General features: G+C 70.5%; 41 protein-coding genes, 3 tRNA genes and 2 pseudogenes (1 of these 46 running past the window's edge). 32 read left to right on the top strand and 14 right to left on the bottom strand.

The genetic code is table 11. The features are described 5' to 3' along the window. Nucleotides 1-279: 279 nt before the first annotated feature. The 5 genes from ABZS54_RS15595 to ABZS54_RS15615 form a co-directional block, all read right to left on the bottom strand. Complete coding sequence (locus ABZS54_RS15595) at nucleotides 280-2,388, bottom strand: bifunctional diguanylate cyclase/phosphodiesterase (protein ID WP_355535072.1); 2,109 nt, start codon at nucleotides 2,386-2,388, stop codon at nucleotides 280-282. Nucleotides 2,389-2,520: 132 nt separating this feature from the next. After that, entirely contained in the window at nucleotides 2,521-4,734 is a 2,214-nt protein-coding gene (gene ligA, locus ABZS54_RS15600; protein ID WP_355535074.1) for an NAD-dependent DNA ligase LigA, read from the bottom strand. Nucleotides 4,735-4,813: 79 nt separating this feature from the next. Continuing rightward, complete coding sequence (locus ABZS54_RS15605; RefSeq protein ID WP_355535151.1) at nucleotides 4,814-5,818, bottom strand: methionine synthase; 1,005 nt, start codon at nucleotides 5,816-5,818, stop codon at nucleotides 4,814-4,816. Between the two features lie 70 nt (nucleotides 5,819-5,888). Further along, nucleotides 5,889-7,481 (bottom strand): MDR family MFS transporter, encoded by a 1,593-nt coding sequence (locus ABZS54_RS15610; RefSeq protein WP_355535076.1) that lies wholly within the window; start codon nucleotides 7,479-7,481, stop codon nucleotides 5,889-5,891. Nucleotides 7,482-7,534: 53 nt separating this feature from the next. Continuing rightward, on the bottom strand, nucleotides 7,535-8,128 hold the full coding sequence (locus ABZS54_RS15615; RefSeq protein ID WP_355535078.1) for an NAD(P)H-dependent oxidoreductase: 594 nt from the start codon (nucleotides 8,126-8,128) through the stop codon (nucleotides 7,535-7,537). 138 nt (nucleotides 8,129-8,266) lie between these two features. Between ABZS54_RS15615 and ABZS54_RS15620 the strand changes: the two genes are divergently transcribed. Further along, nucleotides 8,267-9,049, top strand: a complete 783-nt coding sequence (locus ABZS54_RS15620) for a TetR/AcrR family transcriptional regulator (protein ID WP_355535080.1) — start codon at nucleotides 8,267-8,269, stop codon at nucleotides 9,047-9,049. A 13-nt stretch (nucleotides 9,050-9,062) separates the two neighbouring features. After that, a pseudogene (locus ABZS54_RS15625) lies at nucleotides 9,063-9,260 on the top strand (penicillin-binding transpeptidase domain-containing protein); the annotation flags it as partial. A gap of 168 nt (nucleotides 9,261-9,428) precedes the next feature. Here the strand turns inward: ABZS54_RS15625 and ABZS54_RS15630 are convergent. Next, nucleotides 9,429-10,364, bottom strand: a complete 936-nt coding sequence (locus tag ABZS54_RS15630) for an alpha/beta fold hydrolase (protein WP_355535082.1) — start codon at nucleotides 10,362-10,364, stop codon at nucleotides 9,429-9,431. 434 nt (nucleotides 10,365-10,798) lie between these two features. On the opposite strand from ABZS54_RS15630, the gene gatC reads away from it, so the two are divergent. The 6 genes from gatC (at nucleotide 10,799) to ABZS54_RS15660 (ending at nucleotide 17,911) form a co-directional block, all read left to right on the top strand. Beyond that, nucleotides 10,799-11,095, top strand: coding sequence for an Asp-tRNA(Asn)/Glu-tRNA(Gln) amidotransferase subunit GatC (gene gatC / locus ABZS54_RS15635; RefSeq protein WP_355535084.1), 297 nt, complete (start codon nucleotides 10,799-10,801; stop codon nucleotides 11,093-11,095). Nucleotides 11,096-11,100: 5 nt separating this feature from the next. Continuing rightward, the gene (gene gatA, locus ABZS54_RS15640) at nucleotides 11,101-12,594 is read left to right on the top strand and encodes an Asp-tRNA(Asn)/Glu-tRNA(Gln) amidotransferase subunit GatA (protein WP_355535086.1); all 1,494 of its coding nucleotides are present in this window, start codon (nucleotides 11,101-11,103) and stop codon (nucleotides 12,592-12,594) included. A gap of 16 nt (nucleotides 12,595-12,610) precedes the next feature. Then, nucleotides 12,611-12,847, top strand: a complete 237-nt coding sequence (locus tag ABZS54_RS15645; protein WP_355535088.1) for a hypothetical protein — start codon at nucleotides 12,611-12,613, stop codon at nucleotides 12,845-12,847. Nucleotides 12,848-12,861: 14 nt separating this feature from the next. Then, complete coding sequence (gene gatB, locus ABZS54_RS15650) at nucleotides 12,862-14,346, top strand: Asp-tRNA(Asn)/Glu-tRNA(Gln) amidotransferase subunit GatB (protein WP_355535154.1); 1,485 nt, start codon at nucleotides 12,862-12,864, stop codon at nucleotides 14,344-14,346. A gap of 293 nt (nucleotides 14,347-14,639) precedes the next feature. Then, nucleotides 14,640-14,864: a hypothetical protein gene (locus tag ABZS54_RS15655; protein WP_355535090.1), complete on the top strand. Its 225-nt coding sequence runs from the start codon at nucleotides 14,640-14,642 to the stop codon at nucleotides 14,862-14,864. Between the two features lie 101 nt (nucleotides 14,865-14,965). Further along, on the top strand, nucleotides 14,966-17,911 hold the full coding sequence (locus ABZS54_RS15660) for an AAA family ATPase (protein ID WP_355535092.1): 2,946 nt from the start codon (nucleotides 14,966-14,968) through the stop codon (nucleotides 17,909-17,911). A 111-nt stretch (nucleotides 17,912-18,022) separates the two neighbouring features. Here ABZS54_RS15660 and ABZS54_RS15665 read toward each other — a convergent pair whose 3' ends face one another. Continuing rightward, nucleotides 18,023-19,810 (bottom strand): hypothetical protein, encoded by a 1,788-nt coding sequence (locus ABZS54_RS15665; RefSeq protein ID WP_355535094.1) that lies wholly within the window; start codon nucleotides 19,808-19,810, stop codon nucleotides 18,023-18,025. 81 nt (nucleotides 19,811-19,891) lie between these two features. Then, nucleotides 19,892-21,016 carry a PQQ-dependent sugar dehydrogenase gene (locus tag ABZS54_RS15670; protein WP_355535157.1) on the bottom strand — a complete coding sequence of 375 codons (1,125 nt, stop codon included), beginning with the start codon at nucleotides 21,014-21,016 and terminating at the stop codon, nucleotides 19,892-19,894. Nucleotides 21,017-21,141: 125 nt separating this feature from the next. On the opposite strand from ABZS54_RS15670, the gene ABZS54_RS15675 reads away from it, so the two are divergent. The 17 genes from ABZS54_RS15675 (at nucleotide 21,142) to cimA (ending at nucleotide 46,384) form a co-directional block, all read left to right on the top strand. Next, nucleotides 21,142-22,089, top strand: a complete 948-nt coding sequence (locus tag ABZS54_RS15675) for a 2-hydroxyacid dehydrogenase (protein WP_355535096.1) — start codon at nucleotides 21,142-21,144, stop codon at nucleotides 22,087-22,089. A gap of 89 nt (nucleotides 22,090-22,178) precedes the next feature. After that, nucleotides 22,179-23,750, top strand: a complete 1,572-nt coding sequence (locus ABZS54_RS15680) for a DUF2079 domain-containing protein (RefSeq protein ID WP_355535098.1) — start codon at nucleotides 22,179-22,181, stop codon at nucleotides 23,748-23,750. Between the two features lie 631 nt (nucleotides 23,751-24,381). Beyond that, nucleotides 24,382-27,135 (top strand): EAL domain-containing protein, encoded by a 2,754-nt coding sequence (locus ABZS54_RS15685; protein ID WP_355535100.1) that lies wholly within the window; start codon nucleotides 24,382-24,384, stop codon nucleotides 27,133-27,135. 202 nt (nucleotides 27,136-27,337) lie between these two features. Further along, the gene (locus ABZS54_RS15690; RefSeq protein WP_355535102.1) at nucleotides 27,338-29,182 is read left to right on the top strand and encodes an acetolactate synthase large subunit; all 1,845 of its coding nucleotides are present in this window, start codon (nucleotides 27,338-27,340) and stop codon (nucleotides 29,180-29,182) included. 42 nt (nucleotides 29,183-29,224) lie between these two features. Further along, nucleotides 29,225-29,752, top strand: coding sequence for an acetolactate synthase small subunit (ilvN, locus tag ABZS54_RS15695; RefSeq protein ID WP_020556335.1), 528 nt, complete (start codon nucleotides 29,225-29,227; stop codon nucleotides 29,750-29,752). 140 nt (nucleotides 29,753-29,892) lie between these two features. After that, entirely contained in the window at nucleotides 29,893-30,891 is a 999-nt protein-coding gene (gene ilvC, locus ABZS54_RS15700) for a ketol-acid reductoisomerase (protein ID WP_355535160.1), read from the top strand. 150 nt (nucleotides 30,892-31,041) lie between these two features. After that, a complete protein-coding gene (locus ABZS54_RS15705) occupies nucleotides 31,042-31,419 on the top strand; it encodes a hypothetical protein (RefSeq protein ID WP_355535104.1) in 378 nt (125 codons plus the stop codon). 2 nt (nucleotides 31,420-31,421) lie between these two features. Further along, complete coding sequence (locus ABZS54_RS15710) at nucleotides 31,422-33,578, top strand: DUF6571 family protein (protein ID WP_355535106.1); 2,157 nt, start codon at nucleotides 31,422-31,424, stop codon at nucleotides 33,576-33,578. 824 nt (nucleotides 33,579-34,402) lie between these two features. Then, complete coding sequence (locus tag ABZS54_RS15715; RefSeq protein ID WP_020553310.1) at nucleotides 34,403-34,918, top strand: SigE family RNA polymerase sigma factor; 516 nt, start codon at nucleotides 34,403-34,405, stop codon at nucleotides 34,916-34,918. 175 nt (nucleotides 34,919-35,093) lie between these two features. Continuing rightward, nucleotides 35,094-36,728, top strand: coding sequence for a PP2C family serine/threonine-protein phosphatase (locus tag ABZS54_RS15720; protein WP_355535107.1), 1,635 nt, complete (start codon nucleotides 35,094-35,096; stop codon nucleotides 36,726-36,728). 55 nt (nucleotides 36,729-36,783) lie between these two features. Further along, nucleotides 36,784-37,614 carry a hypothetical protein gene (locus ABZS54_RS15725; protein ID WP_020553308.1) on the top strand — a complete coding sequence of 277 codons (831 nt, stop codon included), beginning with the start codon at nucleotides 36,784-36,786 and terminating at the stop codon, nucleotides 37,612-37,614. 31 nt (nucleotides 37,615-37,645) lie between these two features. Beyond that, nucleotides 37,646-38,467 (top strand): hypothetical protein, encoded by an 822-nt coding sequence (locus ABZS54_RS15730; RefSeq protein ID WP_355535109.1) that lies wholly within the window; start codon nucleotides 37,646-37,648, stop codon nucleotides 38,465-38,467. A gap of 84 nt (nucleotides 38,468-38,551) precedes the next feature. After that, nucleotides 38,552-38,944 (top strand): hypothetical protein, encoded by a 393-nt coding sequence (locus ABZS54_RS15735; protein ID WP_355535111.1) that lies wholly within the window; start codon nucleotides 38,552-38,554, stop codon nucleotides 38,942-38,944. A gap of 196 nt (nucleotides 38,945-39,140) precedes the next feature. Further along, nucleotides 39,141-40,730, top strand: coding sequence for a phosphoglycerate dehydrogenase (gene serA / locus ABZS54_RS15740; RefSeq protein WP_355535113.1), 1,590 nt, complete (start codon nucleotides 39,141-39,143; stop codon nucleotides 40,728-40,730). A gap of 1,112 nt (nucleotides 40,731-41,842) precedes the next feature. Beyond that, nucleotides 41,843-42,886 (top strand): 3-isopropylmalate dehydrogenase, encoded by a 1,044-nt coding sequence (locus tag ABZS54_RS15745; RefSeq protein ID WP_355535115.1) that lies wholly within the window; start codon nucleotides 41,843-41,845, stop codon nucleotides 42,884-42,886. A gap of 246 nt (nucleotides 42,887-43,132) precedes the next feature. Beyond that, entirely contained in the window at nucleotides 43,133-44,260 is a 1,128-nt protein-coding gene (locus ABZS54_RS15750; protein WP_355535117.1) for a branched-chain amino acid aminotransferase, read from the top strand. A gap of 495 nt (nucleotides 44,261-44,755) precedes the next feature. Beyond that, nucleotides 44,756-46,384 carry a citramalate synthase gene (gene cimA, locus ABZS54_RS15755; protein ID WP_355535119.1) on the top strand — a complete coding sequence of 543 codons (1,629 nt, stop codon included), beginning with the start codon at nucleotides 44,756-44,758 and terminating at the stop codon, nucleotides 46,382-46,384. Between the two features lie 18 nt (nucleotides 46,385-46,402). Here the strand turns inward: cimA and ABZS54_RS15760 are convergent, their stop codons facing one another. From ABZS54_RS15760 to ABZS54_RS15780, 5 genes and pseudogenes are all read right to left on the bottom strand, one after another. Beyond that, complete coding sequence (locus ABZS54_RS15760; RefSeq protein WP_355535121.1) at nucleotides 46,403-46,867, bottom strand: hypothetical protein; 465 nt, start codon at nucleotides 46,865-46,867, stop codon at nucleotides 46,403-46,405. A gap of 309 nt (nucleotides 46,868-47,176) precedes the next feature. Further along, complete coding sequence (locus tag ABZS54_RS15765; RefSeq protein ID WP_078975288.1) at nucleotides 47,177-47,767, bottom strand: ATP/GTP-binding protein; 591 nt, start codon at nucleotides 47,765-47,767, stop codon at nucleotides 47,177-47,179. Further along, nucleotides 47,748-48,071 (bottom strand): annotated as a pseudogene (locus ABZS54_RS15770) (DUF742 domain-containing protein); the annotation flags it as partial. The pseudogene ABZS54_RS15770 and the gene ABZS54_RS15765, both read right to left, overlap by 20 nt. 47 nt (nucleotides 48,072-48,118) lie before the next feature. Continuing rightward, complete coding sequence (locus tag ABZS54_RS15775) at nucleotides 48,119-48,547, bottom strand: roadblock/LC7 domain-containing protein (RefSeq protein WP_020553297.1); 429 nt, start codon at nucleotides 48,545-48,547, stop codon at nucleotides 48,119-48,121. After that, complete coding sequence (locus tag ABZS54_RS15780) at nucleotides 48,544-52,665, bottom strand: nitrate- and nitrite sensing domain-containing protein (RefSeq protein WP_355535124.1); 4,122 nt, start codon at nucleotides 52,663-52,665, stop codon at nucleotides 48,544-48,546. The genes ABZS54_RS15775 and ABZS54_RS15780 overlap by 4 nt, the downstream gene beginning before the upstream one ends. 466 nt (nucleotides 52,666-53,131) lie before the next feature. On the opposite strand from ABZS54_RS15780, the gene ABZS54_RS15785 reads away from it, so the two are divergent. The 5 genes from ABZS54_RS15785 to ABZS54_RS15805 all read left to right on the top strand — a co-directional run bounded on the left by ABZS54_RS15785 (nucleotide 53,132) and on the right by ABZS54_RS15805 (nucleotide 54,758). Beyond that, complete coding sequence (locus tag ABZS54_RS15785) at nucleotides 53,132-53,365, top strand: hypothetical protein (RefSeq protein ID WP_355535127.1); 234 nt, start codon at nucleotides 53,132-53,134, stop codon at nucleotides 53,363-53,365. 86 nt (nucleotides 53,366-53,451) lie between these two features. Further along, the gene (locus ABZS54_RS15790) at nucleotides 53,452-54,252 is read left to right on the top strand and encodes a fumarylacetoacetate hydrolase family protein (protein WP_355535130.1); all 801 of its coding nucleotides are present in this window, start codon (nucleotides 53,452-53,454) and stop codon (nucleotides 54,250-54,252) included. Between the two features lie 184 nt (nucleotides 54,253-54,436). Beyond that, a tRNA-Gln gene (locus tag ABZS54_RS15795) sits at nucleotides 54,437-54,508 on the top strand. Between the two features lie 51 nt (nucleotides 54,509-54,559). Then, a tRNA-Glu gene (locus tag ABZS54_RS15800) sits at nucleotides 54,560-54,635 on the top strand. Between the two features lie 50 nt (nucleotides 54,636-54,685). Next, nucleotides 54,686-54,758, top strand: a tRNA-Glu gene (locus ABZS54_RS15805). Nucleotides 54,759-54,911: 153 nt separating this feature from the next. On the opposite strand, the gene ABZS54_RS15810 is transcribed toward ABZS54_RS15805, so the two are convergent. After that, complete coding sequence (locus ABZS54_RS15810) at nucleotides 54,912-55,637, bottom strand: IclR family transcriptional regulator (protein WP_355535133.1); 726 nt, start codon at nucleotides 55,635-55,637, stop codon at nucleotides 54,912-54,914. Nucleotides 55,638-55,854: 217 nt separating this feature from the next. On the opposite strand from ABZS54_RS15810, the gene leuC reads away from it, so the two are divergent. Then, nucleotides 55,855-57,267 carry a 3-isopropylmalate dehydratase large subunit gene (gene leuC, locus ABZS54_RS15815; RefSeq protein WP_355535136.1) on the top strand — a complete coding sequence of 471 codons (1,413 nt, stop codon included), beginning with the start codon at nucleotides 55,855-55,857 and terminating at the stop codon, nucleotides 57,265-57,267. Between the two features lie 3 nt (nucleotides 57,268-57,270). After that, on the top strand, nucleotides 57,271-57,671 hold the 5' portion of the coding sequence (leuD, locus tag ABZS54_RS15820) for a 3-isopropylmalate dehydratase small subunit (RefSeq protein WP_355535139.1). 196 nt of this gene lie beyond the right edge of the window; only the first 401 of its 597 coding nucleotides appear in the window; the start codon lies at nucleotides 57,271-57,273; the stop codon falls past the right edge of the window.

The raw sequence follows: 57,671 nt of genomic DNA on the forward strand, positions 1-57,671 counted from the left end.
GCTCGGCCGGGCTGCCGTCGCCGGACGCGAACGCCACGCCGCCCAGGGCGACCACGGCCGCCGCGCCGACCGCGGCGACGAGCATGCGGGTGCGGCTTCGCCGCGTGGTCGAGGTCATCGTCATCAAGGGGCTCCGATCGTTTTGCCGAGCAGGTGACTTGGGCCGGATCGTCGACCCGGCCACCCCTCCTGACGGGACGATCCCGGAATTCGTTGCTCGGCCGCGGAAAGATCTTCGACCCCCGAAAGATCTTCGCCCCACCGCCCGCACCGCAGGACTCAGCTCACATCGGCCCGGCGGTGGTGGTGGATCTCGGTCGGCGCCGCGGGGGTCGCGTGCGCGCCCGCGCCGTGGCGAAGGAGCCAGGCGGTGGCCTCGTCGCCGGGGAGCGCCTTGGACATCAGCCAACCCTGGGCCGCGTCGCAGCCCAGTTCGCGCAGGCGCTGGTAAGTGGCCTCGTCCTCGACGCCCTCGGCGACCACGCGCAGGCCCAGCGAGTGGGCCAGTTGCACGATCGAGCAGACGATCGCGGCGTCCTCCTCGTTCATGGTCAGGCGGGCCACGAACGACCGGTCGATCTTGATCTCGCTGACCGGGATGTGCCGCAGGTGCACGAGCGAGGAGTAGCCGGTACCGAAGTCGTCCAGGGACAGCCGCACGCCCAACCGGCGCAGAGCGTCCAGCGATTCGGCGGCCCGCTGTGGTTCCTCCAGCAGTACGCGCTCGGTGATCTCCAGTTGCAACGCGCCCGCCGCCACGTCGTGTTCGCGCAGTCCCGCCGCCACCGAGTCGGCGAACGAGGGCACATGGATGTCGCGGGCGGAGATGTTCACCGCGACCGGGACGTCGATGCCCTCGGCGTGCCAGCGCGCCACCTGGTCCAGCGCGACGTCCACCACGTAGCGGGTGAGTCGGGGCATCAGCCCGGTCTGTTCGGCCAAGAGGACGAACTCCTCGGGCGAGACCTGCCCCCGGGTCGGATGCCGCCAACGCACCAGCGCCTCACAGCCGTCCACCCGGCCGTCGGTGAGCCGAATCTTCGGCTGATAGTGCAGCTCGACCTCGTGGTTGTCCAACGCCCGGCGCAGATCGCCGAGCAGCAGCAGCTTGTCCCGGGTGTTGACATCACGCGAGTTGTCGTAGAGCTCCACGCCGCTGCGCGAGCGTTTGGCCAAGTACATCGCCACATCGGCGTATTGGAGCAGGCCCAGGACGTCCCTGGCGTGGTCCGGGAAGATCGCCACGCCGACGCTGGCCTCCACGTCCAGGGTCAACTCGTCCAGGTCGAACGGCTCGCCGAGGCGGTCAACGATGCGATGGGCGAGGCCCAGGACCACCTCCTGTGCGGTCCGGCGATCCGTGCCCATGTCCAACCCCGGTAACAGCAGCGCGAATTCGTCGCCACCGAGGCGGGCCACCGTGTCCCCCGGGCGGACCAGCGTCTCCAGCCGCGCGCCGACCTGCTGTAACAGCCGATCACCCGCCACGTGTCCGAGGGTGTCGTTGACCTCGTGGAAGCGGTGCAGGTCGAGCAACAACAGCGCGACCCGGCCGCCGCGGCCGCCGACCCGACCCAGCGCCTCCTCGCCGCGCTCCAGCAACAGCCGCCGATTCGGCAGGCCGGTGAGCGCGTCGTGTCGCGACTCCTGCTCACGGTCGAAGCGGACCATCGTGCTGCGGTACAGGGTGTGCAGCGGGAGTACGAACAGCGGGAGCAGCCAGGGCTGTTCCGCGGCCACCACGGCGATCAGCGGGGACAGGCCGATCAGCGCGCCGTGCGAGACCAGCCGGGCCCGCAACTCGGCCCGCACCAGCGTGAACACACTCGTCCCGCGCCAACTCGCCCGAACCAGCCAACCGGACGTCTGCGATACGGCCGCCATCGCGAGCCCGGCCAGCGCGACCACCGGGAAGTCCGCCACATGCAACCCGCGTGCCTCGTCCGGACCCGGCTCGATGCCGAACAGCCCGAGCACCACGTCGGCGGCGATGAAGGCGAGTACGTAGTGGCCCATCGTGTAGCCGATCCGCCACCACGAATCGCCTCTGAGCAGGCCGGACACCAGGACCGGAACGGTCTGCCACAGCGCGGCGACCTGCCACCCGTGCACGAGCAGCAGGCCGAACGTGATGGCGATCGACGGCATCGCGCCGGGGATGTACAACCCCCGGCGCGTGAGCGCCGTGTACACGCCGTCGACCGACACCAGTGCGAGCATGATCCACACGCCGGGGGTCAGCGGGACCGGACAACGACCGTCGGCCACGGCGATCCCGGGCGGCACGACGAGCGCGAAGAGGCCGGTCAACGCCACTATCCCGGTGTGGATGAAGAACGCGCGTGGTCGCGCCAGTCGCGACAGGTCCGTCCTGCCGATCCGACCCATGCGCCTGCTCCCTGCGGCCTCGTCGGGCGGCATCCCGGGCGCCGGGACGGGTACGCCTGTGGGGCACCGAGCCCGCCGGGTGGGCAAGCTCCCGCCCAGGGTAGGTCGTTCCGGCGGTGCGAGGGAGGGGAATCAGCCGGCGCGCTCGGCCACCCATGCGCGGGCCGCCTCGGGCCCCTCGGCGAGGAGCACCGCGAAGCCCTCGTCGTCGAGAATCGGCAGGCCAAGTTGCACGGCCTTGTCGTATTTGGAGCCGGGATTGTCGCCCACGACGACGAAGTCGGTCTTCTTCGAGACCGACCCGGTCACCTTGGCGCCGCGCTCTTCCAGGGCCTCCTTGGAGCTGTCCCGGGTGTACCCGGTGAGAGTTCCGGTGACGACCGTCACAATTCCGTCAAGCGGGCCGGGCGGCTTCTCCTCGTCGGCGCCCTCCTCGGCGAGTCGCACACCGGCCGCGCGCCACTTCTCGATGATCTCGCGGTGCCAGTCCTCGGCGAACCACTCGGTGACCGCCTTGGCGATGATCGGGCCGACGCCGTCGACCGCGGCGATCTGCTCCTCGGAGGCTGCGGCGAGGCGGTCGAGGTCGTGGAAGCCGCTCGTGATGGCCCGTGCGGTGGTGTCGCTGACGTGTCGGATGGAGAGCGCGGTCAGGATCCGCCAGAGTGGCTGGGTCTTGGCCTTCTCCAACTGTTCGATCAACTTGAGCGTGTTGGCCTTCGGCTCGGAGGGCTTCTTGATGTTGCCCTCCTTGTCGTACGTGGCCTTCGACCAGAAAAAGGGGACGAGTTCCTTCTCGTCCTCGGCCGCGCCCTTGCGATTGACCTTGCGCAGCATCTGCACGTCGCGCAGTTGATCGGCCGTCAGGTCGAACAGGTCGGCCTCGGTGTCGAGCACGGACGGGCCCGCGTGTGGGTGGGTGAGCGCGACCGCGGTCTCGTAGCCGAGTGCTTCGATGTCGAATGCCTTGCGGCCTGCGAGGTAGAAGATCCGCTCGCGCAACTGGGCGGGACACGAGCGCGCGTTCGGGCAACGCAGGTCGATGTCGCCTTCCTTCATCGCGCGCAGCTCGGATCTGCACTCGGGGCACGTGGACGGCATCTCGAACTCGCGCTCACTCCCGTCGCGCAGGTCGGCGACCGGACCGAGGATCTCCGGGATCACGTCGCCGGCCTTGCGCAGCACGATCATGTCGCCGATCAGCACGCCCTTGGCCTTGACCACTTGCTGGTTGTGCAGCGTCGCGCGAGCCACCACCGACCCCGCCACCGTCACCGGCTCCATCACCGCATAAGGCGTCACGCGGCCCGTGCGCCCGACGCCCACCTCGATGTCGAGCAGCTTGGTGTTGACCTCCTGCGGCGGGTACTTGAACGCGATCGCCCACCGAGGCGCCTTGGAGGTCGCGCCGAGCCGGCCCTGGATCGGGATCTCGTCGACCTTGATCACGATGCCGTCGATCTCGTGCTCGACCGAGTTCCGGTGCTCGCCGAAGTACCGGACGAACTCCTTCACCTCGTCGATCGTGTCGACCACCTTGTTGTGCTGCGCGGTCGGCAACCCCCACGCGTGCAGGCGCTCGTACGCGTGCGACTGGCAGTCGATGTCGAAGCCCCGACGGGCGCCGATGCCGTGCACGATCATGTGCAGCGGACGCGACGCGGTCACCCGCGGATCCTTCTGCCGCAACGATCCGGCAGCGGCGTTGCGAGGGTTGGCGAACGGCTTTTCGCCGGCCGCGACCAGTCGCGCGTTCAACTCGTCGAACTTCTCGATCGGGAAGAAGACCTCGCCCCGGATCTCGACCAGTTCGGGTACGTCGTGCCCGCCGTCGTCGCGCAGCTGCGTCGGGATCTCGGCGATCGTGCGGATGTTCGGCGTGACGTCCTCGCCGGTCCGGCCGTCTCCGCGCGTCAACGCGCGCACCAGCCGGCCGTTCTCGTACAGGAGGTTGATCGCCAGCCCGTCGATCTTGAGCTCGCACAAGTAGTGGAACGACCCCGTGCCCAGCTCGCGGGTGAGTCGGTCGTCCCACTCGTCGAGTTCGTCCTCGTTCATCGCGTTGTCGAGGCTGAGCAGGCGCTCCAGGTGGTCCACCGAGGTGAAGTCGGTCGAGTACGTGCCGCCGACCTTCTGGGTCGGCGAATCAGGCGTGCGCAGCGCCGGGTATTGCTCCTCGATCGCCTCCAGCTCCCGCATCAGCGCGTCGAACTCGCCGTCGCTGACGACCGGCGCGTCCTTCACGTAGTAGCGGAAGCGGTGCTCCTCCAGCTCACGGGCGAGGGTCGCGGCGCGTTCGCGCACCTCGGCCGGGATCTCGTCCACTCCGGTCGTCGCACCAGCCACGTCGTCGCCCTCCAGCGCCACCAGTTCGAATGAGGTTCGCGGCGTTGCGCGGCCGAGCACCGAGGCACGCCGCGTTTCGCTACATGGCGCCTTCGGGGTCGTCCCGAAGCACCCGGCCGGCAGCCACGCTGTGGGACAGGGCAGCCCGGGCATGTGCCGGAGAGGCACCGGCGAGGCCACACGTGGGGGTCACCACGACGGCTTCGGCCAGGGACTCCGGCGGAAAACCGAGCCTGTTCCACAACGTTCCGACAGACCTGACGGTACCGGGCGGGTCGGACAGCGGGCGCACTCCCACACCGGGCTTGACCTCGGACGCGTCGCCCTCCGGGGCCAGAGCGGGCACCACCCCGGCGAAGAACCGGAACCCGGCCTCGACCGCCTCGCCGATCGATTCGTCCTGGGATCGTTGCAGCAGCGAGAAGTCGAGCGAGACGCCCGCCGCGCCGGCCTGGCGCAGCAGCGTGATCGGCGTGCCCGGCGCGCAGCAGTGCACGATGGTCGGCGCGCCCGCGCCCGCGATCACGTCCCGCAGCGTGTCGCGAACCACCGCCTTGTCCACGGCCCGCAGCCGGCCGAAGCCGCTCGCGGTCGGCACGTCGCCGGCGATCACGCCGGGCAGCGAGGGCTCGTCCAGTTGCAGCACCAGGTCGGCGCCCGGGATCCGCCGGGCCACCTCGGTTACATGCAGCCGGATTCCCTCGGCGAGCGACACGGCCAGGTCCCGGCACGCGCCCGGGTCGGCCAATGCCTTGTCACCGTAGGTCAGTTCGATCGTGGCGGCGAGCGTCCACGGACCGGCGACCTGGATCTTGAGCGGACCGGTGTAGCCCTGGGTGAACTCCTCCAGCGCGTCCAGGTCCTGGCCCAGGTACGAGCGGGCCCGGCGGTGGTCGCGCCCGGGGCGGTCCACGAAGCGCCACCCGGAGGGCTGTACGTCGGCGTAGAGGTCGACCAGCATCCCGGCCGAGCGGCCGGTCAGGTCGGCACCCGGCCCGCGGGCGGGCAACTCGGGCAGGTGCGGCAGGTCGGTCAGCAGGCCGAGCACCATCTTGACGGTCTCGCGAATGTCCTCACCGGGCATGGAACCGACCCCGGTGGCGCTGCCGGGTGACCAGGGAGAAGTACGTTCTGGGGTGTCCACGCCCGGAAGCCTAGTTCGTCCCGGCGGGCACCTTGGCGGGCCCCGGAGCGGTGTCGGCCGCGGTTTCGGGTGCGGCGTCGGGCCTGGAGTCGGGCGTGGAGTCGGACGCGACGGGTCGGGCCGGTGCGCCGGCGGCCGAGCGCAGCGGCACCTCACGGATGAACCAGGACAATGCGAACGCGAGCGCGGACAGGATCGCCAGCCCGATCGCCACGCCGTGCAGACCGCCGGTCACCGCCGACCGGAAGGTCTCCCGGGCGGCGGCGGGCAACTCGCGCAGCATCGCGGGGGTCAGGTCGGCTCCACCGGCCTCCTGCGGGCCCGACGCGGCTTCGAGGCGGTGTGCGTACACCGCGCCGAGCAGTGCGACGCCGAGCGATCCGCCGATCGTGCGGGTCAGTGTGGCGGTACCACTCGCCGCGCCCAGGTCGCGCGGATCGGCGCTGTTCATCGTGATCAGCATGGTGCTCTGCATCAGGAAGCCCACGCCGATCCCGATCACCAGGGTCAGCGCCGAGGCCAGGGCCGTGGGGGTGCCCATCCGGAGGCCGAGCAGGGCGAGTGCGCCGACGATCATCACGGCGCCGCCCAGGATGGGGTACACCCGATAGCGACCGGTGCGGCCGATCAGTCGGCCGATGGTGATCTGCACGCCGAGCATGCCGAACATCAGCGGCAGGAGCAGCAGTCCGCCCGCGGTGGGTGAGGCGTCGCGGACGAACTGCATGTACTGCGGGAGGTAGTTGGTCGCGGTGATCATCACCGCGCCGACCAGGAAGCTCAGCACCTGGGCGAGGGCGAAGTTGCGGTCGGCGAACAGGCGCGGCGGGATGATCGGTTCGGTGGCGCGCCGCTCGACCGGGACGAACGCGGCAAGCGCGGCGACGGCGAGCCCGGCCAGGCCGAGGATCTGCGGCGAGGTCCACGCGTAGGTGGTGCCCGCCCAGCCGGCGAGCAGGGTCAGGGCGATGATCCCGGTGGTGAGCAGCGCGGCGCCCGCGATGTCGATCCGGGCCTTGATCCGCACGGTGTCGAGGCGGATGCCGAAGCCGACGATGGCCAGGGCGAGCAGGCCGACCGGCACGTTGACGTAGAACGCCCAGCGCCAATTCAGGTGATCGGTGAGGAAGCCGCCCAGCAGTGGCCCGCCGACCAGTGCGATCGGCATGATGGCGCCGAACAGCGTCTGCACCCGGCCGCTGTCGCGTGGCTGCACGAGCGCGCCGATCAACGCGAACGCGCCGACCATCAGGCCGCCCGCTCCCAACCCCTGGACGGCGCGGAAGACGATCAGCTCGTCCATGTCCCGGGCCATTCCGGAGAGCATCGAGCCGATCAGGAACACGCCGATCGAAGCCATGAACACGCCCTTGCGACCGTAGAGGTCGCCGAGCTTGCCCCAGATCGGGGTGGTCGCGGCGGCGGCGAGCAGGTAGGCGGTCACCACCCAGGACAGCCGGTCCAGGCCGCCGAGGTCGCCGACGATGGTGGGCAGCGCGGTGCCCACGATGGTGCCGTCGAGCATGCCCAGGAACATGCCGAGCACGAGGCCGACGATGGCGAAGGGGATCCTGGTGGGTGGGGTGTCGGTTTCCTGTGGCATGGCGTTGGCCCCCCGTGCTGAAGTCGGTCGGGTTCGATGGTGTCGACGGGTCGTCAGGCCGCGTACGGGCGGACGGCCTTGGCCTCGCGCAGGGCGTGCGCCCACCACGCGAGCTGGTCGAGCATGGTCTTCGCGGCGGTGTTCGAGGCGGGGTCGACCGCGTCGCCCTCGGCGTCGAATTTGTCCCAATGCCCGTGAAAGCTGACCGTGTCCCGGACGGTGACCGCGTGCAACTCGGCCAGCACAACCCGCAGTTGCTCGACCGCGCGCAGGCCGCCGGAAACTCCGCCGTAGGACACGAAACCGACCGGCTTGGCATGCCACTCCGGGTTGTGCCAGTCGATCGCGTTCTTCAGCGCGGCCGGAAAGCTGTGGTTGTACTCCGGCGTGACGATCACGAACGCGTCGGCGGCGGCCAGCCGGGGCGACACCTTCGCGAGCAGCTCGGCGGTGCCGGGCGCCGGCGGCTGCCCGAAGGCCGGGAACACGGTGGGCAGCGGGGTCTCGACCAGGTCGACCACGTCGACGGTCCAGTCGGTGCGCTCGGCGGCGCGGGCACGCGTCCAGGCTCCGACGGTGGGCGCGAAGCGGCCGTCCCGGGTGCTGCCCAGGATGATCGCCAGGCGCAGGGGAGTGGTGGTGGGCATGGTGCTCCTCCATGGATGTGTACAACGTATCCGGCGAAATACAACGTACACATCGGTGCGTACGTCGTCCACTCCCGATACGTCGTCTACTCCTGATACGTTGTACGCGTCGTCGCAGCGCACCCCGGAGGACCCGTCATGGCCGACCAGAAGAAGAAGTCGTCGTCGGCCGAGGTGCGATCGGACGCCGCCGCCGGCGCCGGTAACGAGCCGCGCGTCTCGCTGTGGGAGCGGCTGGAGAACCCGCCGCCCGCCCCGCGTACCGTGCTCACCCCGGACCGGATCGCCGAGGTCGCGGTCGGGGTCGCCGACGCGGAGGGCATCGAGGCGGTGACGATGCGGCGGTTGGCCACCGAGTTGGGCGTCGCGCCGATGGCCGCGTATCGGTACGTGGCGGGCAAGGACGACCTGTTGGAGCTGATGGTCGACCGGGTCTACGGCGAGTTGACCGCGCCCGAGGCCGGTGCGGGTTGGCGAGCGACGCTGCGCACGCTCGCGACGAGCACGCGCGACATCGTGCTGCGGCATCCGTGGCTGGTACAGCTGCCGACGGCCCGCGCGGCGATCTCGCTCACCCCGAACCGGCTGGCGGCGGCGGAGTGGGGGATGGCCGCGCTGTCCGAACTCGACCTGCCGCCCGACGAGATGATGGTCGCGGTGGACACGGTCGGCGCGTACGTCCAGGGCCGCACCGCCTCCGAGGTGGCCACCCTGCGGCTGATGGCGGTGCAGGGCGCGGCCGACGGCCACGCGCTGCGCACGCACCTGGCTCCGGAGATGACCTACCTGATGGGCACGGGCCGCTACCCCGCCTTCCGCACGTATATCGGCACCGCCCGCCGCAAGGACGACGCCCGCTGGCAATTCGAAACCGCCCTGGACTGCGTCCTCGACGGCCTCGCCACCCGCCTGGGTATCTGACCCGCGAGGTGCGGCCAAGGTACTGGCCGACCTGCCCGGCGACGTCGGCGCCAAGACCGGCACCGCGGAGGTGACCGAGGACGGCCCGAACAACGGCTGGCTGGTCGCCTACCGAGGCAACGTGGCCATCGCCTGCCTGGTCGAAGCCGGCATCACCGGCGGTGGCTCGGCAGGCCCGATAGTGCACGACATCCTGGCCGCGGTGCGCTGACCCGAGACAACGCCGCCCGCGAGCGCGGACCTCGTACGGCAACCTCAAACGCCGACCGGGCCAAATTCAGCCCGGCCGGCGCTTGAGGCCAAGTAGCCCGTCCGGCACCCGAGGACAGCAGACCGGCCGACCCCGATGCCCTTGCCCGGTCGGCCATACGGCCCGATCTCAGGACCCGAAGGCCAACCCCACACTCCGACCTATCTCGCGCCGTTGCAGGTAGAAACAGGCCTTGTGTGGCTCCGCCCCATGCTCGCCGGTGTAACCACCCCGCAGCACCGGCCCGCCCTCCGCGGGGACCGGGAACATCCGCGACAGAGTGGGATCGGCGGCCACGAGGTCGTCGCGATCGGCCAGGTTCACCCAGTTCTCGACGAACGCCGGCGGCTGCGCGGGCTGCGGTCGCACCCACGAGTCGACGACGGTGTCCGGGCCGAGCGGCGACCCGAGCGTGATCAACAGCGGCAGCGGCCTGCGCAGCCGGTGGGCGAGTTCGTAGGCGACCACCGCACCGAGCGAGTGCCCGATCACCACCTTGGTGTCGAAGCCGATTTCGGCACCGACCCGATCGAGCACCCGATTGCGGGTCTGATCATCCGTCAGATATCGGGTCAGCTGGGTCAGCGCCTTGTTCACGAAGCCACCGGCCGAGCCCGGCCCGTCGGCGGCGAACCAGCGCAGCCCCGCGAGCCCACACGTGGGGGAGAGCACGACGGTGCGACCCGTCTCCCCCGGCCCGCCCTCCAGGCGGGCTATCTCCCTTGCCGCGCGCTGCCGTTCCGGCGGAACCGAACCGCGGACCGCGGCGCGATCCAGCCATTCGCGACCGATGCGCGCGGTCACCTCGTGCTGGATGTCCTCGTCGATCATCTCGCCCTGCGACGGGTGTCGGCGGAGCAGGTCACCATAGAACGCCATCCGCGCGTCGATCCCGCGACGGGTGTGGCGGTACTTCCACAGACGATCCGCGACCTCGGGAAACCCCGCGGCCTTCACTCCCCGGGCCAGCCGTGGGACCCACTCCTCCTCGAGCGTGTGGGCCGACCTGTATTCCTGCGCGATCCCGTGTACCAGCACGATGGCGGCCATCGTGTCCCCTCCCAAGCCCCGAGTCCTTGACGAGCGCGCTCTCGGACGCCGGGCCCAAGAGTTGTGCGAAGGGCCGATCGACGCGGGGGGACGCAGACCGGAGAGTGGCTTCGCAACGTTCTCTTACCCAGTCGGTAACGGAAGTTGGCATTTGAGTGAAGTTACTTCCGGGTTGTTCGGCGAGATGTGCCATCCGGCCGGAAATATTCGCACCTGCGTCCCCGATCCGACGGCACGGCCCGGCCTACGAGCCGGCCACGACCCGGGCCGGCGGGCCCCGACAGGCCACCCCGCCGCAGTGAATCCGCAGCCCGTCCATCGAACGGCACGGGTGGCCGGGCGGGATCACGAACCCCGCGCCACCGGCCGACGGGTGGGAACGAAAAACCCTCGCCTCCGGCCAATAGACTGGCCTCCCACACCCGACGAAACCGAAGGAACCCGCCTGCATGCCTGGCATCACGCGCGAGGAGGTCGCCCACCTCGCCCGGCTGTCGCGGCTGGAGCTCGGGGCCGAGGAGCTTGATCACCTCGCCGCGCAGCTCGACGACATCATCGGCGCGGTCGCCCGCGTCGCCGAGGTCGCAGCCGACGACATCCCGCCGACCTCGCACCCGCTGCCGCTGACCAACGTCATGCGGCCGGACGTCATCCGCCCCGGGCTCACCCCCGAGGAGGCGCTGTCCGGTGCGCCGGCCGCCGAAGAGCAGCGTTTCCGGGTGCCCCGCATCCTGGGAGAGGAGTGACGGCCATGACCGAGACCATTCGCTGGACCGCGGCCGAAACCGCCTCCGCCATCGCCGACGGCAAGGTCACCGCCGTCGAGGTCGCCCAGGCCCACCTGGACCGCATCGAGGCCGTCGACGCCAAGGTGCACGCGTTCCTGCACGTGGACGCGGACGGCGCGCTCGCCGCGGCCAAGGCCGTCGACGACGCCCGCGCGCGTGGCGACCGGCTCGGCCCGCTGGCCGGCGTGCCGCTCGCGCTCAAGGACGTGTTCACCACCAAGGGCGTGCCGACCACGTGCGGGTCGAAAATGCTCGACGGTTGGAAGCCGCCGTACGACGCGACGCTGACCCGCCGGCTCAAGGACGCGGGCGTGGTCATCCTCGGCAAGACCAACATGGACGAGTTCGCCATGGGGTCCTCCACCGAGAACTCCGCGTACGGCCCGACCGGCAACCCGTGGGACCCGAGCCGGGTTCCGGGCGGCTCCGGCGGCGGTTCGGCCGCCGCCATCGCGTCCTTCCAGGCGCCGCTGGCGATCGGCACCGACACCGGCGGCTCGATCCGCCAGCCCGCCGCGCTCACCGGCACGGTCGGCGTCAAGCCCACCTACGGCGGCGTCTCCCGTTACGGCCTGGTCGCCTTCTCCTCCTCGCTCGACCAGGGCGGCCCGTGCGCACGTACGGTGCTCGACGCCGCACTGCTGCACGAGGCGATCGCCGGGCACGACCCACTCGACTCGACCTCGATCGACGCACCGGTGCCGAACGTGGTCGAGGCCGCGCGCAGCGGCAGCGTCAAGGGCCTGCGGATCGGCGTGGTCAAGGAGTTCGCCGGCGAGGGCTACCAGGCGGGCGTCCTGGCGCGATTCGCCGAGGCGGTCGAGCTGCTGCGCGAGCTGGGCGCCGAGATCGTCGAGATCTCCTGCCCGAACTTCACCTACGCGATGCCGGCCTACTACCTGATCGCGCCCTCGGAGGCGTCGTCCAACCTCGCCCGCTTCGACGCGATGCGCTACGGCCTGCGGGTCGGCGACGACGGCGAGCACTCGGCCGAGGAGGTCATGTCGCTGACCCGTGAGGCCGGCTTCGGCGCCGAGGTCAAGCGCCGGATCATGCTCGGCACGTACGCGCTGTCCTCGGGCTACTACGACGCGTACTACGGCCAGGCGCAGAAGGTCCGCACGCTCATCACGCGCGACTTCGAGGCCGCCTTCGGGCAGGTGGACGTGCTGATCTCGCCGACCACGCCGACCACCGCGTTCCCGATCGGGGAGCGCGCGGACGACCCGATGGCGATGTACCTCGCGGACCTGTGCACCATCCCGTCCAACCTCGCGGGCAACGCCGCGATGTCGCTGCCGTGCGGCCTCGCGGACGAGGACGGCCTGCCGGTCGGCCTGCAGATCATCGCGCCGGCCATGGCCGACGACCGGCTGTATCGGGTGGGTGCCGCCGTCGAGGCCGCCTACCTGTCCCGCTGGGGAGCCCCGCTGCTCGACCGCGCACCCGCGCTCTGACTTTCCAGGAGTCGATATGGCCAAGAAGAAGAAAGCCCCCAAGAGCAACGTCGCCAAGGTCTTCAGCGTCGGCATGCAGCTGTTCGGCGCGATCGGCGTGATCAAGCAGATCAAGGAGGCCCGCGGCAAGAACGACAAGTTGGAACTGGCCGACGCGGTGATCAGCGCCGCCGCCGTGGTCACCGGGTTCGCGCTGCTGATCCGTGCCATGCGCGAGGTCGAGGAAGAGCTGACGGAGGCCGACGTCCTGTGAGTACCACCAGCCTGATGTCCTACGAGGACGCGCTGGAGACCTACGACCCGGTGATGGGCCTGGAGGTCCACGTCGAGCTGGGCACCGCGACCAAGATGTTCTGCGGCTGCTCGACCGAGTTCGGCGCGGAGCCCAACAGCCAGGTCTGTCCGACCTGTCTGGGCATGCCCGGCGCGCTGCCCGTGGTCAACGCGGTCGCGGTCGAGTCGGCGATCCGGATCGGTCTCGCGCTCAACTGCAACATCGCCGAGTGGTGCCGCTTCGCCCGGAAGAACTACTTCTATCCGGACATGCCGAAGAACTTCCAGACCTCGCAGTACGACGAGCCGATCGCGTTCGACGGGTACCTCGACGTCCAGGTCGAGGGCAAGACCTGGCGGGTGGAGATCGAGCGCGCGCACATGGAGGAGGACACCGGCAAGTCGCTGCACATGGGCGGCGCCACCGGTCGCATCCACGGCGCGGACTACTCGCTGCTCGACTACAACCGGTGCGGCATCCCGCTGATCGAGATCGTCACCAAGCCGATCGAGGGCGCGGGCGAACTGGCTCCGCTGGTGGCCAAGGCGTACGTGGCCGAGCTGCGCGAGTTGATCCGCGCGCTCGGGGTGTCCGAGGCCCGGATGGAGCTCGGTCAGATGCGCTGCGACGCGAACCTGTCGCTGCGCCCCAAGGGCCGGGAGAAGTTCGGCACCCGCAGCGAGACCAAGAACGTCAACTCGTTGCGTTCGGTCGAGCGGGCCATCCGGTTCGAGATCCAACGGCACGCCACCGTCCTGACCGACGGCGGCACCATCGTGCAGGAGACCCGGCACTTCCACGAGGAAGACGGCAGCACCACGGCCGGTCGGATCAAGGAAGAGGCCGAGGACTACCGCTACTTCCCCGAGCCCGATCTGGTGCCCGTGGCGCCCGCGCGCGAGTGGGTCGAGGAACTGCGCGCCACGCTGCCCGAGCTGCCGTCGCTGCGCCGCGCCCGACTTCAAGCCGAGTGGGGCGTCAACGACTTCGAGATGCAGTCGATGGTCAACGCCGGTGTGCTCGACGTGATCCTGGCCACGATCGACGCCGGGGCCGACGCGGACGCGGCGCGCAAGTGGTGGCTGGGCGAGCTGTCCCGGCGGGCCAACGAGCGCGGCATCGAGGTGGCCACGCTGCCGATCACGGCGGCCCAGGTCGCCCGTGTGGCGGCGCTGGTCAAGAGCGGCGAGCTGAACGACAAGCTGGCCCGCCAGGTGATCGACGGCGTGCTCGCCGGCGAGGGCGAGCCGGACGCGGTGGTCGAGGCGCGCGGGCTCAAGGTCGTCTCCGACGACTCCGCGCTCGGCGCGGCGGTGGACGAGGCGATCGCGGCCAACGCGGGCATCGCCGACAAGATCCGCGGCGGCAAGGTGCAGGCGGTCGGGGCCCTGGTCGGCGCGGTCATGAAGACCACGCGCGGGCAGGCCGACGCGGCCCGGGTGCGCGAGCTGATCCTGGAGCGCCTGGGCGTGTCCTGACGGAACACCACTCGGTCGAACCGAGAAGGGCCCTCGATCGCACCGCGATCGAGGGCCCTTGGTCGGGTATGCCCGCTGTGCACCCGCGGACCGGGGCGATGCGATGTTCGGCTGGGGTTCTCCTCAGGTCTGTTCGACCCCCTTATCGGGCTCTCCCGGGGCGCCTTAGATCGATCCCGGACGAGCCGAGCACTCCGAATGCGGCATCCGACCGATGCCCGCAGGCCCCCTGGGACGCGAGGCTCGTACCACGAGCCGGAGCGACCGGCTCGGGTGACCAGGAGGTCGACACCATGTTGGAGTACGAACTGTTCCAGGCCCGTGAGCGCGAGCTGCGGGCGACCGCCGACCAGGACCGGGTGGTCCGTGAGGCGCTGCGAGCCGGCCGGCGTGCGGCCAAGGCGGCCCGGGTGGCCCGGCGCGAGGAGCGGCGAACCGGCCAAGGTGCCGGCGGGCTCAGCTCCGATCGCGGCCTGATCGGGTGGCGGGTATCCGGTCTGCACCTGCACGCGCGGTGAGCACGTGATACCCGCCACGCCCGCCGAAACTCCTTGGTTGACCTGCGCAAACGGGTTTCGCCGGGCGTGAAAACCCCGGCTGCGAAGCGGAGGAGCATGACATGCTCGGCACTGTGGCGAGTACTTCTGTTTCCCCCGTGTTCGTAGGCCGGTCATTGGAAATGGCGCGGTTCCTCACGGCTTTGCGCGAAGCCGACGAGGGCACGCCGGGCGTCGTGCTCGTCGGGGGCGAGGCCGGCGTCGGCAAGACGCGCCTGCTCCAGGAGTTCCTGGAGCGCGCCGAGGCACAGGGCGCGGTGACCGCCGTCGGCGGTTGTCTGGAGTTGGGCGCGGAGAGCCTGCCGTTCGCGCCGATCTCGGCGGCGCTGCGCACCCTCTCCCGCCGGATCGGCCCCGAACTGGCCGAGGCGGTCGCCGGGCGCGAGCGCGACCTCGCGTGGCTGCTTCCCGACTTGGCGCCGGGCACGATCGCACGCGACGGCGAGTTCGACCGGGTCCGGCTGTTCGAGCTGATGCTCGGCCTGCTGGAGCGACTGGGCGGCGACCGTACGCTCGTGATCGCGATCGAGGACCTGCACTGGGCCGACTCCTCCACGCGGGAGCTGCTCGGCTTCCTGTTCCGGCTGCTGCGCACCGGCCGGATCCTGATCGTGGGGACGTATCGGGCGGACGCGGTCGGCCGGCGGCATCCGCTGCGATCCTTCCTGGCCGAGCTGGATCGGGTGCACAACGTCTCCCGAATCGACCTGGCCAGGCTCACCCGGGCCCAGGTCGGCGACCAGTTGCGCGGCATCCTGCGCGAGGATCCGCCGCGCCGGTTGATCCGCCAGATCTTCCAGAAGTCCGAGGGGAACGCGTTCTTCGTCGAGGAACTCGCGTGCAGCATCCGGGACGGCCAGCTCACCGGCATCTCCGACACGCTGCGTGATCTGCTGCTGATCCGGATCGAGGAGTTGTCGGAGGACACCCAGAAGGTGATCCGACTGGCTGCGATCGGCGGGGTCACCGTCGGCCACCGGCTGCTCACCGAGGTCTCCTGGCTGGATCCGGACCGCCTGGAGGAGGCGCTGCGCACGGCGGTGTCCGCGCACGTGCTGGTGCCGGTCGGCGAGGAGTTCCAGTTCCGCCATTCGCTGGTGCGCACCGCGATCCGCGAGGACCTGATGCCGGGTGAGCGGGTCCGGCTCTACGCCACCTTCGCCGAGGCGCTCGAGCGCTGTCCGGACATGGTCACCGCCGACGAACTGCGCGGGCGGATCGCGACCTACTGGTTCCACGCCGGCAAGGCGGTCAAGGCACTGCCGGCGGTGCTCGCCGCGGCCGAGGCCGCACGCGAGCGGTATGCCTTCGACGAGCGCACCCGGCTGCTGGAGCGGGCGCTGCTGCTGTGGGAACAGGTGCCCGATCCGGAGCAACTGAGCGGTCGCCGGTTGCTCGACATCTACATGGAGGCGGTCACCGCGGCCCGACTGGGCAGCGAGCGCGAGTTGGCCATCCACTTCTGCAAGCGCGCCATCCAACTGGTGGACCCGGTCGCCGAGCCCGAATTGGCCGCGTTCCTGTGGCGGGAGAAGGCCCGCGGCCTGCGCAATCTGTGTCGCTCGTCGGGCCGGCCGGAGCTGCGCCGGGCCCAACAGATCCTGGAGGGGCTGCCGCCGTCGATGGAACAGGCCCGGGTGCTCGCGCACATCGCCCGGGACCGCATGCTCGACGGCGAGGGCGGCGAGGCGATAGCCGAGGCCATGCTCGCGCTGGAGCGCGCGCGCACCGTGGACAGCCCCGACATCGAGGCGGAGGCGCGCAAGACGCTCGCGTGCGGCCTGGTGCAGGTCGGCCGGATCGAGGAGGGGATGGCGCAACTCGCGCTGGCCGAGGAAGGCGCGATCAGAAGCAGTGAGCCGGACAGCCTGGTGCACATCCTGAGCAACAAGGCGTCGTTGCTGGAGGGACTGGGCCGGCACCGGGAGAGCGCGGTGGCCGCGCGGCGCGCGATGGAGATCGCCGCCGAGCGCGGACTCACCCGCACGTCGGGCTCGTTCGCGCTGGGCAACCTCGCCGAGTCGCTGCTCTCGGCCGGCGACTGGGCCGACCTGGAGACGCTGGTGGAGAAGACCCTCGACTTGGACCCCGGGCCGCAGACCACCCGCCACCTCGAACTGCAACTGGTCGACCTGTGCCTGGCCCGCGGCGACGTGCGCGGTGCGACCGCGCATCTCAGGCGCTCCCGGCTGGCCGCCGGCTCGCGCTATGTCGAGGCGCAATACGCGATCCCGCTGGCGCGTGCCGAGATCCGGGTGGCCGAGGCACAGGGCCGGCTGGACGAATCCCGCGAGGCGCTGGTCGCGGCCCTGGAGGGGGTCGGCTGCCCGCCGGGCCACCAGCGCTACATGTGGCAACTGCTCGCCGACGCGGCCGCGAACGAGGCTGACGCGCGCACCTCGACCGTGCGCCCGCGCGAATCCGAACTCAAGGCCCGCCAGGACATCGCCGATCGGATCGCGGCGATGGCCGGGTCGCTGGCGGTGGACTGCGCGCTGGACGCGGCGTACGCATCGCTGGTCAAGGCCGAGCTGGCCCGGGCGGCCGGCACCGACGACGCCGAGCTGTGGGGCCGGGTCGTCTGCGCCTGGGAGTTGACCGAGCAGCCCTACCGCACGGCCTGGGCTCGATTCCGGCACGCGGAGACCCTCCTCGCCGCCGGCGACCGCGACGCCGCCGCGCTCCCGCTGGCCGCCGCCGCGGAAGTGGCCCTCCTCCTGGACGCCAAGACCCTGCGCGAACTCATCGACCTGCTCACCCGCCGCGCCCGGATGGCCCCCACCGCCCAGGGCGACACCGGCACGCCGCTGCCGGCCCTGACTCCACGCGAGATCGACGTCCTGCGGCTGGTCGCCGACGGCCGCAGCAACCGACAGATCGCCGAAGAGCTCTACATCAGCGTCAAGACGGCCAGCGTCCACGTGTCCAACATCCTGGCCAAACTGGAGGTGACCGGCCGAGGCGAAGCCGCGGCGGTGGCCCACCGGTTGCACCTGGTCGACGGCTAGCTCACGAGGCCGGAGCGGGCCGCCCCGATACCCGTGAAACCCCAACCGCCGCATCCAAGGCGACTGGTGGAGCCGGCGGGTGCGGCCCGAGCCGACCAAACGCAACCGCGGCTACCCCGCCGCGGCGCAGGACAGATCGGCGAGCTCACCGAGTGTGCCGGAGAAGTCGGCGGTCAGCCCTGCGAGGACGACCCACGCCTCGGGGTTCGCGCCGATCCGCTTCGCGAGTTGCGCGAGCGCCGGGCGGGGGTTGCCGGGCGCCCAGTGATAGGCGTCGATCGAGACCAACGCCTCGAACGCGTGCCGGGCCGGGCGCGCGTGCCTGACGACCTCCTCGGTGTGCAACTCGCCGGCGGTGACCGCGGCGGTGAGCCAGGAGTGCCACTGGTCCAGGGGTGTGTCGCGGACCCGGTCGGCCGGCGGCCGCCGATGTTCGGGGACGGGCGGTTCGGCGCGCGGCCCACGATCCCAGCGGGCCCGCAACTCCCGCAGCGGCGTGGGGTCCCCGGCGGCCAACGCGGCCCGGGCCGTGTTGCGGATCCGGTCCGGGAACAGCGCGCCGTGCCGGTCGAGGATGTCGCCGGTCACCGTCGGGTCGGCCCGCTCCCACAGGCTCAGCACGATGTCGATCCAGTCGATCCGGCGCAGCTTGCGCGCCTCGCACTGCGGCAGCGCGTGGTCCACCAGCGCCGGGTCGCCGGACAGCGCGTAGGCCTCGGGCTCGCTGCCGAAGTGCGGTTCGTCGATCAATTGCACCCGCAGCTCGGGGTGCATCGGGGCACGGGGCCGGTCGGCCCGCCGGCCGGCGTAGATCTCGCGCCGCACCTCGGCGGTGACGCCGGAGCGGTTGTCCACCAGGAGGCGGTCCAGGTGGTCGTCGCCGAGGTCCTTGAGGCGGCCGGCGTAGTGCCGCCCGAGGCTCTGGTGTCGGGCGAGCACTTCGAGCAGCGCGGGATGTGCGCAACGCAGCGCCGCCTCGGCGACGTTGGGCAACGGCGGGACGTTGCCCGGAAGCAGTGCGGCCGCCGCCGCGTGGTCGAGATGCGGTACGAGGGTGGTCAGTTCGTCCGTGTCCAGCCTGCGGAGCAGGAAGACCACGGACGGGCGCACGGCGGCGGGCACCTCGATCGCGGCCTCGCCCGTGTGCGTCGCGGCGGCCGCGAACAACTCCGGGAGGGTGCCGGTGAAGCGCCCGAGCGCGCGGACCACGTGCGCCCATGCGGCCGGATTCGCGCCGAGGGTGGTCACGATCTCGGGCCTGAGCAACTCGTGGATCGTCACCTCGCCGGTGACGTAGGAGTGTTCCCGCGAGACCACCGCGAGCACCTGGGCGGCGACGCGCGCGGGCCGCATCCGCACCAGGATCTCGCGCGGCGCCAGCACCCCGGCCCGCAGCGCGGGGCCCACCTGGTCGAGCGCCTCGGTCCGGGACACCGGCACATTCGGGGTGTGCAACACACTCGCGGGTCCGCCCCGCCGGGCGGTGTGCGCGAGCACGGGATGTGCGCGCAACAGCGCGAGCGCCCGCTCGGCCGCGACTTTGCCCCGCCGCAACTCCCGTCGCCCGCGATCGAGCACCTCGCCGGCCTCGCCGGCGGCCTCCTCGGGAAGGTCGGCTCCGACCTCCTCGTCCGGCACGAACGCCCCGGCCACCACCGGGTCGCCGCCCGCCTCGATCAAGCGGCACAGTTGACCCGGCGTCAGCCGCGGATTGGCGGCGGCCCGAACGATCGCGCCGACGCTGCCATGCATGGCGATCGTCTCGACCAACGCGTCCGACATGCGCATCTCGTCCGCCACCATCGCGTGGAGCCCGCGCAATCCCGCCAACCGTACGAACACGCCCTCCACGTCGGCTTCGGAAAGCTCACTCAGCACCAACAGCAGGCCCTGGTTCATGGATCCCCTCCCTCGCGCCCCCACGCTAACGTCCGCCTCGGACGTCGTTCGAACCGGACGGGAGAGGACTCGCGTCGGGGCTCAGCCCGTTACCAGGCGCAGGATCCGGTCGTCCCCCTTACGGGGCGTGCCCCGGCCGTCCGTCATGCTGGTGACCAGCCACAGTTCGCCCGGGCCGACGGCCACGACCGTGCGCAACCGGCCGTACCTGCCCTGAAACCAGGCCTTGGGTTCGGTCACGGTGGAGCCCACGATCGGGGCCTGCCACAGGCGTTCGCCTTTGAGGCCGGCCAGGTACACGACATCGCCCAGGATTGCGATGCCGCTCGGCGAGGCGTCGTCGGTGGCCCACTGGGCGACCGGGTTCATGTACTCGGGGTTGTCGCTCGTGCCCTCGACCACCGGCCAGCCGTAGTTGGCGCCGGAGCGGATCAGGTTCAGCTCGTCCCAGGTGTCCTGACCGAACTCGCTCGCCCACAGCCGGCCGGTCGAATCCCACGCGAGGCCCTGGACGTTGCGGTGACCCAGGCTCCACACCGGGGAGTTCGGGAACGGGTTGCCGGGCGCCGGTCGGCCCTCGGGGGTGAGCCGCAGGATCTTGCCGCCGAGCGAGGATTCGTCCTGGGCCAACGGCTTCTGCCCGGCCTCGCCGGTGCCCGCGTACAGCATGCCGTCCGGGCCGAACGCGATCCTGCCGCCATTGTGGTTCGAGCCCGCCGGGATCCCGGCGAGCAGCACCTCGGGTTGTCCCAACGGCTGCCCCGGCAGATAGGTCATCCGGACGATCCGGTTGTCCTGCGCCGTGGTGAGGTACGCGTACAGGAAGTGGTCGCTCGCGAACGTCGGCGACACCGCGATCCCGAGCAGCCCGCCCTCGCCGCGATGCACCGAACCCGGCACCGTGCCCACCACCACCGGCGTCGGGGTGCCCGGGCCGAGGCGGGTGATCGTGCCGGTGTCGCGGGAGGACACCAGCGCGTCCCGATCCGGCAGCAGCGCCACGCCCCACGGCGTGTTCAGGTCCCGGGCGATCTCTCCGGCGACGATCGGCTCGACGGCCCCGGTCGCGGTCGGCCCCGCCGGCACGTTCGGCGCCTGCGTCGCGGCCACCGGGGCGGTGGGCCGGGGCGTGGCCTTGCCGTGCGACGAGTCGTCGCCGAAATCGCACGCGGTGAGCCCGGCCGCCATCGCGACGGCGAGCACCACGAAGGGCCAACGGGGCTTCGGACGGCGTGCGGGCACCGGAGAACACCACCTTCTCGAGATCTCTCGACCCTAAGCCGCCCGAGGCCGCGGGGGAGGGGGCCGACACGACATTTAGAGTTCCTGCCATGGTCACCGACGGCAGGATCTGGGTCCCGTACCCCCTGGAACAACTCGCCCCGCTCCCCGGCGAACTCGACGAAGCCGACGGCGCCGGCTCGATCGTCGACGTCTACGACGGCGTCGGCCCGGTACCCGACACCGTCGCCGATGTCGAGTTCTACGTCCTGCCCTACATGTTCGACCGCCCTCCGCTGGCCCTGATCGCGCAGATGCCCCGGCTCCGGGTGATCCAGACGTTGACCGCCGGCTACGAACACGTACTGCCCTACCTGCCGCCCGGCGTGTTGCTGTGCAACGGTCGCGGTATCCACGAGACGAGCACCGCCGAACTCGCGCTCGCCCTCACCCTCGCCGCATTGCGCGACATCCCGACGTTCGTGCGCGGCCAGGACGCGGGGGAGTGGCGGTCGGGGTTCTATCCCGCGCTGGCCGACAAGCGGGTGCTGATCGTCGGGTACGGGGCGATCGGCGAGGCGGTGGACCGCCGGCTCCAGGGCTTCGAGGTGGACGTGGTGCGGGTCGCCCGCAGCGCTCGCTCCGGCCCGCACGGACCGGTCCGCGCGATGGCCGACCTGCCCGGGCTGCTCCCGCACACCGATGTGGTGATCCTCACCGTCCCGCTCACCGCGGACACCCGCGGTCTCGTCGACGCCGACTTCCTGGCCCGGCTGCCCGACGGCGCACTCGTGGTCAACGTCGCGCGCGGCGCGGTCGTGGACACCGACGCGCTGCTCGGCGAACTGCGCACGGGTCGGGTCCGCGCGGCGCTGGACGTCACCGATCCCGAGCCGCTGCCGGCCGACCATCCGCTGCGCTTCGCCCCCGGTGTGTTGATCAGCCCGCACGTCGGTGGCAGCTCGTCCGCCTTCCTGCCGCGCGCCCTGCGGCTGATCCGCGAGCAGCTCGAACGTTGGTCCGAAGGGGTGACTCCGGCGAACATCGTGCGGGACTGAGCAACCGAAACCGTGCGATGGCGCTCTGCTCCAAGGCAGGGCCGACACCGGTACGGTGTGCCCGCGCACGCTGACCCGGACGGAGAGACATGGAAGACAGGGGGACGACGCCCGGCGCCGTTCACGAGCGGTTCGAGGCATCGCACACCGCCGACGCGGTCGGTGCGCCGACCGGGTCGACGGTCGTCGAACGGGCGGTGGTCGGTCCCCGAATGGGTGAACACGACCTCGGATTGCGCACAGTGGTCGAGCGGGCCCGCCGGCGGGTCGCTCCCGGTGCCCTGCCCTACCTGCTCGCCGCGTGCTTCTTCCTGATCTACACCACACACTCCCTACTCCGACATCGTCGGATGGAGACGCACGCCTATGACCTGGGTCTGTTCGAACAGGTGGTGAAGGCGTACTCGAACTTCGAGGCGCCGGTATCGGACCTTCGGGCGCCCGACTTCAACATGCTCGGCGAGCACTTCCACCCGATCCTGGCGCTACTCGGCCCGATCTACCGAATCTTCCCCGGCCCGAGCACCCTGCTGGTCGCCCAGGCGTTCCTGGTCGCCGCCTCGGTGGTGCCGATCACCCGGATCGCCGCACGCGCGTTCGGCACGCTCGGCGCCGCCGGGCTCGGCATCGCGTACGGGTTGTCCTGGGGCATCCAGTCGGCCATCTCGTTCGACTTCCACGAGATCGCGTTCGCGGTACCGCTGCTGGCCTTCGGCCTGGACCGTTTCCTGCTCGGCCGGCACCTACAGGCGCTGGCCTGGTGGCTGCCGCTGATCCTGGTCAAGGAGGACCTCGGGCTGACCCTGGCCGCCGCGGCGATTCCGCTGGTGCTGCTGCGCCGCTGGAAACTGGCCGCCGCGCACGTGCTGATCGGAGTCTCCGCGTTCGCGCTGGCGATCTTCGTCCTGCTGCCGGCGATCAACCCGAACGACACGTACGCGTTCTGGGGCAACCTCGACTCGTCCCAGCGCTCGGGCAACGCGGATGCCGGTACATCGCTGGGTCAGGTGCCGATCACCGAGCTGATCATCGAACTGCCCAAGTCGATGGTGTTGCCCAGCGCGAAGTGGATGACGCTGTTCACCCTGCTGCTGCCCACCGGGTTCATCGCGCTGCGCTCGCCGATCCTGGCGATGATCGTGCCCACCATGCTGTGGCGGTTCACCTCCAGCAATCAGTTCTACTGGGGCACCTACTTCCACTACAGCGCGGTGCTGATGCCGATCGTGTTCGCGGCCTTCGTGGACGGCGTGGTCCGGTTGCGCGCGTCGCGGGCGGACTGGTTGCGCCGGTACGCCGCCAAGGCCGCCATCGTTCCGCTCGCGGTGTCGCTGGCGTTCGCGCGCGACTTCCCGCTGATGGACCTGCTGCACAAGCGCACCTGGATGGTCCAGGACCGGGTGCACTCGGCGCACAGGGTGCTCGATCGGATTCCCGACGATGCGACGGTGTCGGCGACGATGAGCTTCTCGCCGCAACTGGTCGCGCGGGTACGACGGGTGACCGACTTCCCGACCATCCGGCCCGGCCCCGGTTACGCGGCGATCGAGGTGTGGGGCGACAACAAGGACTGGGCCCGATACTGGGTCGACCATCTGATCGGGCAGGGCTTCACCGAGGTCGCGCGCGAACCGGGTGCGGTCCTGCTCCAGCGCGACTGAACCCGGGCGCCCCGTTCCCTGGTCCGCGCACCGGGCGCCTTCGGCCGGGCCCGGAAACCGAGCGCCGGTCGCCCACTCCCGAGCGACCCCTCCGCGCCGCTCCCGGCTCGGCCGTCCGAGTTCCCGCCCCGCTGTGCCCGCTCCGCTGTGCCCGCCGCGACCGGATCGTGCCGCCGTCGCGGGGCGCCTTCGGCCCGGCGCGCCGAGTCTCCGGCGCGCCTTCGTCAGGCCCCGGCGGAGCTCCGGGACGCCCCCAGCCTTCCGCAGGACCGCCCGACGACCGCTGAAACTCCCAGATTTGCCCTGATCAGTGCCCCTTTTTCCGCCCGGTGTCGGGAGTTTGTCACAAATGCGCGGGAAGGGACTCCCATGCCGGCCATCATTAGTTACTCTGTGTTGAGGAAGACAAGCTCACAGTGACGGGTTGGTGTATCGTCCGAGTCGTGGGGCGTTGAGAGACGCGCACGGTCGGGTGTCGCACCCCCGTCGCGCCGGCGCCGACCGCCCCACCTCACGGCTGGGGTGTGAGGGCCGGTGCAGTGCCATGAAGCGTCGTGAAGGCGACTTCGGGCAGAGGGGAGTGCGAAATGCCGGGGGACCACTGCCGGAGTGGCCGAGCCATGACGACCCGGTGCGGCTGCTGATCTTGGCCGACACCCCTACCCAGCGGCAGCTGAAGTATCTGATCGCGCCGCTGTGTCTCGTATACGCGATCGGTGCGCTCCAGGGCTGGGGCAATCCGACGCTGTCGCTCGCGATGGGCGACTTCGGCCTGGCGGCCGCCGCGGCCGTCGCGGCGATCTCGTGCGCGCTCAAAGCCGTGCGCGAATCCGGGCGGGCCCGGCTGTCCTGGGCCCTGTTCGCCTTCTCGGCCACGATGGTCTCGCTCGGCAACGGGATCTGGGGCTGGTACGAGGTCGTCCTCGGCGTCCCGGTGCCCACGCCCGGACCCACCGACGTGATCTTCCTGCTGTTCGCGCCGCCCACCATCGTCGGCCTGGTCCTGGTGGCCCAGCGCCCGCGGGGCATCGCGGCATGGACCTGCATGGCGCTGGACGGCTGGCTGATCGCGGGCTCGCTGTTCACGCTCGGCTGGAGTCTCGCGCTGGCCCGCAACACCAACGGGGACCGCTCGGACGTCATCAAGATCGTGCTCACCCTCGCCTACCCGGTGCTCGACATCCTGATGATCAGCATGGTCCTCGGCTTGCGATTTCGGGCCGGTTCGGGAGATCGCGCGGCACTGAACCTGGCGCTGGTCGGCCTCGCGGTCACCGTGATGAGCGATGCGTTGTGGACCACACCCGGGTTGAACAGCGGATACCGCTCCGGCGGCCTGCTGGACGCGGGCTGGTTCGCGGGCAGTCTGCTGCTCGCCATCGCGCCGTGGACCGGCGAGCGGGTCGAGGCGCACGAGCGACCGCGGCATCGCACCATCTCGATGTTGTCCGCGCTCACCCCCTACATCGCCGCCGCCGTGTGTACCGCGGGCGTGCTCGGCGGCGCGGTGGCCGGGCACGCCCCGGACAAGGTGGTGCTCGGGGTCGGTGCGACCGTACTGGTCACACTGGTCCTGCGGCAGGGCATCACGCTCGTCGACAACGTCTTCATGGCCCAGGAACTGGCCGCCAAGGAAAGCCACTTCAGGTCCCTGGTGCAGGGCTCCAGCGATGTGATCATGATCGCGGCCGGCGACGGCGTGCTCCAGTACGTCAGCCACGCGGTGCGCCGGGTGTACGGCTTCGAGCCGGAGGAGTTGGTCGGCACCCGGCTGGAACTGCTCATCCATCCCGAGGAGAGCGCGCGTGTGCAGCGCGAACTACGCGCGTTCTTGGACGGCGCGGTGCCGGTGGGCGAGACGGACACCGCGATGGTGCGGGTGGAGTGCCGGATCCGCTCGGCCGGCGGCACCTGGCTGCACACCGAATCGGCGGTCAACCGCTACGGCGATGGGCTGATCTTCAACAGCCGCGACGTCACCGACCGGATCAAATTGCAGACCCAGCTGGAGTACGACGCGTTCCACGACCGGCTCACCGACCTGCCCAACCGGGCCCTGTTCGAGGACCGGATCCAGCACGCGCTGGCCCAGCGGCGCGGGGTCACCCCCACGGTCGCGGTGTTGTTCGTGGACCTGGACGGGTTCAAGGCGGTCAACGACAACTACGGGCACACCGCGGGCGACGAACTGCTCGTGCAGGCCGCGCGCCGGCTCGAACACGCGGTTCGGATCGGCGACACCGTGGCCCGCTTCGGCGGCGACGAGTTCGCCGCGCTCCTGGTCGGAGATCCCGGCCCGCGCGCGATTCGGGAGATCGCCGAGCGGCTGTTGTCCACACTGTCCGCGCCGTACCGGATCGCGGACGGCGAGGTGCGGGTCGCGGCCAGTATCGGCATCGCCTTCTCCGCACCCGGGATCGCTCCGACCGACCTGGTGCGGCACGCGGACGCCGCGATGTACCGGGCCAAGGACGGCGGCAAGGGCCGGGTCGAGGTCTACACCCCGGACATGGACGCGGACGTGGAGCGCCGCGCCGCCCGGGCCGCGGGCCGCCGCCGGATGGACCGGGACGGGCGATTGGCCGTTTCGTACCAACCGGTGGTGGACCTGGACACCGGCCGGGTGCGCGACGTGGAGGCGGCGCTGTGCCGGGTCGAGGACGGTGCCGTGCCCGGTCGGGCGGACCACGCGCGACTGACCGCGGCCGCCGAGGGCCGACTCTCGCCGGTGGGACGCAGGCTGCTGGAGGAGAGCGCGCTGGCCGCCGCGACCTGGCGCGCGGCCGGCCACGACATCGGTGTCACGGTCGGCCTGGCCGCGCGCCAACTCACCGGGCCGGGCTTTTTGGACGTGCTGGAGGAGACCCTGTGCGCCGCCGACCTGCCCGCCGGCGCACTCACCCTGGAGATCACCGACAACGTGCTGCCGGACGGCGACGAACTGCTGCTCGGCCGGATCGCGATGCTGCGCCGACTGGGTGTGCGGTTGTCCCTGGACGACTTCGGCACAGGGCACTCCTCGCTCACGTACCTGCGCCGGCTACCGGTGGACGCGCTCAAGATCGACCGCTCATTCGTGGCCGAGGTCGGCACGTGTCCACATCTGACCGTGCTCACCTCGACCATCGTCCGGCTCGGCCTGGATTCCGGGCTGACCCTGGTGGCGGCCGGCATCGACAGTCACGCGCAGGTCGACATACTCCGGGAGATGGGCTGTCAGCGCGGGCAGGGCAGCTGGTTCCATCCGGCGGTGTCCGGGGATGCGATCTTCGACGTGCTCGGCCAGACGCCGCTGGGCAACAGCGCGGTCCGCGGTCCGCGGCCCGAGCCGCTCCCGGAGGCCCGCTCGGCCCTGCCGCTCCAGGTGCCCAGGTCGCAGATGTGATGGTTCGCGCCCGGACGCAGGCCGGCCGAAACCATGACGTGCCGTCAGTCCTGGACAAATGATCCCGAATAATGAGACGCACGAAGAGTCGGCTTGACACGTACACGGGCGCGGAGGGAGAGTCGCGGGCATGCAGACCCGCATCCTCGTACTTGAGAAGCGCGTGAACTGACCACCGAGTCGGTTCGCGCGCCCCCCTCGCTTGCCTAACGGCACGGGGGGTTTTTTTGTTGCAGTCCGACGGGTCCGGGCCTCGCGCCCCACTCGATATGCCGACTTCAGATCGAGAAGAGACGAAAGCATGACCGATCAGGTGACAGGAGCCCAAGCGCTGATCCGCTCCCTGGAAGCCGCAGGGGTGGACACGGTCTTCGGCATTCCCGGGGGCGCGATTCTTCCCGCCTACGATCCGATGATGGACTCGACGAAGGTGCGCCACGTCCTCGTCCGGCACGAGCAGGGCGCGGGCCACGCGGCGGAGGGATACGCGCAGGCCACCGGCAAGGTCGGGGTGTGCATGGCCACTTCCGGCCCCGGCGCGACCAACCTGGTGACGCCGATCGCCGACGCACACATGGACTCGGTGCCGATCGTCGCGATCACCGGCCAGGTGGCCAGTGCCGCGATCGGCACCGACGCCTTCCAGGAGGCGGACATCTGCGGCATCACGATGCCGATCACCAAGCACAACTTCCTGGTCACCGACCCGGCCGAGATCGCGCCCACGATCGCCGCGGCGTTCCACATCGCCTCCACCGGCCGGCCCGGCCCGGTCCTGGTCGACATCTCCAAGGACGCACTCCAGGCGACCACCGAGTTCATCTGGAACGGCACCCCCGAGCTGCCCGGCTACCGCCCGGTCACCCGGCCGCACGCGAAGCAGATCCGCGAGGCCGCCCGGCTGCTCAGCGAGGCCAAGCGTCCGGTCCTGTACGTCGGCGGCGGGGTGCTCAAGGCGCACGCCTCGGCCGAGCTGAAGGTCCTCGCCGAGCTGACCGGCGCGCCGGTGGTCACCACGCTGATGGCGCTCGGCGCGTTCCCGGACAGTCACCCGCAACACCTGGGCATGCCGGGCATGCACGGCACGGTGGCCGCGGTCACCGCGCTGCAGAAGTCGGACCTGATCTTCGCGCTCGGCGCCCGTTTCGACGACCGGGTCACCGGCAGGCTGGACACGTTCGCGCCGCACGCCAAGATCGTGCACGCGGACATCGACCCCGCCGAGATTTCCAAGAACCGCACCGCGGACGTGCCGATCGTCGGCGACGCCCGCGAGGTGATCGCCGACCTGGTGGTCGCGGTCCAAGCCGAGCACGAGGCCGGCCGGTTCGGCGACTACCAGGAGTGGTGGACCGCGCTCAACCGCTGGCGCGACACGTACCCGCTGGGCTACGACGTGCCGGCGGACGGCTCGCTGTCGCCGCAACTGGTGATCGAGCGACTCGGCGCGATCTCGGGCCCGGACACGATCTTCGCCTCCGGCGTCGGCCAGCACCAGATGTGGGCCTCGCAGTTCATCCGCTACGAGAAGCCCTACACCTGGCTCAACTCCGGCGGCGCCGGGACGATGGGCTACTCGGTGCCGGCCGCGATGGGCGCCAAGGCCGGCATGCCGGACACCACGGTGTGGGCGATCGACGGCGACGGCTGCTTCCAGATGACCAATCAGGAACTGGTCACCTGCGCGGTCAACGACATCCCGATCAAGGTCGCCATCATCAACAACGGCACCCTGGGCATGGTCCGCCAGTGGCAGACGCTCTTCTACAACGAGCGCTACTCCAACACCGACCTGCAGAGCCGCCGGCTGCCGGACTTCGTCAAGCTCGCCGAGGCGATGGGCTGCGTCGGGCTGCGCTGCGAGAGCCCGGACCAGCTGGACGAGATCATCCACAAGGCGATGTCGATCAACGACGCGCCCGTGGTCATCGACTTCGTCGTGCACCAGGACGCGATGGTGTGGCCGATGGTCGCGGCGGGTTCCTCCAACGACGAGGTGATGGCCGCACGCGACGTGCGTCCCGACTTCGGCGACTCGGACGACTGACAGGCCGACAGGGCATCAGGAAGGCATAGGAGTCCAGCGATCATGTCCAAGCACACCCTCTCGGTCCTCGTCGAGAACAAGCCCGGTGTCCTCGCCCGGATCACCGCGCTGTTCTCGCGTCGGGGCTTCAACATCGACTCGCTCGCCGTCGGCACCACCGAGCATCCGGACATCTCGCGGATCACGATCGTGGTCAGCGTGGTCGAGGAACTGCCGTTGGAGCAGGTCACCAAGCAGCTGAATAAGCTGGTCAACGTGCTCAAGATCGTCGAACTCGACCCGCCCGCGTCGGTGCAGCGCCAGCTGCTGCTGGTCAAGGTGCGCGCCGATCACGAGACGCGGTCCCAGGTGGTGGAGATCGTCCAGCTCTTCCGCGCCAAGACGGTCGACGTCTCGCCGGAGGCGGTCACCGTCGAGGCCACCGGCGGTCCCGACAAGCTGGCCGCGATGCTGCGCATGTTGGAACCGTTCGGCATCAAGGAACTCGTCCAGTCCGGCGTCGTGGCCATCGGCCGCGGCGGCCGCTCGATCACCGACCGTTCACTGCGGTCGGTCGAGCGCTCGGCCTGACGGATATGTCAGGATTTCGATCCTGGCGGACCGTCACGGTCCACATTTCAAACCAGCGGCACGCGCCGCGCTCGTGATTTGCGAAGATGACGGGCGGGGCGTGGCCCCTGAAACACCCTGTCTTGAAGGAGAACCCCGAAGTGGCCGAGCTGTTCTACGACGACGACGCCGACCTGTCCATCATCCAGAACCGCAAGGTCGCGGTGCTCGGCTACGGCAGCCAGGGCCACGCCCACGCGCTGTCGCTGCGGGACTCCGGCGTCGACGTGCGGGTCGGTCTGCTGGAGGGCTCGAAGAGCCGCGCCAAGGCCGAGGAGGCCGGCCTGCGGGTCGTCACTCCCGCCGAGGCCGCCGCCGAGGCCAGCGTCATCATGATCCTCACCCCCGACCCGGTCCAGGCGAAGGTCTACGCCGAGGCGGTGGAGCCCAACCTGCAGGACGGCGACGCGCTGTTCTTCGGGCACGGCTTCAACATCCGGTTCGGCTTCATCAAGCCGCCGGCCAACGTCGACGTGTGCATGGTCGCGCCCAAGGGCCCGGGTCACCTGGTCCGCCGGCAGTACGAAGAGGGTCGCGGCGTGCCGTGCATCGTCGCGGTCGAGCAGGACGCGTCGGGCCAGGGCCTCGCGCTCGCCCTCTCCTACGCGAAGGGCATCGGCGGCACCCGCGCCGGCGTGATCAAGACCACCTTCAAGGAAGAGACCGAGACCGACCTGTTCGGTGAGCAGGCCGTGCTCTGCGGTGGCGCCTCGGCGCTGGTCAAGGCGGGTTTCGAGACCCTGGTCGAGGCCGGCTACCAGCCGGAGATCGCCTACTTCGAGTGCATGCACGAGCTCAAGCTCATCGTCGACCTCATGTACGAGGGCGGCCTGGAGAAGATGCGCTGGTCCATCTCGGAGACCGCCGAGTGGGGCGACTACATCACCGGCCCGCGGATCATCACGGCCGACACCAAGGCCGAGATGAAGAAGGTCCTCGCCGAGATCCAGGACGGCTCGTTCGCGGCCGCGTGGATGGCGGAGTACGAGGCGGGTCTGCCCAAGTACAAGGAGTACGTCAAGGCGGACTCCGAGCACAAGCTGGAGACCACCGGCAAGGAGCTCCGCAAGATGATGAGCTGGGTGACCAACGAGGCCTGATCCTCGACGAGTTGCCCGCTCCCACAGCGGTGTGAGTGCCCCGGACCGGATCGGTCCGGGGCACTTTCCGGATAGGGCCGGCGCCGTTCACGCGGGATTCACCACGCGTCGGTATCGATCGTCATCACAGGATCGCTTGACTCGGCGAACATGAGCGACTCCTCGCGGATCTACGCGATTCTCAACCCCGATATGCCCCGGAGCGTGATACCGCCCGGGAACGGCGGCGGCCCGATGGATCACACCAAGGTCGAGTCGCAGCAACTACGCACGTCGGCCGCGACGTTGACGACCATCGGCGGTGAGATCAACACCGAGCTGCCGGTGCCGGACGCGCTCGCCGTCAAGTCCGCCTTCGGCAGCTGGCAGTTGGTCGGTCCGCTGAACGAGGGCCGATGGAAGGATCAGACCGCTCGGCTGCGGCGCGATCTGTCCGAGATCTCCGACGGCCTGTACACGATGGCGGACAACTACGACCGGAACGAGCACGCGGTCACCACCTCCTTCACCGGCGGGAAGGTGATCTGACCATGGTCGGCTTCGCCCAGCTGCGCGACCTCAAGACCGAGGCCCTGCGCGAATCCGCCCAGGAGTTCTACGACTTCGCGTCCTGGCTGGATCGAAAACAGCAGTTGATCCGGGCCGATTCGCGCTCGCTGACGGTGACCGGACAGTGGGACGGCCCCGCCGCGCAGGCCACGCTGACCCGATACCGGGGCCTGGACGACGTGTTCGAGGGCGGCAAGACCGAGTACCGGGCGATCTGCGCGATCCTGCGCGATGCCGCCGACGACATCGGCGCCGCGAAGAAGAAGCTCACCGACGCGATCGCCGACGCGCAGGCGCACGAACTGGTGGTGCACGACGACGGCTCGCTGAGCTGGGGTCCGCTCAAGCCGCAGGGACACCAGCCGGATCCCGAGGACATCAAGGCGCACACCACCCGCATGCAGGGACTGTCCGAGGACTTTCAGCACAAGTTCAAGAGCGCCCTGGACGACGCGACCGACGCGGATGCCCGCGCCGCGTCCGCGCTCAAGGGCGACATCGGCGCGAGCGCGACCTCGTTCAACGCGAATGCGATCGGCGGCGGCGAACTGCCGGACTCGATCCGGGCGGCGGCCCTGGCCAAGCGGATCGACACGCTGAGCCCGGCCGAGCTGGAGGAACTGCGCAACCTGCTGCACGGGAACGAGAAGTCGTCGATCTTCGCCACCAACCTGATGAACACGCTCGGCCCCAACGGCCTGCTCGAACTCCAGGCGGGCGTGGTCAACCGGGGCCAGAAGTGGACCGGCCACGACGCCGACGGCGCCACCAAGGACGACCTGCGCGCGATCCAGGACGCACTGGGCACCAACCTGGCCACCGCGACGCAGCCCAAGGGCGAGCCGCACGTCACGCAGAGCTGGGTGGAGGGCCTCAAGGAGGCCGGCCGCAGCCGCACGTTCGTGCTCAACGACATGCCCAAGCACTACCTGTACGGCTACCAGTTGCTCGGCAACATGCTGCACCAGGGCGACTACGACAAGCAGTTCCTCGGTGACATCGGCAAGGACATGGTCGCCTTCGACCGGTCCAAGCCGGATCTGCACGAGGCGGTCCCGGTACTGCGCGAGCGCTTCCCGCTGATGGACGACGCACAGGGCCACGAAGGGCGCGGCTACGACGCGTTGGAGGGCCTGATGGACGCGCTCGGCCGCAACCCGAGCGCCGCCGAGACGGTGCTCGACCCCAGCGGCGGGAACCTGCACTACCTGCTCAAGGAGCGCGACTGGGGCCAGGACACCGGCGCGGGCTCGCCCGCCGACGCGTTCGGGAAGGCCTTCGAGGCGGCCACCACCGGGCATCCGGCCGGCGCCACGAGCGGCGGCCCGCACACCGAGGGCGGCGCCCGGATCATGGCCGAGGCGGTGCACATCATCGGCCAGGACGGCCCCGGCGGCCACTTCGAGGACTACCGGGACAGCTTCGGCAACGCGATGGCCTCCTACATGCCGGACATCCACAACGAGTTGCGCAACGAGCGCGCGGGTGGATCCGCGGGTCTCGACCCGCTGTTCCCGAACTCGGGGGAGGCCCGGGCCACTTTCCTCGGCGGCACCCCCGACCACGACCTGCTGCGCACGATGGCCGTCGTCGCCGAGGACCCCAAGGCGTTCAAGGCGATGTCCGACGCCGAGCACTCGTACATCGCGGTGGGCCTGGAACGCATCTCCAAGGGCGACCCGCCGGCCGGCCTGACCGCCGACCAGCACCTGGCCCAGTCGGCCCAGGTGGTCGGCGCGTTGGACGCGGTGCGTACCGAGGCGATCCGCAACCAACAGGTGCTCAGCGACAAGGAGTACAACGACCAGGTCGCCTGGAACGGCAAGATCGCCAACGCGGTGGTCGGCGGCGCGGTCAAGATGAGCCCGCTGCCCACCATGGTGTCCGAGCCGCTGTCCCGGATCGTCGCGCTGACCACCGACTACAGCGCGCAACAGGCCCGGGTGGACACCTCCGCGGCGGCCGACCGCACGATCGCCGATCAGCACCTGTGGGGGCGCGGATACATGCAGACCATCGCTGCGGACTGGGCCGGGCAGCACGGGCGTGAAGGCGAGATCCCGGGCTACGACCTGACGGTGGACAACAACTTCACCACCGGACAGCGAAAGGCGCAGGAGGCGATGGGGCACGAGTGAGGGCGGTGCCGCGTCGACGACTTCGGCTCGACCTTCACGGCTGTGACCGCGTGAGCGTGGTGGGGGTTGTGGGTGCGGTGCGGTGAGGCGGGGCGGCCCGAGTCGGGGGCGCTGACGCGCCGGGGGTGTGGTGTTTCGGGGGAGGCGGGTCGGGGGTGGTGAAGTAGCACGCCGGAGTCGGAAGGGCGGCGTTGCTCGGTCTCGGTGAGCCGCATCGGCCGCCGATTCGAGGCGGGCGCCGGGGCCGCCGAGCTTGGCTGCGGTTCGGCGCGTCAGCGTCCCCGACCCGGGCCGCCCCCGCGTCCTGCTCGCCCCCCGCCCCTGCTCCCCGGCCCCACGCTCCCGACTCGGGTCGTCCCCCGGTCGTGGTCGGGCGCAACCTTCGAGGGTCGGTGTGCGTGTGGACCGTACCGGACGTGTCGCACGGGCCGGCACGGGCGAGTGACGGGGGACGCGCGGCCATGGCGGATGAGGGGGCGCTCGGTGTTGCGTTCGGTGCGCTCGAACGTGATGTCGGTCGCGTTCTCGTCGGGCGTCCGGGTGGCGGCCGGGTTCCGATTCGGGAGTTGATCGATCGACGGCGACGGCGACGGCGACGGCGACGGGTCCTGGTCGGGGCCGGCCTCGCGTTCTTGTCGGCACTGTTTGCGGCCGATCGGTTGGCCGCTACACGGAACCGATCACCCGTTTGTGTGCGTGGGTGGAGGAGAGACGCCCAAGGCGGGTATTCCGTGACCCGAACCGACATCGGGTGTGCGTCTTCGGCCGGATAAGGTACCGGGTCACGGCAGGACGAACACGCCGCGACGGGACGCGGGGGAACGATGAGACGGGACACGGGCGGTCGCGCCGACTTCGACGTGTTCTACGCGGAGAGCCACGGTGCCCTCGTCGCACACCTGTACGCGCTGACCGGCGATCTCGGCGAGGCCCAGGAGGCCGCGCAGGAGACCTACATCCGGGCCTGGAAGGACTGGGACCGGATCAGCGACTACGAGAACCCGGTCGCCTGGATCCGCCTGGTCGGCCAGCGCATCGCGGTCAGCCGCTGGCGGCGCACCCGCACCGCGCTCAAGAGCTGGATCCGGCACGGCCCGGACGGCGACCTGCCCGCACCCGGACCCGAATCCGTCGCCCTGGTCACCGCGTTGCGGCAGATCCCCGAGGCGCAACGGCGCGCCGTGGTGATGCACCACATGGGCGGCCTGTCGGTCGCCGAGATCGCCGCGCACGAGGGGGCGCCCGAAGGGACCATCAAGGCCCGCCTGTCCCGGGGCCGCAGCGCGCTCGCCGGCCTGCTCGCGGACGGTTCGGAGGCGGTCCGGACCGGACGCGGCTAGGCTCCGGCGCGGTCGATGCGGGCTCGCCCCGGTAGCCGTGCGCCGAGAAACCCGAAGGAATTGGCCTTCCGGTTCACATGCCAGGGCCGCATCCGAGGCAGCATGCTTGAACGAGGCAGTGCTATCGCCGCACCGGACTTGCCGTTCCGGTCCGACATCGTGGAGCGTGAGACACATGAGGGGCAGAGGGGACTCGGGTCGGGAGACGACCGTGCCGGCTCGCGGTGGCTTCCCGGAACGAACGCTGCGGCAGGACGAATTGCGCGCCGAACGGCCACCGGCGGCGGACGACGACATCTTCGGCGACCTCTATCTCGACCTCGACTTCGAGGACGCGCCGACCCGCGAGCCCGCGGAGCGGATCGAACCGGTGCAGCGGCCCACCTACGCGCCGACGCCCGCGTCGACCACCTTCGACGACGAGTTCGCGGCCGAACCCGAGCCGGACTACGAGCCCGAGCCGGACCGGGCCCACGAGCCGGACGCCGACCACGCCGCCGACCGGGCGCACGCGCCGGCGCCCGAGGCGGATCCCGGCCCCGCGCCGAACGCGGCTGCCGCGGCACCCGAGGCCGCGTCGCGGTCGTTGTGGGACCAGGCCCCCCGGCCCACCGAGACCTTCGCCACCGGGCCGGACGCGGCCGATCGTGTGTCCGACCCGGTTCCGCACACGGTGACCCCGCGCGCCGTCCGCCCGGACGCCCGGACTCCGGCACCGCCGCCGCCGGTTCCCGGGCCGCCCACGGTCGCCGGCGGCTCCGCCGACACCACGCTCGCCGCCGGGCACGCGGTCCCGCCGCCACCGGCGGTCCCGCCGATGCCCACGTCGCCGCCGCCGGTGCCCGAGCCGCAGACCGAACTGCTGCCGGCCGCCGTGCCGATGTCCGAGCCGGTCGAGGACGCGGACGAGTTGGACGTACCCACCACCTCGCGCAGCGACAGTCTGCGCCGGGCCGAGACGGCCGAGGAGGACTCGGCCCGCAGCGGCCCCCCGCTGGGCGTCCAGGCGTCCGCGTGGTCGACCTCCTCGCACCCCGGCCGACGGCGCGCCGCCCGGCGCGAACGGCGCGGCCTGGGCCCGGAGCTGACCGCCCGGGACAACGACGACCGGTACGCCGCGACCGGCGAGGTGTTCATCGTCGCCGACGGCCTCGGCGGCCACCCCGCGGGTTGGTACGCGGCCGACGTGGCGGTGCGCACGCTGGTGGCCGAACTGGCCGCCGCCGACCTGTCCGCGGGCTGGAGCGACCGGCTCAGCGCCGCGATCGCGGTGGCCGACCTCGCGGTGCGCCGGCACGGCGTCGCGCAGTACGAGGGCATGCGCACCACCGTGGTGGCGGCCGTCCTGCAGCACGGCAGGCTGCATCTGGCCGGTTGCGGCGACAGCGTGTGCTGGCTGGTGCGCGGCGGGCGGGCGTTCCGGCTGACCGAACAGGGCAACGCCGCCGAGTTCGGCCGACCGTGGCTGCTCACCTCCACCCCGTTGGGCGGCTCGCAGGCCCCCGAACCCGAACTGCAACGGATCGAACTGCACCCGGGCGACCGTGTGGTCCTCGCCACGGACGGCGTCGGCCATCTGCCCGACGAGACGGTGGCCGACCTGGTGCACGGCGACCCCTTCCATGCGGCAACGACCCTGACGAGGACGGCTGTCGAGAGCGGTGACGACGACGCGACGGCGGTCGTGGTCGAATGCGACGCACTGCCCGTGCCCGAGGGACATCGCTCCGGCGCCGACCCCCGGGAACAACCGGAGGATGCGTCGGGTGCCCCCAAAGCCCTACGGTCGGACGGCGGAACGGCCTGGTGACGGTTCACCGGGCGAAGATGGGCGATGCCCCAGGGCGGGGCACGAGACCGGACGGATGGCGATGCTCGAACTGATCCTCACCGTGGCGACGTCGGACGACGCCGACCAGCAGGAGTCGGACCTGGCCCGGCCGCGCACGGTGAAGGTGCAAAGCGAGCCCGGCAAGAAGATCGCGATCGGCCGGGACCCGTCGCGATGCGGCCTGGTCACGCCGAAGGACTGGCGCTTCGTATCGCGCGTGCACTTGGAGTTCGTCTACTCCCTGGAGCGCGGCTGGAGCGTGGAGTGGCTCCAGGGCTCGCACCCGCGCCCGGTCGCGCTGGTACAGATCGATCGCGAGGGCGTGTCCGAACCGGTGCCCTACGGCGCCACGCTGCCGCTGGGCTCGCTGCGCCCGGGCCGGGTCGTGGTCACCGACCTGGCCCGACGTCGGCGAGTCCTGGTGGAGTGGCGGGTGTCGTTGCCGCAACGCCCGGGCGAGGAGCCCACCGAGCCGGACGTGGGGGTGCCCGAGACCCAGGACGTCGCGCCGTTCGTGCTGCAGAACCGCCTCTCCGAGACGGAGATGGAGGTGCTGGCCGCGCTGTCCTGCGACTGGGTGCACGGTCGCCCGGTCAAGCGCGCCAAGTCCACCAAGGAACTGTGCGAGCTGTTGCACCTGTCGGCGGCCACGGTCGAGCGGTACAAGACCAAGCTGCGCCGCGAGTTCTACAGCTCGGGCCTGTGCCCGGAGCTGAACGCCCTGCTCGGTCCGAACTACCTCGACACCGTGCGGCACGTACACGGAGGTTGGGACCTGATAGCGCAGACCGCGGTCACCCACGGCATAACGGGGCGCGGCCCCTGCCCGTGTGGTGCGGACGCGCCGCACGCGGGTACCAGGTGAGCGGTAGGACCGGGGAGGGGGCGAGGGGATCATGCTCGAACTGAACATGTCGTTCGTCGCGATCGAGGACGGCCGGGAGGCGGAGCGGGACCCGCTGCCCAGCCCCAAGAGCGTGCGTACGCCGGGTGTGGTGGGCACGCGGCTGTTCGTGGGCCGCGATCCCAGCGCGTGCCGACCGCTGCTGACACCGCACGACTGGCTGTTCGTATCGCGCAAGCACCTGGTGTTCGAGTACAGCGAGGACCGGGGCTGGACGGTGGAGTGGCCGCGCGGGCAGCGGGACACCCCGGTGGCGATCGTGCGGATCAAGCGCGGCGAGACCTCGCAGGACATGCCGTACGGCGCGATCCTGCCGCTGCCCGCGCGCACCAGCGGCAACATCCTGGTCAGCGATCTGGCCCGGCGGCGCAGCGTGGTGCTCGCGTGGCGGGCGATGCAGCCGATCCGGCCCAGCGCGGCCTCCTCGCTGGACGGGAACGCGCCGCCGACCGTGGACGTCGGACCGGAGGAACTGCGCAACAAGCTGCGTGGGGTCCGCCTGGAGGTGCTCGCGGCGATGTCCTGCGACTGGATCCACGGCCGCGCCACCAAGCGGCCCAGGACCACCGACGAGCTGTGCGAGATGCTCTACATGGCCAAGGCCACCGTCGAGCGCTGCAAGACCGAGCTGCGTCGCGACTTCTACAGCTCGGCACTTTGCCCGGAATTGAATCATCTGCTGGGGCCCGACTACCTGGACACGACCCCGCATGTCCACGGAGGCTGGGACCTGATCGCCCAGACGGCGGTCACCTGCGGCATTGTGGGACGCGAACCGTGCCCGTGTGCCCGTCGCGGTGGATCGATCGACTGACACGACGCGAATCGTCGGGGCCGCAGGGGTGCGGTCGGGGGCGCGGTATTCGACTGACGGCCAGGAGCGTGGGGGAGGAAACCGGTGCTCGATCTCAACATGGCGTCGATTTCGAGGGCGGACGACGCGGCGACGGTTGCCATGCTGATGGCAAGCGCGCCGAGTCGGCCGGGGGCGACGTTGGCGGTCGGTCGCGACGCGACCCGCTGTCATCTCGTGACACCGGCCGACTGGCTGTTCGTCTCCCGGGTGCACCTGGAATTCCAGTGCGACGACGACACGACGTGGTGGGTCACCTGGCGGCGCGGTTCGCAGGACGCGCCGGTGGCCGAGGTCCAAGTCGACGACGGCGAAGCGCGCACGCTGCCCTACGGGGGCACCGCGCCGCTGCCCAGTCCCGGTTCCGGCGAGGTGGTCATCCTCGACCTGAACGGGCAGCGCCGGGTCACCATCGGGTGGTTTCTGGCCACCGACTGACCCGGATCGATCCCGACCCGATCCACCCGTCGACCTGACGACGAGTCAGAAGCGATGCCTCGTGTGTCCGGAGTCCACACATCGGACATCTGTGAAGTCCTTCACAAGGGCGACGGTAGGATCGGCCTCGCGTCAGGCCACCCCGTCGTGCGTCTTCCACGCGGCCACCCGTCATCGCAGCACGCGAAGGAAAACCGTGAGCAAGCCCGTCGTTCTCATCGCCGAAGAGCTGTCCCCGGCCACCGTCGATGCCCTCGGACCCGATTTCGAGATCCGCCACTGCGATGGTGCGAACCGCGGTGAGCTGTTGTCCGCGATCGCCGACGTCGACGCCATCCTGATCCGCAGCGCGACCAAGGTGGACGCCGAGGCGATCGCCGCGGCGGGCCGCCTCAAGGTGGTCGCGCGCGCTGGGGTGGGGCTGGACAACGTCGACGTCCCCGCCGCCACCAAGGCCGGCGTCATGGTCGTCAACGCGCCGACCTCGAACATCGTCACCGCCGCCGAACTCGCCTGCGGCCTGCTCATCTCGGTCGCGCGCAACATCCCGCAGGGCAGCGCCGCGCTCAAGAACGGCGAGTGGAAGCGCAGCAAGTACACCGGTGTCGAGCTCTCCGAGAAGACCCTCGGTGTGGTCGGCCTGGGCCGGATCGGCGTCCTGGTCGCGCAGCGGATGTCCGCGTTCGGGATGAACATCGTGGCCTACGACCCCTACGTGCAGCCCGCCCGCGCCGCGCAGATGGGCGTGCGCCTGCTCACCCTGGACGAGGTGCTGGAGCAGTCCGACTTCATCACCGTGCACCTGCCGAAGACGCCGGAGACGCTGGGCCTGATCGGCGACGAGGCGCTGCGCAAGGTCAAGCCGACGGTGCGCATCGTCAACGCCGCGCGCGGCGGGATCGTCGACGAGGTCGCGCTCGCGTCCGCGCTCAAGGAGGGCCGGGTCGCCGGCGCCGGTCTGGACGTGTTCTCGAAGGAGCCGTGCACGGACAGCCCGCTGTTCGAGTTCGACAACGTCGTGGCCACGCCGCACCTGGGCGCGAGCACCGACGAGGCGCAGGAGAAGGCCGGCGTCGCGGTGGCCAGGTCGGTGCGGCTCGCGCTCGCCGGCGAACTGGTGCCGGACGCGGTCAACGTGCAGGGCGGCGTGATCGCCGAGGACGTACGTCCGGGCCTGCCGCTGGCCGAGAAGCTGGGTCGGATCTTCACCGCCCTCGCGGGCGGCGTCGCGGTTCGACTGGATGTCGAGGTACGCGGCGAGATCACCCAGCACGACGTCAAGGTACTCGAACTCGCGGCGCTCAAGGGCGTGTTCGCGGACGTCGTGGAGGAGTCGGTCTCCTACGTGAACGCTCCGCTGCTGGCCCAGGAGCGCGGCGTAGAGATCCGGCTGACCACGAGCTCGGAGAGCCCGGATCACCGAAACCTGGTCACCGTGCGCGGCACGCTTACCGACGGCGGCGAGATCTCGGTCTCCGGCACCCTCGCGGGGCCCAAGCACATCGAGAAGATCGTCGAGGTGGACGGCTTCGACGTGGACCTGGTGCTCACCGCGCACATGGTCTTCCTGCGCTACGCGGACAAGCCGGGCGTGGTCGGCGTGATCGGCCGCCACCTCGGCGAGGCGGGCGTCAACATCGCCGGCATGCAGGTGGCCCGCGCCGCCAAGGGCGGCGAGGCGCTGGTCGCCCTCACCGTCGACACGACGGTCGAGCCGCAAACCCTCAACGCCATCGCCGAGGAGATCGGCGCAGCGTTCGTGCGCTCGGTGAACCTGGACGACTGAGGGGAGGGGCGGGGGTGGCGAGTGGGGCGTAGCGAGTTCGCGCGGCCGGAGTCGTAGGCGCGGCGTTGCTGCTTGTTGGGCGACTTCGTCGCCGGCTCGCGAGGCACCGCTTTTTCTTTCCCCCGCTTCGCTCCGCCAAGAAAAAGCGGCCCCTCGCTCGTGACTTCGTGGCCCTGCGCTTCGCTCCGGGCCACGAAGTCAAAGTTTGCGGCTCCGCCGCTCTCCGCGCTTCGCGCGTCGATCACCGGGGGCGGCGTGGGTCGGGGGCGCTGACGCGCTCCTTGGGTGGGCGGTGTCGGGTCCGGGAGTCTTACGGTTTCCGGGCCTTTGCCGTGTCGCTTGGTCCCGTGACCCGACCTCTCGCCGCCGGCCTCGTCGGTCGCTTGGGTTGCCTGTGCCTCATCTCGTGCCTGCGTTGCCCAACTTTCCGCACGCCGCGTTGCCCGACATCCGTGCCGCGCTTGACGCCTCGGCCTCTGCTCCCTGCGGCTCGCCCGGCGCCCGGGGTCGTCGAGCTCCGCGCCGACCGACCTCCCGGGCTGCGTTGCCCGACATCCGCGCCGCTTCGCCCACCTGCCACATCGCCGGATCCTCGCGCCGCGCCGCCCGACCTCCTGGGTCGCGCCGCCCACCCCCGTGGCCCGCCCCGTCGCGTCTCCGCTTTCGATCCGCCGGTCTTCGTGGTGCTTCGAGTGCCTCTCGACACGTGTCGCCCCGGGATGGGTGTTGCGCCGGTTGGTGGGCTGCCGGTCTCAGATAGTAGGAACTCCGAGTAAATTGCAGACAGCGATGGGACCCGTCGCCTACCGTGAAAGAAGACGGCCCCTTCCGTACCCGGAAATCCCCGTACGGCAGGAAATATCCGCATGCCCACAAGGCCCCTGCACGTTGTCCGTCACACACCGTGTAGACACCCCGCCTTGTGAAGGAAGTGCAGTCATGGACGAAACCACGCGCCGCAACGCCGCCCGTGCCCTCCAGCGCGCCCTCGACCGTCGCGACAACGGCGGCCCCGCCGACGAGGACCGCTGACAGCCCCGATTCGCACCACTGCGTCCCACCATCCGGACTGCATATGATCAGTCCCTGGGACGGAAGGTAGGGTCCCTCGTATGTCTCGCAGCATTCGTCTCGCAGTGGTTCCCGGTGACGGCATCGGCCAGGAAGTGGTCGCGGAGGGTCTGAAGGTCCTCGGCGCCGTACTTCCTCCCGACGTCAAGGTCGAGACCACCGAGTACGACCTCGGTGCCCGTTTGTACCACCGCACCGGAGAGACGCTGCCCGACAGCGTGCTCGACGAGCTGCGCGGCCAGGACGCGATCCTGCTCGGCGCCATCGGCGACCCCAGCGTGCCCTCGGGAGTCCTGGAGCGCGGCCTGCTGCTCAAGCTCCGCTTCGCGTTCGACCATCACGTCAACCTGCGCCCGGCCAGGCTCGCGCCGGGCGTGGTCTCGCCGCTGGGCGCGGAAGCGAAGATCGACTTCGTGGTGGTTCGCGAGGGCACCGAAGGCCCGTACACCGGCAACGGCGGCACGCTGCGCACCGGCACCGAGCACGAGGTGGCCACCGAGGTCAGCGTCAACACCGCGTTCGGCATCGAGCGGGTCGTGCGGGACGCGTTCGCCCGGGCCCAGGCCCGGCCGCGCAAGAAGCTGACCCTGGTGCACAAGAACAACGTGCTGGTGTACGCGGGCCACCTGTGGACCCGGGTGTTCAACGCCGTCGCGGCCGAGTTCCCCGACGTCACCACCGACTACCTGCACGTGGACGCGGCGACCATCTTCATGGTCACCCAGCCCGAGCGCTTCGACGTGATCGTCACCGACAACCTGTTCGGCGACATCATCACCGACCTCGCCGCCGCCATCGCGGGCGGCATCGGCCTCGCGGCCAGCGGCAACATCAACCCGTCCCGCGAGTTCCCGTCCATGTTCGAGCCGGTGCACGGCTCGGCGCCGGACATCGCCGGCCAGGGCAAGGCCGACCCCACCGCCACCGTGCTCTCGGTCGCGATGCTCCTGGAGCACCTGGGCCTGACCGCCGAGGCCCGCCGGGTCGAGGCCGCGGTCTACGCCGACCTCGCCGAGCGCGGCACCCTCGGCACGCGCGGCACGTCGCAGATCGGCGACGCGCTCGCGGCCCGAGTAGCCGGCTGATTCGCCGGCACCATCACGTTCGTCGACCGGGACCGTCGACGCGTGCCCCCTGCCGGACCGGCGAATCGGTCGTTCGGCGGGTCAGGGGCCGCGCCTGTCGGGATCCCGGTCGACTGCGTTAACGTCTCACCGGGTGGAACGCGGGTGCGGTTCCCGGGAACACTTCCAGTACGTCCATGTACGGGAAGCCGGGTCCCAGCAGCACCCAGCCCCGCCATACTCCACGGTGAAGGACGAGAACCAGCCATGACGACTGCCGCCCCGCAGGAGCCCGCCCTCCAGGCTGCCCTGACGATCGACCTCAAGCCCACCGCACACCCGCTGAGCGATGCCGAGCGCGCCACGCGCCTGGAGAACCCGGGCTTCGGCCGCGTGTTCACCGAGCACATGGTCGGCATCAAGTGGAGTGCGGGACGCGGCTGGTACGACGCGCAGCTCACGCCCTACGCGTCGCTCGACATCGACCCCGCGAACATGACGCTGCACTACGCGCAGTCGATCTTCGAGGGTCTCAAGGCCTACCGCCGCCCCGACGGCAGCGTGGCCACCTTCCGGCCCTACGCGAACGCCGCCCGCTTCCAGAACTCGGCCCGCCGGCTCGCCATGCCGGAGCTGCCCCAGGACCTGTTCGTGGACGCGGTGGACGCGCTGATCCGCCAGGACGCCGCGTGGGTGCCCAGCGCGCCCGAGGAGAGCCTGTACATCCGGCCGTTCATGTTCGCCACCGAGGTCGGCCTCGGCGTGCGTCCCGCGAACGAGTTCCTCTTCCTGGTCATTGCGTCGCCGGCCGGCCCCTACTTCTCGGGCGGCGTGCGGCCGGTCTCGGTGTGGTTGTCCCAGGAGTACGTGCGCGCGGTGCCGGGCGGCACCGGTGAGGCCAAGTGCGCCGGCAACTACGCCGCCTCGCTGGTCGCCCAGGCCCAGGCCATCGAGCAGGGCTGCGACCAGGTGGTCTGGCTGGACGCGATCGAGCGCCGCTGGATCGAGGAGATGGGTGGCATGAACCTGTACTTCGTGTACGGGGAGGGCAAGGACGCGCGGATCGTCACGCCGCGCCTGACCGGCTCGCTGCTGCCCGGCATCACCCGCGACTCGCTGCTCCAGCTCGCCGCCGACCGGGGCTACGCCACCGAGGAGGCGCTGATCTCGGTCGACGACTGGCGCGAGGGCAACGCGAACGGCACCCTCACCGAGGTCTTCGCGTGCGGCACCGCCGCGGTGATCACCCCCGTCGGCTCGGTCAAGTCCAGCGCCGCGAACTGGACCGTCGGCTCCGGCGAGGCGGGCCCGATCACCACGGAGCTCCGCAAGGCCCTGGTCGACATCCAGACCGGCCGAGCGGAAGACGTGCACGGCTGGACGCACACGATCTGATGACCTCGCGGCCTCCGGCCGCTCTCCTCGCTTGCTCGTCGATCACTGGTCGACGATCAAGTCGCGGGCGCCGACGCGCCGGGGAGAGCGGCCGGAGCCGCAGCGGCCCGCACTCCGCTGCCGTGGGCCCGTCCGCGCGCGGTACTACCGGGCTCAAGCAGCCCACGAGAGCCGCGCCCCGGGGGTAACCGCAACGCGTCCACCGCACGCAACGGGCGGAGCGGGTGGGCGCACAAAAGTTCACCCCGCCCACATTGTGAGACCACCCGACCACGCACAAGCGGATGTGCCAGACTCCGAAGCATGCAGCAGTGGCTCATTATTAGCCGCAGCGTGCCGGTAACGGGTTGATCCCCCCACAAGGGGTGCACACCGCCCATCGCCCGCACGCAGACCTCTCGCGACCGCGAGGGGTCTTTTTGTTTGCCGCCCCACCCCGGCGGTGAGCGTGCGCATGGGCCCGCCATTTGTTGATCGACGGGAGAACCGAGGCCAATGCACCCCACGACGACCGACCCGAGCGCCTTCCACGTCTTCGACACCACCCTCCGGGACGGTTCGCAGCGCGAGGGCATCAACCTGACGGTGTCCGACAAGCTCACCGTGGCCCGCCACCTGGACGACTTCGGCGTCGGCTTCATCGAGGGCGGCTGGCCCGGCGCGGTACCGCGCGACACCGAGTTCTTCCGCCGGGCCAAGGAGGAACTGCACCTGGTCCACGCCGTCCTGGTCGCGTTCGGCTCGACCCGCAAGGCCGGCACCACGGCCGCCGCGGATCCCCAGGTCCAGGCCCTGCTCGACGCCGAGGCGCCGGTCGTGTGCCTGGTGGCCAAGTCGCACGACAAGCATGTCTCGCTCGCACTGCGCACCACGCTGGACGAGAACCTGGAGATGGTCCGGGACACCGTCGCCCACCTGCGGGCGCAGGGCCGCCGGGTGTTCGTCGACTGTGAGCACTTCTTCGACGGCTACCGGGCCAACCCCGAGTACGCGCTGAGTGTGGTCGCCGCCGCGCACGACGCGGGCGCCGAGGTGGTCGTGCTGTGCGACACCAACGGCGGGATGTTGCCCAGCGGGGTCCGCGAGATCGTCACCGCCGTGCACGCGGGCACCGGGGCCCGCCTGGGCATCCACGCGCAGGACGACACCGGCTGCGCGGTGGCCAACACCATCGCGGCCGTCGAGGGCGGCGCCACGCACGTCCAGTGCACCGCCAACGGCTACGGCGAACGCGTGGGCAACGCCAACCTGTTCCAGGTGGTCGGCAACCTCGAACTCAAGCAGGGCATGCATGTGTTGCCCGAGGGCAAGCTGCGCGAGATGACCCGGATCTCGCACGCGATCGCCGAGGTGGTCAACCTCGCCCCCTCCACCCACTTGCCCTACGTGGGCGTGTCCGCGTTCGCGCACAAGGCGGGGCTGCACGCGTCCGCGATCAAGGTCGACCCCGACCTGTACCAGCACATCGACCCCGCACTGGTCGGCAACGGCATGCGGATGCTGATCTCGGACATGGCCGGCCGCGCCTCGATCGAGCTCAAGGGCAAGGAACTGGGCTACGACCTCTCGGGCGACAAGGACCTGGTCGGCCGGGTGGTCAACCAGGTCAAGGAGCGCGAGGCCGCCGGCTACACGTACGAGGCCGCGGACGCTTCCTTCGAACTGCTGTTGCGGGACGAGAGCCTGGGCCGCGCGCGGTTCTTCACGCTGGAGTCGTGGCGCGCGATCAGCGAACAGCGCGGCGACGGCGTACCGGTGAACGAGGCCACCGTGAAGCTGCACGCCAAGGGGGAGCGGATCGTCGCGACGGGCGAGGGCAACGGCCCGGTCAACGCGCTCGACCGCGCGCTGCGGCTGGCCCTGGAGCGGATCTACCCGCAGCTCGCGGCGTTCGAGTTGGCGGACTACAAGGTACGGCTGTTGGAGGGCCGACACGGGACGGACGCGATCACGCGCGTGCTGGTGGAGACCACCGACGGCAAGCAGGTGTGGAGCACCGTCGGGGTCGCGGAGAACGTGATCGCGGCGTCGTGGCAGGCCCTGGAGGACGCGTACACCTACGGTCTGCTCAAGGCGGGCCTGACCCCCGGTGTCCAGGACACCGAGGGATCGGACCGCGCGTAGACCGAAAGTGATGAACCGTCAGGGGCGGCCGGGGCGGAACGACCGCCACCCGTCGCCCCACGGTTCGTCCCAGCCCGCCGGCAGCGGCGACAGAGACCCCGGCGGCGGCGACGGCAACGCGGGTTGCGCGGGCCCGGTGGCCCGCGGTTGCAGCGGCGCCGGTGGGGGAGCGGGTGCCGGGGCGGGTGGGCGCACGGGCGCGGAGGCCAGCGGACTGGCCGCGGTCATCGGGTTGGGCGGCAGCAGCGGTTCGCTCTCTTCAAGACGTGCCAACTCGCGTCCGACGGCGAATCGTTCGAGTCGCCCTCGGACCTCTTCCGGTTCCCGCGACACGGGTAGTTCCCGGTCGAGGCCGAACTCCTCGGCCGCCGCACCCGGCAGCAGATTGGCCTGCGGGGGCCTTCGCGGCAGCCCCGAATCGGTCGTGCCATCGACCATCGGAAGGCGGGCCGCTTGCGCCGCGCGCCTGCTGTTGTCGTCCACCGAACCCCACCTCGGTTCGTTGTTGGGCCTGCGCCTCAAAACGTTCTGATATCAATTGGGCAACAGATGACTATGGGATGACCTTAGCAATGTGCGAGTCGAGGCGGGCACTCGGCCGGCCATGTCGCCGAGTCCTGTCACACGTTTGTCGAATATCTCGAACGCCCTTGGGAATCCCGCCACTCGGGCTTCGCGCCCACAACACCTCAGGCGAACCCCGCAATGGGATTCGCCTGAGGTGTTGTGGTGCGCAATACGAAAAAACAGGTTCGAGCAGTTACCGAAGGCCGGCGTGAGCAAGCCCGAGGGTCAGCGCAGGCGAGCCATCAGCGCGTGCTCGACCAGCGTGATCAGGGTCGACTTGGCCGATTCGCGGCGCCGTGCGTCACAGCTCACGATCGGGGTGTCGGGCCCTATCTGCAATGCCTCGCGGACATCCTCCGCGTGGTGGGTCTGCAATCCGTCGAAGCAGTTCAACGCGACGATGAACGGCAGCCCGCTGTTCTCGAAGTAGTCGATCGCGGGGAAGCAATCGGCGAGTCGGCGCGTGTCCACCAGAACCACGGCGCCGATCGCGCCGCGGACCAGGTCGTCCCACATGAACCAGAATCGGTGCTGACCCGGCGTACCGAAGAGGTACAGGATCAGATCCTCGTCCAGCGTGATGCGACCGAAGTCCATCGCGACCGTCGTCGTCTGCTTGTCCGGCGTCGCCGACAGGTCGTCGACACCGGCGCTGGCGGACGTCATGACCGCTTCGGTACGCAGCGGAGCGATCTCCGAGACGGCACCGACGAGCGTGGTCTTGCCCACGCCGAATCCGCCGGCGACGACGATTTTCGCCGACGTGGTGGAAGACCTGGCGGGAACCGGGCCCGGGCTAGAGCTTGCGAAGTCCACTGAGCACCCTTTCGAGCAGCGTGACGTCCGGCTGCCCCTGGTCGTTCCCGGGCTGGTGGATGACCACCAGCCCGGCTTCGGCGAGGTCCGCGACGAGTACGCGGGCGACGCCGAGCGGGATGGTGAGCAGAGCCGAGATCTCGGCTACCGACTTGACCTCCCGACACAGCGCACAGATGCGCTGGTGCTCGGGCAACAGGCCGGGTGGGTTGGCCACCTGAGGTGTCGTGGTGACCAGGGCCTCCAGCGCGAGCTGATAGCGAGGCCGGGTGCGACCACCGGTCATGGCGTACGGGCGGACCAGGGTCTCGTGAAACTCCTGGTCCCCGTGATCGGACATATCCGGAGGTGTCATCGCGGCAGTGCACCTTGGAGTTCGGCGCGCAGGGCCGGCGTGAGCACGGCGCCCGCGCGGTCGACGAGCAGGGCCATCTCGTAGCCGATCAGGCCGATGTCACACTCCGGCGACGCCAGCACGGCCAGGGAGGAGCCGTCCGAAATCGACATGATAAAGAGGAAACCCCGTTCCATTTCCACGACCGTCTGGGTCACGTGCCCGCCCTCGAAGATACGGGACGCACCCTGGGTCAGGCTGGTCAAACCCGATGCGACGGCGGCGAGCTGATCCGCCCGGTCGCGAGGGAAGCCCTCGGACAGGGCGAGCAGCAGGCCGTCCGCGGAGACCACGACCGTGTGCGACACCCCGGGGGTGTTGTCCACGAAGTTCGTGATCAGCCAGTTCAGGTTCTGCGCGGCCTGGCTCAACGACTTCTCAGTCATGCCTGCTCCTGGTTGTTCTCGTCACGAGGCCGAGGGGCGGATCCCCCGGACCCGGCGGTGCGACCCTGCTGGATGCCCCGGCGGAAGTTGGTCAGTCGCCCGCGGACCTCGTCGGGCGACCGGGACAGGCCCGGAGCGCCCGGTGTGGGCCGGCCCGACTGCTCCTGACGGGTGCCGGGTGCGGCAGGACCCGCACCCGGGTGGCCCGAGGCCTGAGCCCCGCCGGACTGCTCGACGCCGCCCGGCACCAGGTTGGCGCGGGGCACACGGCGAGGCAGGCCCGCTCCGGTGGTGCCACCCGAGGACGGCTCGCGAGCGGCCTCGGCCGCGCGCCAACCGTCGTCACCGGCCGAGTACCAGCCGGACTGCTGACCCTGAGGGCCGACGGCGGGTGCGACCGCGGGCGACTGCTCGACAAACTCGTCCGGTTCCGTCGGCGTCCCGAACATGTCGGTGACGGGCTGCTGACGCCCACCATCGAAGGCCGGGGCCTGCTCGACCGGTGCCGGTGCCTGCGGCGGGTTGGTCGCCATCGGCACCCGACGGTCGAGGTCGCCGAGCGGACTCGACTCGACTACCGCCTGCTCGCGCGCCGGCGCGGCCTGCTCCTCGCCTCGCGGCGTGGAACGGACCTGCGCGGCTCGCATCCGGCCGCCACGGTTGCCCTGGCGGTGGAACCAGTCGGATTCGAGCGTGTCAAAGATCGGCAGCCTACCGTCGTCGCCGGTGCTCGGCGGCGCGCTCATGTCCAACTCGGACGGAGCGGGCAGTTGTTCGGCGTTTTCCGGCGCACCGACCGGCGCGAAGGGCGAGCCCTCCGAGCGGCCGGGTCCCACCGGCGCGAACGGCGAGGCCGCCGGCCGCACATCGCCCTGCGGGCCGCGCACCTGCTCGGCCCGAGTGTGCTCGTCCTGCTCCTGCCGCGCGGGCTCGGGGCGAGCCTGCGGGGCGAGACCGCGCAGCACCGGCAGCGAGTCCCCGGTCGGGGGCTGCTCGCCGTCGCGAGGAGTATGACCGCGCTGCGGCAGTTCCTCCCGACGGGTCAGTTCCTCGCGGCGCGGCGTTTCGTAGCCGCTCGGCACCTCGGCCGGCGGCGCGACGGGCTCGACCGGCAGCGGTGCCACCGGGGTGAGTTCGTCGTATTCGGTGCCCCACGGGGCGGGCGCGCGCTCGTCCTGCCGGGGAGCGAGCTCCGCACCCGGGCGGCCGAACGGCTGCGCGGGCTGCTCGTAGCCGCCCCGGTCGATCTCGGCCCCGGGCCGCGGCTCGTCCGCGTACGGCGCAGTGAACGGCGACGCGAACTGCGAGGTGTCACCCGCGCGTCCGGACTCGTCCACGGGCTGTGGAGCGGCCGGGAACGAACCGGTGTCCTGCCCGTACCGCGGCTGCTGCAACCCGGCCTGACGGCCGTCGTCGCCGGTGCCGAACATCGGCGCCGAGGGTGCGGCCGGGAAGGCCCCGGTACGCGGGTCGTTCGCGTGCGGCTGGTGCTGCGGCGGCTGCGGCAGCACCGGCGCGAACGGGTTGTCGTCCCGCCCGGGCGTGGCCGGCGGCGGCGAACTCGGCGCGCGGTGCGCCCCCGTGCTGGTGACGCCCGGCTCGCTCGCGAACGGGTTCACCGTGCCCGGGTACGGCGTGTCCGTGCCGACCGAGTCCTGGAAGGACGGGGCCGCGAAGGCCTGCGTGCTGCCGTACGACGGCTCCTGTTGAACCGGAGCCTGTGCGGGCCCGCTGCCGGCGTTCCGGGTGTTCCGGGTGTCGGGAGCGTGGTTCGGCTGCGGAGCCTGGTTGACCGGCTGGGCCGGTGCCTCGGCGCCCCGCTGTGGCAGTTCGCGTCGCCGGTTGCGCTCCTGGGCCCGGCTGCCGACCCGGGGGCCGGGCAGGGCCTGCGCGGCCGGTGCGGCCGCGGGCAGTTCCTCGGTCCAGCCGGAGACGGCCGCCGCGGTCTTGTCGCCGCCCTTGCTCCACCCGTCGCCGCCACCGGGGCGGTCGCCCTGGATGAGCTCGATCGGGAGCATGACCAGCGCGGTGGTGCCGCCACCCTCGCCCGGCCGGAGCTGGACGCGGATGCCGTGCCGGGTGGCCAGTCGGCCGACCACGAACAGACCCATGCGGCGTGAGATGGAGACGTCCACCACCGGCGGGCGAGCCAGCCGCTGGTTGGCGTCGGCGAGGTCGTCGCCGGTGAGCCCGATGCCGTTGTCGTGGATCTCGATCAGCGCGCGACCGTCCGGCAGGATGTGGCCGGTGACGCGCACCTTGGTGTGCGGGCTGGAGAACGTGGTCGAGTTCTCCAGCAACTCGGCGAGCAGGTGCACGAGGTCGTTGACCGCGCGGCCGGCGATGTCGGTGGTGGGCAGTGCGCCCAACTCGACCCGCTCGTACTGCTCCACCTCGGAGGCCGCGGCCCGCAGCACGTCGACCAGCGGAACCGGTCGGGTCCAGCGGCGGCCGGGCTCCTCACCCGCGAGCACCAGGAGGTTCTCACCGTTGCGGCGCATACGCGTCGCGAGGTGGTCGAGCTTGAACAGGTTGGCCAGCTGGTCCGGGTCCGCCTCGCGGTTCTCCAGGTCGGAGATGAGCGCGAGCTGACGCTGGATCAGGCTCTGGCTGCGCCGCGAGAGGTTGACGAACATCGCGTTGACGTTGCCTCGCAGCAGGGCCTGCTCGGCGGCGAGTCGTACGGCCTCGGCGTGCACCGCGTCGAACGCGCGGGCCACCTGGCCGATCTCGTCCCGGGACAACACGCCGATCGGCTCGATCGCCAGATCCACGTCGCCGGGATCGGACTCGGAGAGCCGGCGCACCGTCTCGGGCAGTCGCTCCTCGGCGACCTCCAGCGCGGAGCGCCGCAGCGTGTTCAGCGAACGCACCAGCGACCGCGCCACGATCACACCGAGCAGGATGGTGATCAACAGCGCGCCGACGACGAGGATCGTGTTGATCAACGCGTCGGTACGGGCCTCGTCCTGCAAATCCTTCGAGGTGGCGGTCAGCTTGAGCCCGAGTTGGGCCTCGACCTGGCCGAGCGCGCTGATCTTGTCCGTGGACAACGTCCACCACTCCTGCGTGGTGAAGTCGTTCGCGTTCTCCAGCCGGGCCAGGCCGTTCGGCTTGTTGTTGGAGGCCAAGGCGGCGTTGACCATGCTCTTGAAGAGCTGGAACCGCTCCTCGACCGCGGTGATCTTGTCCCGGCTGACGCTGGCCTTGTAGACCGTGCTCCAGTCGGCGGGCGCGACGCTGGTGAATCCGCGGATCGCGTTCTGCTCGGACTCGTTCAGCCGGGCGAGCGTCTCGCTCGCCTCCAGCGGGATCTCGTTCGGCTTGAGGCCGTACGCGATCACTGCGGCGCGCTGCGAGGACGCGTACGCCTTCGACTCACCGAACGAGCCGAGGGCGCGGGCGCCCTGGATCAGGTCGGGGTCGCGGGTGACCTCGGGCGCCTCCTGGTTGATCTGCAGCAACTGCAGAATCATCTTGTTGTAGGCGTCGACCGTGCTGCGGGTGCTCGTGCGGAAGGCGTCCTGACGGGTTCGGTTGAGCTCCGTCAGCGAGTGGCCGATGTCCTTGAGCGTGGCGCCGAGCACCGGCATCGAGTCGGTGTTCATCTTTGCGACGGCCGCGTTGTAGACGGTGACCTGGTCGTCGGTGGTCTTCTTGGCCTTGTTGACCTCAGCCGTCAGATCCGACGAGGGAGCCACACTCGCCTGCGCGAGCAGGTCGCGTTCCTGCTCCAGCCACGTGGCCAGCGTCGAGGCCTGGTCGATGATGGCCGCGGCTTTTTGCACCGTGTCCATCTCGCGGGTCTTTTCGATCGACGACTGGATACGCAGGCCACCGAGCAACGCGGCGACCACGACCGGGAGCAGGAGCAGCGCGGTGATCCGGGTACGGATGCGCCAGTTCCTGATCGAGAACAGCAACTTGAACCGGGACGGTGCCGCCCCGGTGGGCCGGGCTGCCCCGGCGCCGGCTTGGGAGTCCCCGACGGAGTCGGAGGGCTCGTTGGCGTCCTGGGGTCCGCTGGCTTGCTGCGGGGCTCGCACCTCCGGCGTGGAGGGGCCGGCCGTGGCCGGGGCCCCTGCGGAGTCGTGCTGCTTCTTCCGACGTCCCTGCACTAGCGTCGCAACCTCTTGTGACCAGTCGTTAGACCCGCCGGTAAGGCGAGGCTCGTGTGCGTAAATCCCTGGATTCGCGTTCTTCCCAGGGCACCTCGGCCGCCTTCGCGAGCCGAGGTGAAGGAACTCCGCTTGTTGGGAACCACCCCCGTGGTCGCAGGCATTTCAGCACAGCCACGGGGCCGCAACAAGATAGCGGGGTCCGGACATAGAGGCATTGCGACCGGTCTTGGCGATTAACCCGTTTCGTGGGGTAAGCAACCGGTATTAAGGGACGATCAAGGGCAAAATGCCACACGTTTGTCGAGGTTCCGGGGAGGTGAAAATCACATATTGATGTCCCGGTTCGAACACCTGGTGTAAACCGTGATGTGCAGTCGGTGATCGAGCCGTCGGGTAACCCGTGACCACCCCTGACGTAACCACGGGTAATCTTGCAGAACAAGGCTGCACCCTGCACGCAGTTGTGATTGTGCTCCGCATCGGCGCGAACAAGGAAGAGCGAGAACCGGGAACCGTGGACAACATCAGTACGCACCGCCCCAGCACGGCCAACCCCAGGCGGACCCAGGTGGACGTGGTCCTGCCCCGCCAGCGAGTGGCCGAGGCGGTCGGACAGTCGGTCATCGCCGAGGTGCGGACCGCGAACCCGAGGCGCACCAACCTGATGGACACCCCGCCGGTGGACACGCGCGCCTGACCTCCCGCACCATCCGCCGAGGCGCTCGGCGCCCGCGTAGCCTTGGGCACGTCTCGTTCGTGTCTCTTCGGCAAGGGTGACCCATCTTGCGCATCGCCAGGTTCTCCACGGACGACTCCGTCTCCTTCGGGGTGGTGACCGGCGACGCCGACCAACCCGAGTCGCTGGTGGTGCACGCCCTCGCCGGCCATCCGTTCGGCGAACTGCGGCCCACCGGCGCCCAGCATCCGCTGTCCTCGGTTCGCCTGCTCGCGCCCGTACTGCCGAGCAAGGTCGTCGCGATCGGCAAGAACTACGCCGCGCACGCCGCCGAGATGGGCTCGGCCGTCCCCGACGCGCCGATCACTTTCCTCAAGCCGTCCACGTCGGTGATCGGGCACGGCGACGGCATCGCCTACCCGCAGATCTCCGACGACGTGCATCACGAGGCCGAACTGGCCGTGGTGATCGGCCGGATGTGCCGGGACGTGCCGGCCGAGCGGGCCGCCGAGGTGATCTTCGGCTTCACCTGCGCCAACGACGTGACCGCGCGCGACCTGCAGCGGAGCGAGGGCCAGTGGGGCCGGGCCAAGGGCATGGACACCTTCTGCCCGCTGGGCCCGTGGGTGGAGACCGACATCACGCTCGCCCAGGTCGGTGAGGGCGAGGGACTGACCGTGGCGTGCACCGTCAACGGCGAGGTGCGCCAGGCGGGGAGTACGGGGCAGATGATTCGCACCGTTACCGAGTTGATCGTGCATGTGACCCAGGCGATGACGCTGCTGCCCGGCGACGTACTGCTGACCGGCACTCCGGCGGGCGTCGGTCCGCTGCACGTGGGCGACCGGGTCTCGGTCACCGTGGGTGGTGTCGGCACCCTGACCAATACCGTGATCAAGCGCGGCTGACCGGGCGCGCGCGGTCGATCGTGGGCGGGTCACCCGGACTTGTGACGATTCGAACGAGGGTCCGGTAACCCGTTTTGGTCACGCGCGCCTCATCGGGTAAAGTTCTTCTCGTGCCGCCCCGCAAGGGAGCAGCACGGAGCGAAGTCCTCGTAAAAGCCCCCGGGCATCACGAAGGACCGAGCATTGGGGTATGGGGTAATTGGCAGCCCGACGGTTTCTGGTTCCGTTAGTCTAGGTTCGAGTCCTGGTACCCCAGCTGCATCGTCTTCGGATGATGTCGCTGGAAGAAGTTCATGATTGATGATCTGGCCCCGTTGTGTAGTGGCCTAGCACGTCGCCCTCTCAAGGCGGTAGCGCGGGTTCGAATCCCGTCGGGGCTACCAGATCAGCCGTTCGCGGCTTCCATGGCACCGAGCACCACCCAGCAGTACGAGGCCCCGTTGTGTAGTGGCCTAGCACGCCGCCCTCTCAAGGCGGTAGCGCGGGTTCGAATCCCGTCGGGGCTACCTCGAAGAAGAAGACCTCCCACAGTCGCGGGAGGTCTTCTTCGTTTTCCGGAGCGGACGCCGCCGGCGGTGCCGAGTGCGCCCGCTCCGTGCCCAACCGCCGTATGTGGCGCAGCTCCCCGGACGCCCATCGGCGCCCGGGGGCTGGGGTGGTCAGACCTCCACCGGTGCCCGGCGCAGCGCGTCCGACAGCTTGGCGGCGGCCTCCATCACGGCCTGCGCGTGCAGTCGGCCCGGGTGTCGGGTCAGCCGCTCGATCGGGCCGGAGACGGACACGGCGGCCACCACGCGGTTGCTCGGGCCGCGCACGGCCGCGGAGACGGACGCGACACCCGGCTCGCGCTCGCCGATGCTCTGTGCCCAGCCGCGGCGGCGCACGCCGGAGAGCGTGGTCGCGGTGAACCGCGCGCCCTGCAGGCCACGGTGCAGGCGCTCGGGCTCCTCCCACGCGAGCAGGCACTGCGCGGCCGAACCGGCCTTCATCGGCAGCGTGCTGCCCACCGGGACGGTGTCGCGCAGGCCGGAGAGCCGCTCGGCCGCGGCCACGCACACGCGCATGTCGCCCTGGCGCCGGTACAGCTGCGCACTCTCGCCGGTGATGTCGCGCATGTGCGCGAGCACCGGGTGAGCGGCGGCCAGCAGTCGGTCCTCGCCCGCCGCGGCGGCCAGCTCGGCCAGGCGTGGGCCGAGCACGAAGCGCCCCTGCATGTCGCGCGCGACCAGACGGTGGTGTTCCAGGGCCACCGCGAGTCGATGCGCCGTGGGCCGGGCAAGTCCGGTTATGGCGACGAGTCCCGCGAGCGTGGCAGGGCCGGCTTCGAGCGCGGCCAGCACGACAGCGGCCTTGTCGAGAACGCCGACTCCGCTAGAATTGTCCATGCCTTGATATTGCCGTCTCGGATTACGAGACGCAAGTCCGCGATCGAGGCCGGTGCCGGCACAGTGGCGCGACGCGCCGAACCCGAGCACCGGAACACAGCCGGGGGCCGTCGGGATGCGGGGACGCGTCAGGGCGTCGACCGCGGATACGGAATCAGCCGCACCGCGCGACAGAGGACACACAGCGCCGGTAAAGACGCCGGCCGGAGGGACAGCGATGGGACGGACACTCGCGGAGAAGGTCTGGGACGCACACGTGGTGCGTCGTGCGGAGGGCGAGCCGGACCTGCTCTACATCGACCTGCACCTGCTGCACGAGGTGACCAGTCCGCAGGCGTTCGACGGTCTGCGCCAGGCCGGTCGGCAGGTTCGCCGTACCGATCTGACGATCGCGACCGAGGACCACAACACGCCGACGCTCGACGTCGACAAACCCATCGCGGATCCGGTTTCGCGCGCCCAGATCGAGACGCTCCGCAAGAACGCCGCCGAATTCGGGGTCCGGATCCACTCGCTGGGCGACGTCGAGCAGGGCATCGTACACGTGGTCGGCCCGCAGCTGGGACTGACCCAGCCCGGCATGACGGTGGTCTGCGGCGACAGCCACACCGCCACCCACGGTGCCTTCGGCGCACTGGCATTCGGGATCGGCACCAGCCAGGTCGAGCACGTGCTGGCCACCCAGACGCTGCCGATGGCGCCGTTCAAGACGATGGCCGTCACCGTCGAGGGCGACCTGCCCGAGGGTGTGGGCGCCAAGGACCTGATCCTCGCGGTGATCGCGCGGATCGGTACCGGCGGCGGTCAGGGCTACGTCATCGAGTATCGCGGCCAGGCGATCCGGAACCTCTCGATGGAGGGCCGGATGACCGTGTGCAACATGTCGATCGAGGCCGGCGCCCGGGCGGGCATGATCGCGCCCGACGAGACCACGTTCGCGTACCTGAACGGCCGCCCGCACGCGCCGCAGGGCGCGGACTGGGACGCGGCCGTGGCGTACTGGAAGGGTCTGGCGACGGAGGCGGACGCGGTGTTCGACAAGGAGGTCGTCATCGACGCGGCCGAACTGTCGCCGTTCGTCACGTGGGGCACCAACCCCGGCCAGGGCGCGCCGCTGGGCGAATCCGTGCCGGACCCGGTCGCGATCGAGGACCCGGTCGAGCGCGCGGCGGCCGAGAAGGCGATCGCGTACATGGGTCTGACGGCGGGCCAGAAGCTGCGTGACATCGCGGTGGACACGGTCTTCGTCGGCTCGTGCACCAACGGTCGGATCGAGGACCTGCGCGAGGTGGCCGGCATCATCAAGGGCCGCAGGGTCGCCGACGGCGTGCGGATGCTGGTCGTTCCCGGTTCGGTACGGGTCTCGCTGCAGGCCGTGTCCGAGGGTCTGGACAAGGTGTTCACCGACTTCGGCGCCGAATGGCGCTACGCGGGCTGCTCGATGTGCCTGGGCATGAACCCCGACCAACTCGCCCCCGGCGAGCGCAGCGCGTCCACCTCCAACCGCAACTTCGAGGGGCGGCAGGGCAAGGGCGGCCGCACCCACCTGGTCTCGCCGCAGGTCGCGGCCGCGACCGCCGTGCTGGGCCACCTGGCCGCACCCGCCGACCTGAGCACCGCAGGAGTCTGAGCGATGGAAGCCTTCACCACCCACACCGGAACGGCCGTCCCGCTGCGCGAGAGCAACGTGGACACCGACCAGATCATCCCCGCGCACTGGCTCAAGAAGGTCACCCGCGACGGCTTCGAGGACGGACTGTTCGAAGCCTGGCGCAAGAACCCGGAGTTCGTGCTGAACCAGCCGGAGCGCGCGGGCGCCACCGTCCTGGTGGCCGGCCCCGACTTCGGTACCGGGTCCTCGCGTGAGCACGCGGTGTGGGCCCTACAGAACTACGGGTTCAAGACCGTCATCTCGGCTCGCTTCGCGGACATCTTCCGGGGTAACTCGCAAAAGGGCGGTCTGCTGACCGTCGTGCTGCCGCAGGAGACGGTCGAACGCCTGTGGGCACTGACCGAAGCCGACCCGACTGCCGA

Origin of the sequence: Embleya sp. NPDC005575, from assembly GCF_040605455.1 — a bacterium.
Lineage (GTDB): Bacteria > Actinomycetota > Actinomycetes > Streptomycetales > Streptomycetaceae > Embleya.

What these genes read in the sequence shown, in the direction of transcription:
- ABZS54_RS15745 (WP_355535115.1), top strand. Translation starts at nt 41,843, where the DNA reads ATGTCTCGCAGCATTCGTCTCGCAGTGGTTCCCGGTGACGGCATCGGC.
- ABZS54_RS15775 (WP_020553297.1), bottom strand. Translation starts at nt 48,547, where the DNA reads ATGACTGAGAAGTCGTTGAGCCAGGCCGCGCAGAACCTGAACTGGCTG.
- ABZS54_RS15620 (WP_355535080.1), top strand. Translation starts at nt 8,267, where the DNA reads ATGGCCGACCAGAAGAAGAAGTCGTCGTCGGCCGAGGTGCGATCGGAC.
- ABZS54_RS15810 (WP_355535133.1), bottom strand. Translation starts at nt 55,637, where the DNA reads ATGGACAATTCTAGCGGAGTCGGCGTTCTCGACAAGGCCGCTGTCGTG.
- ABZS54_RS15705 (WP_355535104.1), top strand. Translation starts at nt 31,042, where the DNA reads ATGAGCGACTCCTCGCGGATCTACGCGATTCTCAACCCCGATATGCCC.
- ABZS54_RS15610 (WP_355535076.1), bottom strand. Translation starts at nt 7,481, where the DNA reads ATGCCACAGGAAACCGACACCCCACCCACCAGGATCCCCTTCGCCATC.
- ABZS54_RS15660 (WP_355535092.1), top strand. Translation starts at nt 14,966, where the DNA reads ATGCTCGGCACTGTGGCGAGTACTTCTGTTTCCCCCGTGTTCGTAGGC.
- cimA (WP_355535119.1), top strand. Translation starts at nt 44,756, where the DNA reads ATGCACCCCACGACGACCGACCCGAGCGCCTTCCACGTCTTCGACACC.
- ABZS54_RS15680 (WP_355535098.1), top strand. Translation starts at nt 22,179, where the DNA reads ATGGAAGACAGGGGGACGACGCCCGGCGCCGTTCACGAGCGGTTCGAG.
- ABZS54_RS15725 (WP_020553308.1), top strand. Translation starts at nt 36,784, where the DNA reads ATGGCGATGCTCGAACTGATCCTCACCGTGGCGACGTCGGACGACGCC.
- ABZS54_RS15615 (WP_355535078.1), bottom strand. Translation starts at nt 8,128, where the DNA reads ATGCCCACCACCACTCCCCTGCGCCTGGCGATCATCCTGGGCAGCACC.
- ABZS54_RS15715 (WP_020553310.1), top strand. Translation starts at nt 34,403, where the DNA reads ATGAGACGGGACACGGGCGGTCGCGCCGACTTCGACGTGTTCTACGCG.
- ABZS54_RS15720 (WP_355535107.1), top strand. Translation starts at nt 35,094, where the DNA reads ATGAGGGGCAGAGGGGACTCGGGTCGGGAGACGACCGTGCCGGCTCGC.
- ABZS54_RS15595 (WP_355535072.1), bottom strand. Translation starts at nt 2,388, where the DNA reads ATGGGTCGGATCGGCAGGACGGACCTGTCGCGACTGGCGCGACCACGC.
- ABZS54_RS15645 (WP_355535088.1), top strand. Translation starts at nt 12,611, where the DNA reads ATGGCCAAGAAGAAGAAAGCCCCCAAGAGCAACGTCGCCAAGGTCTTC.
- ABZS54_RS15750 (WP_355535117.1), top strand. Translation starts at nt 43,133, where the DNA reads ATGACGACTGCCGCCCCGCAGGAGCCCGCCCTCCAGGCTGCCCTGACG.
- ABZS54_RS15605 (WP_355535151.1), bottom strand. Translation starts at nt 5,818, where the DNA reads ATGCCCGGTGAGGACATTCGCGAGACCGTCAAGATGGTGCTCGGCCTG.
- ABZS54_RS15655 (WP_355535090.1), top strand. Translation starts at nt 14,640, where the DNA reads ATGTTGGAGTACGAACTGTTCCAGGCCCGTGAGCGCGAGCTGCGGGCG.
- ABZS54_RS15730 (WP_355535109.1), top strand. Translation starts at nt 37,646, where the DNA reads ATGCTCGAACTGAACATGTCGTTCGTCGCGATCGAGGACGGCCGGGAG.
- leuC (WP_355535136.1), top strand. Translation starts at nt 55,855, where the DNA reads ATGGGACGGACACTCGCGGAGAAGGTCTGGGACGCACACGTGGTGCGT.
- ABZS54_RS15665 (WP_355535094.1), bottom strand. Translation starts at nt 19,810, where the DNA reads ATGAACCAGGGCCTGCTGTTGGTGCTGAGTGAGCTTTCCGAAGCCGAC.
- ABZS54_RS15675 (WP_355535096.1), top strand. Translation starts at nt 21,142, where the DNA reads ATGGTCACCGACGGCAGGATCTGGGTCCCGTACCCCCTGGAACAACTC.
- ilvN (WP_020556335.1), top strand. Translation starts at nt 29,225, where the DNA reads ATGTCCAAGCACACCCTCTCGGTCCTCGTCGAGAACAAGCCCGGTGTC.
- gatB (WP_355535154.1), top strand. Translation starts at nt 12,862, where the DNA reads ATGTCCTACGAGGACGCGCTGGAGACCTACGACCCGGTGATGGGCCTG.
- gatA (WP_355535086.1), top strand. Translation starts at nt 11,101, where the DNA reads ATGACCGAGACCATTCGCTGGACCGCGGCCGAAACCGCCTCCGCCATC.
- gatC (WP_355535084.1), top strand. Translation starts at nt 10,799, where the DNA reads ATGCCTGGCATCACGCGCGAGGAGGTCGCCCACCTCGCCCGGCTGTCG.
- ABZS54_RS15710 (WP_355535106.1), top strand. Translation starts at nt 31,422, where the DNA reads ATGGTCGGCTTCGCCCAGCTGCGCGACCTCAAGACCGAGGCCCTGCGC.